The organism is Bradyrhizobium genosp. L, from assembly GCF_015624485.1.
In the GTDB taxonomy this organism is placed as follows: domain Bacteria; phylum Pseudomonadota; class Alphaproteobacteria; order Rhizobiales; family Xanthobacteraceae; genus Bradyrhizobium.
The window spans coordinates 3,293,361-3,346,263 of sequence record NZ_CP061378.1; the positions used below are offsets into that span (position 1 = coordinate 3,293,361).

Below are 52,903 nucleotides of genomic sequence, written 5' to 3' on the forward strand. Positions count from 1 at the left end.
TGTCGATGCCGGCATCCGCCATGATCTCGGCCTCGCCGAGTTTTTGGCAGGTGATGCCCTTGGCGCCGGCCTTGACCTGCATCTGCGCCAATGTCGGGTTCTTGTGGGTCTTGATATGCGGCCGGTTGGCGACCCCGGCGGCGTCGCAGGCGGCCTGGATGCGCGCGATGTTGCGCTCGACCCGGTCCATGTCGATCACGGCGCAGGGCGTGCCGTATTCGCGGGCGATCTTGGCGGCGAGGGGCGTGGTCATGTTGTTTCTTCTCCGGCCTCGTAGGATGGGTAGAGCGAAGCCAAACCCATCAAACTCGTTCGTCGTGTGATGATGGGTATCGCTGCGCTCCACCCATCCTACGGTTCATGCCTGTTCGATCTCTTCGCGCAGGACCTCGAGCTCCAGCCAGCGGTCTTCCGCGGCGGAAAGCTCTTCCTGTGCTTTCGCGATTGCCGCGGACGCAGCATCGAATTTCCTGCGATCCCTGGTGTAGAGATCCGGATCGTCGAGCAGCTTCTGCTGCTTTGCAATCTCGGTTTGCAGCTCCTCGATCGCCTTCGGCAGCGTCTCCAGCGCGTGCTTCTCGTTGAAGTTCAGCCGGCGTTTCGGCGCGGCCGCAGGCGCCGCGGTCTTTGCTTCCGCCTTCTCCTCGACCGCAGCCTGCGCCTTCACCGCCTCGCGCTTCACGTCGGTGCCGCGCTGCGCCAGCATGTCGCTGTAGCCGCCGGCATATTCGATCCAGCGGCCCTGGCCCTCCGGCACGATCACCGAGGTCACCACGCGATCGAGGAAATCGCGGTCGTGGCTGATCAGGATCACGGTGCCTTCGTAGTCGCCGAGCATCTCCTCGAGCACATCGAGGGTTTCGAGATCGAGGTCGTTGGTCGGCTCGTCCAGGATCAGGAGGTTGGACGGTTTGGCCAGCGCGCGCGCCAGCATCAGCCGGCCGCGCTCGCCGCCGGACAGCGCTTCCAGCGGTGTGCCGCGCTGCTCCTGCGCGAACAGGAAGTCTTTCATGTAGCCGATGACGTGCTTCGACTTGTCGCCGACCATCACATGGTCGCCGCGGCCGCCGGTCAGCGCCTCCGCCAAGGTCAGCTTCGGATCGAGGCTTTCGCGATGCTGGTCGAGCGTCGCCATCTCGATATTGGCCCCTAACCGCACCGAGCCGGAATCGGGCGGATCGTTGCCGATCAACAGATGCACCAGCGTGGTCTTGCCGGCGCCGTTCGGGCCGACGATGCCGATGCGGTCACCGCGCTGGATTCTGCTCGAGAAGCCGTCGACGATGATTTGCTCGCCATAGGCCTTGGCGATGTTCTTCGCCTCGATCACGAGGCGGCCGGATTTTTCGGCCTCGGCGGCGGCGAGCGTGGCATTGCCGGTGGCGCCGCGATAGGTGCGGCGCTGGTCGCGCAGCGCGAACAGGTTGCCGAGCCGCTTGACGTTGCGCTTGCGGCGGCCGGAGACGCCGTGGCGCAGCCAGTGCTCCTCGTTGACGATCTTGCGGTCGAGCTTGTGCTGGTCGCGCTCTTCCTCCTCCAGCACCTCGTCGCGCCACGCCTCGAAGGCGCCGAAGCCGCGGTCGATCTGCCTGATCTGGCCGCGGTCGAGCCAGGCGGTGCTGCGCGACAGGTTGGTCAGGAAGCGGCGGTCGTGGCTGATGATGACCAGCGCGCAGCGCCGGCTCTCCAGCTCGCCTTCGAGCCATTCGATGGTCGGCAGGTCGAGATGGTTGGTCGGCTCGTCCAGCAAGAGGATGTCGGGCGAGGGCGCCAGCACCCGCGCCAGCGCGGCGCGGCGCGCCTCGCCGCCGGAGACCTGCGCGGGATCTTCCTCGCCGGTCAGACCGAGTTGCTCGACGAGATAGCGCGCCTGGTAATGGTCGTCGCCCGGGCCGAGGCCGGCTTCGACGTATGAGAGCAGGGTTTTGTGGTCGCCGAAATCCGGCTCCTGCGGCAGATAGCGGATGGTGGCGCCGGGCTGCACGAAGCGGCTGCCCGAGTCTGGCTCCACGAGCCCGGCGGCGATCCGCAGCAACGTCGACTTGCCGGAGCCGTTGCGGCCGATCAGGCAGACGCGCTCGCCGGCGGAGACCGACAGCTCGACGCCCGATAGCAGCGGCGTGCCGCCGAAGGTCAGGCTGATGTCCTTGAGCTGGATGAGAGGCGGCGGCATGCGTCAGCTCTGGCTCGTCGCCTGCTCGGCGCGGCGGCGCTGGATGCGGCGGATGGTCTGGTCGAGCGTCGAGAGGAAGGTCGATCGGTCGCGCGGCGAGTAGGATTTCGGTCCGCCGGTGATCTCGCCCGACGAGCGCAAATCGGTCATCAGGTTGCGCATCGCGAGCGTCATGCCGATCGATTGTTCCGTGAATGGTTTGCCGTTCGGCGCGATCACCTCGGCGCCGGCCTTCACGCAGCGGCTCGCCAGCGGAATATCGGCTGTGATGACGACATCGCCGTCGTGCGCGCGTGCCGCGATCCAGTCGTCGGCTGCGTCCATCGCGGCGCCTGCGGCGATCCGCTCGATCAGCGGGTCCTGCGGCACGCGGATGAAATTGCCGGCGACCACGCTGACGGGCACGCCGAGCCGGATCGCGACGCGATAGATCTCGTCCTTCACCGGGCAGGCGTCGGCGTCGACATAGATGCGGGTAGGGGCGGTGGTTTCAGTCATCAGTCCAACGGTTGGCACGCGCGCCCCGTGTACTCCATCGTGCGGAAAATTGCGAGCAGAACGCGAGGCTTGCCACGCTCTGTTGTTCGACTACCATTGTCGCCAGAAAAGCAACCGAAATAAGGGAAAGCCCATGGCGGCTTCGCAGAGTTACCGCGTCTCGGCGTACAACACCTCAAAGCTGTCCGAGAACAAGATCCACGACGACACGGTAGCGCGGAAATTCGGCTTTTCCGGCGGCCTGGTGCCTGGCGTCGACGTCATGGCGTATATGATGCATCTGCCGGTCGAAAAATGGGGCCGCGATTTCCTCGAACGCGGCCTGATCGAGGCGCGTTTCGTCAAGCCGGTCTATGACGGCGAGACCGCGGAACTGACCGGCCGCGAGACCGGCAATGGGCTGTCGATCGAGCTCCACAGCCGCGGTGAGCTTTGCGCCACCGGCACCGCGTCGCTGCCCGCCGCCGCACCGGCCGTGTCGCTTAACGACTACCGGCAGGTGGCTGCCGTCGCCGAGCGCAAGCCGGTCGGCCCATTGTCCTATGAGCAGGGCAAATGGCTCGGCACCATCCCGCGCGACTGGTTCGGCGATGCTGCAAAAGACTATCTCGCCGACATCAGGGAGACCGACCCGATCTACCTTCGCGAGGGTCTCGGCCATCCCGGCCTGCTGCCGCGGGTGATGAACAAGGTGCTGGTCGACAATGCGATCCTCGGGCCGTGGATCCATGTCGGCACGCGGATGCAGCTGTTGTCCGCATCGAAGATCGGCGACGAACTGACGGCGCGCGCAAAAGTCACCGGCAACTACGACAAGAAGGGCCACCGCTTCGTCGAGCTCGACGCGCTAGTGGTCGCCAACGGCGCCACGCCGCTGGCACATTGCTGGCACATCGCGATCGTCCAGCCGCGCGAGCAGGAGGCGGCGTAGATGTCCGTGAAAATCGACTATTACCTGTCGCTCAACTCGCCCTGGACCTTCATGGGCAGCGCGCCGTTTGCCGAGATCGCACGGCGCCATGGCGCAAGCGTCAACGTCAAGCCCTGCAAGTTCGGTCCGATCTTCGAGCAGACCGGCGGCCTGCCGTTGCCGAAACGCTCGCCGCAGCGGCAGGCCTATCGTTTGGTCGAGCTGAAGCGTTGGCGCGAGGTGAGGGGAATTCCGCTCAACCTCGAACCCAAGCATTTTCCAAGCGACGATCTCGCAGCGGTACGCCTCGTCATTGCCGCCGCCCTGCAGGGCGGGGATGCGCACCGCCTGTCGCTGGAGTTCGGCCGCGCGATCTGGGAACGCGAGGAGGCGCTCGCCGACGCCGACGTCATGTCGGCCGCCGCGCAACGCGCCGGCCTCGACCCGGCGGCACTGCGCGCAGGCGCTCCGCCGGATGCCGAGCTTGATCGACTCTACGAGCAGTACACGCAGGACGCGCTGCAAGCCGGTGTGTTCGGCGCGCCGAGCTACGTGCTGCCGTCAGGCGAGATTTTCTGGGGGCAGGATCGGCTCGAGCTTCTGGAACGCGCGCTGAAGATGCTGGGGTGACGGCGTCACTCGAGCGGAAAGTGGCAGTCCGCATCCAAGCCGCCGGTGTCATCCCCCGCCCATGCGGGGGATCCAGTACGCCGCGGCTTCTCGGCTCAAGCACTGCTGTCTCCGGAATACTGGGTCCCCTGCCTTCGCGGGGGACGACAGCGTTGCCTTACGCCGCCGTCTTCTTCGCGTCCTGGATCGCGCGCCACACCCGTTCCGGAGTCAGCGGCATGTTGATGTGCTTGATGCCGTAGTCCGACAGCGCGTCGACCACCGCATTGACGATGCAGACCAGGCTGCCGGCGCAGCCGGCTTCGCCGCAGCCTTTCGTCCCCAGCGGATTCGACTTCGCCGGCGACGGATGATCGCCCACCTGCATCGACGGCACGTCGCCGGCGCGCGGCAGCGCGTAGTCCATGAACGAGCCGGTGATCGGCTGGCCCGAGCCGTCGTAGCTCACTTCCTCCATCAGCACTTGTCCAATGCCCTGGGCGACGCCGCCGTGGAGCTGGCCGGCGACGATCATCGGATTGACCACGGTGCCGAAATCGTTGACCGCGGCGTAGCGCACGATCCGCGTCACGCCGGTGTCGGGATCGATCTCGACCTCGGCGACGTGGCAGCCGTTCGGGAAGGTCGAGGCCGTCTCCTTGGTGGCGTGATCGACGTCGAGGGTGTCAGGCGCGCCCTCCGGCATCTTGCCGTCGCGCATCCGCTCGGCGAGCTCCATGATGCCGATCGAGCGGTCGGTGCCGGCGATGGTGAAGCGGCCGTCGCCGAACTCGATGTCGGCCTCGGCGGCCTCCAGCGCGTGGGCTGCGGCCTTCTTGCCCTTCTCGACCACCAGGGCCGAAGCTTCGACGATCGCCTGTCCCGTCGCGGTGATCGAGCGCGAGCCACCGGTACCGTTGCCGAAACGAATCAGGTCGCTGTCGCCCTGTTCGAGCGTGATCTTCTCGAAGGGCACGCCCAGCTCGGCCGACAGCACCTGCGCGAACGGTGTGGCGTGGCCCTGGCCGTAATCGAGCGTGCCGGTGGTGAGCTTCACCGAGCCGTCCGGCTCGAAGGTGATCTTGCCGAGTTCGCCGCTCGGCGGCGCGGTGACTTCGAGATAGGAGCCGACGGCGATGCCGCGCAGCTTGCCGTTCTTCCTGCTCTCCTTCTTGCGCTTGGCAAAGTTCTCGTAGTCGGAAATCTCCAGCGCCTTCTGGAACACGCCGGCGAAATCGCCGCTGTCATAGGTAACACCCGATGCGGCCGGGAACGGCAGCTGCGAGGGCTTGATGAAGTTGCGCTTGCGCAAGGTGAGGCGGTTGATGCCCATCTCGTCGGCCGCGGCATCGATCAGCCGCTCCATGTAATAGTTCGCCTCGGGCCGGCCCGCGCCGCGATAGGCGCCCATCAGCGTGGTGTTGGTCACCACGGTCTTGATGTCGACGCCGATCAGCGGCGTGCGATAGACGCTGGGCAGGTTCTTGCCGGTGTTGAGCGACAGCGGGCCCGGCGCGACGCCGGTGATGTAGGCGCCGAGATTGCCGTAGCCGGAGAGCCGCACCGCGAGGAATTTGCCGTCGGCATCGAGCGCGAGTTCGGCATGGATCAGCTGCGCGCGGCCGTGGCTGTCGGACAGGAAGCTGGTCGAGCGTTCGTCCAGCCATTTCACCGGGCGCCCCAGCGCCTTCGCGGCGTGCGCGATGCAGGTGTATTCGGGGTAGTTGAGGTTCTTCATGCCGAAGGAGCCGCCGACATTGGCGGTGAGGATGCGCACCTTCTCCGGCGGCACGTTGAGGATGCGCGCCAAAATTCCCTTGTTGCCGGACACGCCCTGGGTCGGCACCTGCAGCGTAAAGCGTTCGGTTGTCTTGTCGTAATGTGCCAGCGCGACGCGCGGCTCCATCGAGACCACCGCGACACGGGTGTTGACGATGTCGAGTTTTGTCACATGCGTAGCGCTGGCGAACGCCGCGTCGACCTTCTCGCCGTCGCCATAGTGGTAGTCGAGCGCGACATTGTTCGGGATGTTGTCATAGAGCTGCGGCGCGCCGGGCTTGGCCGCTTCGGCGGCATCCGTCACCGCCGGCAGCGGCTCGATGTCGAGCTCGACGGCCTCCGCCGCATCGCGCGCCTGTGCCGCGGTCTCGGCGACGACGAAGGCGATGGGATCGCCGACGAAGCGCACCTTGTCGGTCGGCAGCACCGGACGGTTGGTCTGCAACAAGGGTGTGCCGTCGCGGCTCTTGAACGGCATGCCGCAGGTCAGCGGCTTGTAGTCGGCAGCCGCGAGGTCGGCGCCGGTCCAAACCCCGAGCACGCCCGGCATCGCCTTGGCCGCCGCGGTGTCGATGCCCCTGATGATGCCGTGGGCATGGGAGGAGCGCACCATCCAGCAATAGGCCTGGCCGGGCAGCGAGAAATCGTCGGTGTAGCGGCCCTTGCCGCGCACCAGCGTATCGTCCTCCTTGCGGCGGACCGGCTGGCCGACGCCGTGTTTTTGCATTGCGATAGAATTTTCGAGGGAGCGCGGCGAGGTATGTTCTTGCATCGGAAATCGACCTGAAATGGCCGGATTTTGCGTGGTCCGGCGGGGCGTTGACGGGATAACGCACACCCCCCTTAACGACAACGCCCGATTGGGCATGGTTCCAATGTGAACAGAGTTTGCGCAGGCCCTTGTCGCTGCTAAAGTTTCCGTGAACGGACAATTCTTCGGCGGGCCTGAGACAGGCCGCGCGGAAAGACAGGTTTTGATGACGGACGATGTGCGGCTTTGCGACGGCGCCGGCGCCGGCGAAGCCCCGTCAGGGTTGGCTGCGGCAGGCGCGGAAACCGGCGTCTATGCCGCGCTCGACCTTGGCACCAACAACTGCCGGCTCCTGATCGCCTGTCCGGCTGGCGACGGGTTCCGCGTGGTCGATTCCTTCTCGCGGATCATCCGGCTCGGCGAGGGCATCGCCGCGACCGGCGCGATCAGCGAGGCCGCGATCGCGCGCGCCATCGCCGCGCTTTCCATTTGCAGCGACAAGATCCGCTATCGCAAGGCGCGCCGGCTGCGGCTGATCGCCACCGAAGCCTGCCGCGCCGCCGGCAATGCCGAGAGCTTTCGCGCCCGCGTCGCGGCCGAGACCGGCATCAAGCTCGAGGTGATCGACCGCGAGACCGAGGCGACGCTCGCGGTGATCGGCTGCTCGCCGTTGCTCGATCCCAAGGGGCGGGGCGCCATCCTGTTCGACATCGGCGGCGGCTCGACCGAGCTGGTGCGGATCGAGCGCGACCCCGACGCGCCGGACGCGCCGCCGCGGATCAAGGCCTGGATGTCGATCCCGCTCGGCGTCGTGACGCTGGCCGAGCACTTCGGCGGCAAGAACGTCACCAGGGAATTGTACGGGCGCATGGTCGACGAGGTCGCCCAGCATGTCGCGCCGTTCGCGGCCGAGCATGGCGCCGACCTGCAAGACATGCACCTGCTCGGCACCTCAGGCACCGTGACCACGCTCGCCGGCGTGTTCCAGAATTTGCCGCGCTACGACCGCCGCCGCATCGACGGCATCTGGATGAACGATTGCGACGTCACTGCGACGATCCAGCGGCTGCTCGCGATGAGCTACGATCAGCGCATCAACAACAACTGCATCAGCGTCGAGCGCGCCGATCTGGTACTCGCCGGCTGTGCCATACTCGACGCCATCCGCAACGTCTTCCCGCTGCCGCGGTTGCGCGTCGCCGACCGCGGCCTGCGCGAGGGCATGCTGGTCGAGATGATGCGCGAGGACGGCGCGCTCCGCGTGTGCTAGAGCCCTCTTTCTTCGCCTCTCCCCGCGGGCGGGGAGAGGCCGGATCGCATCGCAAGATGCGATCCGGCTGAGGGGGACTTTCCGCGAGTCTATCTCTCACCGCTTCTGCGGAAGCAGCCCCTCACCCCAACCCTCTCCCCGCAAGAGCGGGGCGAGGGAGAAAAGACACCGAGACGCAAGAAGCATCATGGCGAAAGACACCACCGGGCGGCTGCATGTCACGGTCAAGAGCGGCGGCAAGCGCAAGCTGTCGTCAAAACTCTGGCTGGAGCGCCAGCTCAACGATCCCTACGTCGCCAAGGCCAAGGCGCTGGGCTATCGCTCGCGCGCCGCCTTCAAGCTGCTCGAGATCGACGACAAGTACCGCATGCTCAAGCCCGGCATGACGGTGGTCGACCTCGGCGCCGCGCCCGGCGGCTGGAGCCAGATCGCGGCGAAGCGCACCGGCGCGGTCGACGGCAAGGGCAAGGTGGTCGCGATCGATCTCCTGGAGATGGGCGAGATCGCCGGCGTCACCTTCGCCCAGCTCGACTTCCTCGATGCTGACGCGCCGGAAATACTGATCGCGATGATGGGCGGCCGCGCCGATATCGTGATGTCCGACATGGCCGCCAACACCACCGGCCACCGCAAGACCGACCAGCTCCGCATCATCGGCCTGGTCGAGACCGCCGCTCACTTTGCCTGCGAGGTGCTCAACCCCGGCGGCGCGTTCCTTGCCAAGGTGTTCCAGAGCGGCGCCGACGCAGAGCTGCTGGCGCAGCTCAAGCGAGATTTCGCCAGCATCCGCCACGTCAAGCCGTCCGCGAGCCGGCAGGATTCGTCGGAGCGCTATGTGCTGGCGACGGGGTTTCGCGGTTAGGCCGAGCGCGCCAGCGGGATCTGGGTCGTCATCATCTGCACCGGCGCCAGCGGACCGTTGAAGCCGTCGGCCGACGACTCGGTCGCCGCGCGGTTGGTTTCAACCGCCGCCAGCCCGATCTTGGCCTCGATTTTCTCCGCGACGCGCTGCTCAGGAATCTTGAAGTGACTGATCGCTTCCGCTGCGTGCTGAAGGACGTAGTCGACGCCTTTCTGGAACGCTGCATCGCCTCGCTGAAGTTTCACCACGGCTGGATTGTTCTTCAGGGCTTCGTCGATGTTTTGCTGCACGATGCCGACGGCATTCTTCACGGCGTTTGAAAGCTGCTCCGCCAGTTGCTGATTTTTGACGTTCCTGTTGATGAGGTAGGTCGCGATCCCGCCGACGGCAGGAAGGATCAGATTGATCAGCGCGACGATGATGCTTGTGAAATCCACTTGGATTCCGGCGACGCCGACCGTACCTCCCTCTGCATGCGCCGTGTCCGGCGGAATCGAGATGATGACGACCAGCGCCAGGACAATCGCAGCCTTGAGGCAGCGCAAATAGGACGTGTGACGATCGTCAGATGCGCGCGCTAGCGGGCCGTGCCCGTAGTGCCCACTATGCATATCAGTATCCTCCGGAAAAAATCGAGGCAAACAATCGCAATTCTCGCCCCACGGCGACGATCGCAAAGATAGGTGATCCGCGTTATATTTACAACCGAAGGTTACAAGGCGGTCTTGGGCGGCATATCGGAAATGGCATGGCGGGGCGAGCAGCCGTGTGGCCGGTCCGGCCGGAACTTGACGTGCATAATCGTGGGAATCGGGAATTGCCACGGTGTTCTGACGCGACCGCAACGTCCGGGTGAGGCGATCCCGGCGCGGCGAATTGAGATCGTCACCCCAACCGCTGATCCCGCGCGTTCTGGGTGTCCTCGGTCGCGACCTTGACGGCGTCAGCGGCGGCGCGCCTCTCGGCGCCCTTGCGGCTCGAGATGTCGATCGCCTTGCGGCCTGCGATCTCGTTGCCCGCGTCAACAGGCATCTGCCAGAAGAACCAGCACGACGCCGCCGAGATCAGCGACACCACGATGAAGGCCGGCGCGAACACGTCGGCGGACAGTTCGGTCTGGTGATGCAGCGCCAGCGTGGTTTCAACGGAGAAGGCGCCGACCGCGACGCCCGCGGACACCGCGAGTTGCTGATTGACGCTGACCAGCGTGGTGGCGCGGCTCATCTGCGGCGCCTCGATCTCGGCATAGGCCACGGTGTTGATCGCGGTGAATTGCAGCGAGCGGAAGAAACCGCCGACCACCAGGATCGTGAAGATCAGCATCAGCGGCGTCGAGATCGTGAACAGGGCGCAGGCGGCCAGGAAGGCGGAGGAGACCACCGCATTGACGGTCATCATGTTGCGGAAGCCGAAGGCGCGGATGATCCGCGCCGCCAGCGTCTTCATGCCCATGGCGCCGACGGCAGACGCGAAGGTGACGAGGCCGGACTGGAACGGCGACAGCCCGAAGCCGACCTGCATCAACAGCGGTAGCAGGAACGGCAGCGCGCCGATGCCAAGCCGGAACATGAAGCCGCCGACGATCGCCGCGCGCATCGTCGACAGCCGCAGCAGCGAGAAATCCAGCACCGGCGATCCCGTCCGCTTGGCGTGCATGACATAGAGCGTCATCGAGATCGTGCCGACGCCGACCAGCAGCGCGATGATCGGCCACGGCAACAGATTGAGGCCTGCGACCGAGAGCCCAAAGGCGATGCCGGCAAGCCCGATGCCGGCGAGCACGAGGCCATAGAGATCGAACCGCTCCGGATCGACGCTCTTGATCGGGTCGATATATTTCAGCGCCATGACGATGCCGAGCAGCCCGATCGGGATGTTGATCAGGAAGATCCAGTGCCAGGAGAAATAGGTGGTGATGAAGCCGCCGAGCGGCGGCCCGATCACCGGGCCTATCAGCGCCGGCACCGTCACCCAGGCCATCGCGTTGACCAGCGCGCTCTTGTCGACCGAGCGCAGCAGCACCAGCCGCCCGACCGGCGTCATCATCGCCCCGCCGAGGCCCTGCAGGATGCGGGCGAACACGAAGTCGGTCACCGAGGACGACAGCGCGCAGCCGATCGAGCCCAGCATGAACACGGCGACCGCGCCGGCAAACACGATGCGCGCGCCGAATCGATCGGCAGTCCAGCCGCTCGCCGGGATGAACACCGCGAGTGACAGCAGATAGGAGGTGATCGCCAGCTTGAGGGTCAGCGGGCTGGTGCCGATGTCGGCGGCAATCGCCGGCAGCGAGGTCGCGATCACCGTGGAATCCATGTTCTCCATGAACAGGGCGGTGGCCACGATGAGCGGGATCAGGCGTTCTTTGTTCATCAAAATGGGACGGCTGGGAGCTGAAAAGGCAGGCGAGGGCGCTGTATCATCCTGCCGCCGGAGTCGCTACGGCGTAAATTGCATGCTGCCTAACTCCTTCGTGAGCCGGTGGATTGGCCAGGCGAGCACCGGCCCGATTTGCCAAGATATCGCGGTATGCGATCGGCGCTTGTCAGATTTATCGCATTATGCGATGAGTAATTGTGAAAGAGATCGAATTCACGTCGGCGGCCGTTCGTCAGTGGCGAAAGCTGACCGCTGCGACGCGCGCGCAGATCGACCTCAAGCTGAGGACGTTCGCGGAAAGCGGAGTTGGTGACGTCAAGGCGCTCAAGGGAGCGCCCGGTATGCGGCTGCGCTCGGGTGATTGGCGCGTGTTGTTCACGGTCCGGGGGCAATACCATCACCGTTCACGCGGTCGGACACCGTCGCGAGATCTACGATTGAGAGACCATCATGGCAAAAGCCGGCACCGCAAAGAGCAATGTCCAATTCATCCGTACGCCTGGCGGCGACGATCTCGCGGTGCTTCCGCGCAACGAGTATGACCGGCTAGTGGCCCTTGCCGCCGAGGCGCAGGAAGATGCGGCGGCGAGCCGCATCGTCCGCAACTCCGCGCGCGCCGTGAAGGAAGGGCGTGAAGTTGTCTTGCCTAAGGCCGTCGTCGATCGTCTTGCAGCCGGCGACAGCGCAATTCGCGTCATCCGCGAATGGCGCGACATGATTCAGGGCGAATTGGCAGCGGCCGTTGGCATCAGCCAGAACTATTTGTCTGAGATCGAAACAGGCCGCCGAAAGGGACCCGTGGAACTGCAGAAGAAGTTTGCTCGGGCCCTGGGCGTACCGGTCGACCTTCTGATCGACTGAGATCCACGATCGCGGGGTTGGCCGGCCCATTGTTTCGGCGCGACGACCACCTAAATCTTGCGTGACGCTGGTATGCATCCGCCGGTGTTTTGAGGTGTGTCGTGATCTACGTCCTTGCCGCTCTGTTGCCGCCGATCGGGCTGCTCCTGAACGGGCAGCCGTTCTCGGCCATCTTCAACCTGGTCCTGATCGTGTTTTGTGCGATTTTTGGGCTGTTTTTCCACATCCTGCTGCTGGTGCCGTCGGCCCATGCCGTGTTCGCGGTCCATATGAGGCGCGAGGACCGGCGCCACCGCGAGGTGGTGGAGGCGATCCGGCGCCACGGACCGCCGCGGGGCTACCGGGTCCCCTGAAATCGGCCCCGTAAAAAGCCTGTGCATGGCTGGCAAACGCTTTGATTCGTCATCCCGCCATGCTATCGACCGCCGTCAACCCCACCGATGGGCACCGATTCCACGGTGACGCAGCGAGCGTCACCGCAGGCGGCGTTCATCCGTAAGCTGATCGCGGCTCTGTCCGCAGATAAGGAGTTGGCAATGGCCACGGGATTTCAGGCTATCCGCGAAGCCTTCACGTTCGACGATGTGCTGCTGAAGCCCGGCCTGTCGGACGTCCTCCCGTCCGAAGTCGACATCCGCTCCCGCGTCACCCGCGCCATCCCGCTCAACATTCCGATCATGGCGTCCGCGATGGACACCGTGACCGAGGCGCGGATGGCGATCGCGATGGCGCAGGCCGGCGGCCTCGGCGTCATTCACCGCAATTTCGATCCCGACGGCCAGGCCGCGCAGGTGCGGCAGGTCAAGAAGTTCGAATCCGGCATGGTGGTCAATCCGCTCACCATCGGCCCGGACGCCACGCTCGCCGACGCGCTGGCGCTGATGAAGGAAAACGGCATCTCCGGCATTCCGGTCGTCACCGGCGCCGGCAAGAACACCCCCGGCAAGCTGGTCGGCATCCTGACCAACCGCGACGTGCGCTTCGCCAGCGATCCCCGGCAGCGGGTCTCGGAGCTGATGACGCACGAGAAGCTCATCACCGTGCGCGAGGGCGTCGGCCAGGACGAGGCGAAGCGGATGCTGCACCAGCATCGCATCGAGAAGCTCCTGGTCGTCGACGAGCAATATCGCTGCGTCGGCCTGATCACGGTGAAGGACATCGAGAAGGCGGTGGCGCATCCGCTGGCCTGCAAGGACGAGCGCGGCCGGCTGCGCGTCGCTGCCGCCACCACTGTCGGCGAGACCGGCTATGAGCGCACCGAGCGGCTGATCGATGCCGGCGTCGACGTCGTCGTGGTCGACACCGCGCACGGCCACTCCCAGCACGTGCTCAACGCCGTCAACCGCATCAAGCGGCTCTCCAACTCCGTGCAGGTGGTGGCCGGCAATGTCGCGACCGAGGAAGGCGCGCAGGCCCTGATCGATGCCGGCGCCGACTGCATCAAGGTCGGCATCGGCCCGGGCTCGATCTGCACCACGCGCATCGTCGCCGGCGTCGGCGTGCCGCAGCTCACCGCGATCATGGACGCGGTGGCGGCGGCGAAGAAGGCGGGCGTGCCCGTCATCGCCGATGGCGGCATCAAATATTCCGGCGACCTTGCGAAAGCGCTCGCCGCCGGCGCCGACATCGCGATGGTCGGCTCGTTGCTCGCCGGCACCGACGAGACGCCGGGCGAGGTGTTCCTGTGGCAGGGCCGTTCCTACAAGGCCTATCGCGGCATGGGCTCGGTCGGCGCGATGGCGCGCGGCTCCGCCGACCGCTACTTCCAGCAGGACATCAAGGACACGCTGAAGCTGGTGCCTGAAGGTATCGAGGGCCAGGTGCCCTACAAGGGCCCGGTCGGCAACGTGATGCACCAGCTCGCCGGCGGCCTGCGCGCAGCAATGGGCTATGTCGGTGCCAAGGACATCGCCGATTTCCACGACAAGGCCCAGTTCGTCCGCATCACCGGCGCAGGCCTGCGCGAAAGCCACGTCCACGACGTGACCATCACCCGCGAGGCCCCGAACTATCCGGGCGGGGTGTAAGTCTCCCTGGCTGTCATTCCGGGGCTCGCCTCTTGGCGCGAGCCCGGAATCCGGTGCATCTCTGACGCCAGCCTCTCGGTATTGCGCTGGTCGGTCCTATCGCCGCGGCAGAGTCATTCACTCTGTGGAAACGGGCTTCGTACTTTTAGTATAGGGCGGCGGTGGAGTGAGTGATTTCGGCTCTGGCATAGTATTAGAGGTTGTTAGGCCGGTCCTCCTCTCGTACTCCCCCTCCAGATGGGAGAGGAAGTCTAAGGTGTAGGCAAAATACTCCGCCTGAAGCTGGAGTAGGTCGACGTCAACTTCTAGCTGCTGCAGAGTGACGTCATCATTTGCAGATCGAACGTCCGCATCAAAATCAATCAAGGCCAGTTTGCTATTGAAGTTAAACCAATGGCAATGCGCATACTGGTTTCTGAAGCGCTTGCACTTCTTGATGGCTCCAAAGCAGTTCTCCCATTTGGGTCCAAGACCCACTCGATAGTATGCCGGGCGAATGAGGGCATCGGCAACATCGATGCGGGCACTTTCACCGCGCACGCGGTAGAGAACTTTTGCAGCAAGGTCCGTGTTGCTGCTCAGTGCGTGCCCCATGAGTACCATAAGCTTAAATTCGATCTCGCCGTAGGCCAAGACCATCTGACCGGCGAGGTCGCGTTCCTCCGGAAAGCCCAAGAGATCAGCGAGCGTTTCACGCATAGCAAAGAACCGTTGGAGATTACGACGAGAAAGAAGCGCCTGCGTTACAGCTCAAGAGTGTGCGTGAAACGCTAGAGGAAAAACTTGCCACAAAAAATCAAGACGAAGAAAAGCCCAGCAAAAGGGCTGGGCTTTATGACTATGGCGTGTCGTCGGAGCCGGTCGTTTGCAGATCAATTGGATATATCATCTCCAAATTGGCTTCCAAGGTTTGGATCCATTTCCTTCGCTTGTCTTCGGACCAAGGTTTGCCCGGAGAAGGGAGCCGATCTAGGAGACCAACGATCAATGGGTCCAGATGGGCGCTGCCTGCGCCGCCGCCGAAAGACATTGGCGCTTCAAGCTTTCCAACACTAGCTGCAACCGGTACATTTCCGACTGCATTCAGCATCGGTTCGATTAGTCTGTCCGGATCAAGAGACGTGAAGCCGGCTTGTTTTGCAGACCTATCAAACGCAAGGCGCGCATTGGTTTTTTGTTTTGGTGCAACGCCCATATCAACGAACGTTTGCTCCAGACCGAGAGGGCGTGGGGGCAGCTGCTTGCCCTTAAACTCCTCATAAATTTTCCGATACAATTCTACGCTCAGAAATGCCCGAACACGGGCTTCCTTTTCGCGCGCTTCGCTTTTATCGACGATCGAGAACCCAAGATCAGTCAGCTTAAACTTGCCGTCTGCAAGATCAACCAATCCAAATTGCCGAGCTGCACTCAACTTCATGATGAATGCGCCGCTCAACGATGATTGGTTCATGGCTCCTGCCAATTGATCGCGCGTATGGGGACGCCCACCGTTTGTAGCAATGGAGCGAGCAACTGAAATGGCCGCATCAAGGTCCATATACGGGAAAGCAATTGAGGACTGTTCCCGTTTGACTGTGGGCTTTTTCACGACTTTTGCCTTCGCCTTAGAGATAGCCTTATCTGGCTTTGAAGCTACCGTGGCCGTTTCCGCCGGTGCATCTGAACTAGACGCCTGAGGTGGAATTGGCCCTGGGCCGGGTTGGCTAGAAAAGCCTGTCGGCGGAAATGGCTTGGGCTTCAGAATGATGTTCATGATCTTCCCCTTTGTGAGGAGTCGGTGCGGAGTTTCCTCCGCACCGCTTTGCTAATTTGCCGCCCGACATAAGCAGCATCACGCTTGCTTTTTGTCGGCACCGTTAACCGCCTGCGACCAGATTAGAGCCGGCGAAAGAAAGCAGGCTTTTTCACGGGGAAATGCCGGTCTCGTCGTCCCTTCGGACGGTCTGACCTGGGCACACGTGACATTTCTTACCTCGCGGTAAGAGGGGGTCCTCTTGAAGGGAAAAGGGGCCTGTGCTACGTTTCACACGGTCATGCGTGCGACGGCATTCTCTAGCCTCGTCACCACCCCCAACGTTGAGAGGACTTCTGACTCCGCGTTGGGACCTAAATCGGGCCTCTGGAGTGCGGCTAACACTTTTTGAGGTTGCGGTTCTGGTTCAAGGTATCTTCTAGACCAAGGGCCCCCCCGAGTCAATCGGGGGGGCTCTTTTCGTATCGATGCTGTGGATAGGCGTTATCTAGGCTATCTACCCTCCCCATCTCCCATCCTAGATATCGGTGAGTGCGTGCGGTGACGTCACCTATCTTTTCCGATTCTGCCCAACTGTCTGTCTCTTGTTAATCGTCAGCTGCACGGCCGCCTGAATTCACGCTCCGTAGCTTTTGGAGATTTGCGCTATCTTGAAATTCCCCAGTAGCGCACCGGCGGTTCGTAATTCGAATGCCTCACGGCATGAGGCTCATCATTCAAACAACATTTCAAACAACACGCACGTCAAACAGCAAATCCGTCTCCCTTGCGGGGAGCCGGATTGCATGACTACGTGTCCGCCACGAAACCAATCAATCTGAGGAAATCCTGATGTCCCAAGGAAAGCGCGTCGTTCTCGCCTCGCGTCCGCATGGCGAGCCCACTGCCGCCAACTTCAAGATCGAGGACTACACGCCGCCGACGGCGGGCGACGGGCAGGTGTTGCTGCGCACCATCTGGCTGTCGCTCGATCCCTATATGCGCGGCCGCATGGCCGACGGTCCGTCCTATGCCGCGCCGGTGCCGGTCGGCGGCGTGATGGAGGGCGGCACGGTCAGCGAGGTGATCGCGTCCAACAATCCTGGCTTTGCCAAGGGTGACATCGTGCTGTCGCGCGCGGGCTGGCAGACCCATGTGCTGTCCGACGGCAAGGGCCTCGCCAAGATCGATCCGAAGATCGCGCCGATCTCGACCGCGGTCGGCGTGCTCGGCATGCCCGGCATGACCGCCTATACCGGCCTGCTCGAGATCGGCAAGCCGCAGCCCGGCGAGACCGTGGTGGTCGCGGCCGCCTCCGGCGCGGTCGGCTCGGCGGTCGGCCAGATCGCCAGGATCAGGGGCGCGCGCGCGATCGGCATTGCCGGCGGCAAGGACAAATGCGCCTACGTCAAGAACGAGCTCGGCTTCGACGAGTGCCTCGACCATCGCGATCCCAACCTCGCGGCGAAGCTGAAGGAGGCCTGTCCGAAGGGCATCGACGTCTATTTCGAGAATGTCGGCGGCGCGGTGTTCGAGGCAGTGTTTCCGCTGCTCAACGCCTTCGCGCGCATCCCGGTGTGCGGCCTGATCGCGCATTACAACGACACCGAGGCGCATGCGCCAAAATGGGCCGGCGCGATGATGCGCAACATCCTGACCAAGCGGCTGACCTTCCGCGGCTTCATCGTCAGCGACTTCGCCGCGATGCATGGCGACTTCCTGCGCGACATGTCGCAATGGGTGCGTGACGGCAAGGTCAAGTACAAGGAGTTCGTGACCGAGGGGCTCGACAGCGCGCCGGAGGCCTTCATGGGCCTGCTCAAGGGGGCCAATTTCGGCAAGCAGCTGGTCCGGGTCGGGCCGGATAAGGCCTGAGGGCTCTCATTCCGCGCAGAAACGTATCAAAAACGCCACAACTGGCTGAATTTGGGGGCATTTTTGCCCCCAAACGCTTGACCGGGAACCCAAGCAGTTGAATCAATATGGCTATATTTCAGGTGTAGCCATGATTTTTGAAGCTGTTCTTTTCGGGATTATCCTGCTCGCCGTCGGCTATTGGGTGACGATGTTCGTCATGGGCCGGCGCGACGACGTTTTGCACGGCCATTTCGTCCAGCAAGAGTTGGACACGGGGCCGGTGCGACGGGTCGCTCCTCGCGCTGCTTCCCATGCTCCCGCGCCGCGCATGCGGCCGGCCGAAGCAACGCCTGAGCCCAGCAAGGACTCGCTGCAGGCGCTGCTCACGGTCATCAAGCAGGACCTGCAGGACGCCGCGCGGACCTGAACCTGCTCAATGCGCTGGCTCGCCGCGGAGCAGCACGTCCAGGTCGACGTCGAGCTGGCCCTTGGCCCTGACATGGCGCACCTCGAAACTGTCGGGCTGGAAGCGATACTCGACCAGGCCGGTCTCCTTGATGCCGATGGTTTCCTGCCGTGCATCGGGGACGGTGAAGCCGGCCGACGGTGCCCAGACGTGGCGGACGCGCCCGAAGGTGTAGTCGCGGCGCTGGTGCACATGGCCGCTGCAGACCAGCCGCCAATCGACCTTGCCGAACATCTCGATCAGCCGCTGCCGCGCCGGCTGCGGCACGTAGCGGAATGAGGTTGCCGTTTGCTCGGCATCGTCGGGCAGTTCGCGATACAGCGGCTTGTGGATGAACAGCGCCACCGGCTTGCCCGCGGTCTTGTCGAGCTCGCTCGCGAGCCAGTCGAACTGCGCGGCTTCGCCGTCGAGGCCGGTGTTCATGATCAGCGAGTTCAACCCGATGAAGCGCCAGCCGGCCGCCTCGAAGCTCCAGCGATCATGGCCGAAAACGGATGTGAAGGCGCCACAGGTTTGCTTCGTCGGCAGTTGTGCCGGCGCCGGTGCAACCGCAGTCGGGTTGTCGCCGATGTCGTGATTGCCGGGCAGATAGCGGCACTCGACCGGCAGCGCGTCGTGCAATTCCTTCGCGAAGACCATATCCTCGCGGCTGTTCGGGCCGTCGAACGAGACGTCGCCGGTGTTGATCACGAGGTCGGGCCGCGTCGCGTCGATGTGCGCGCTGATCTTCTGGAAATTGTCGGTGAGCAGCGCAAAGCGTCGCGCAAGATGCGTGTCGGAAATTTGGGTGAGACGAAATTGGGTCATTGCATCGTTCCTTTCGCTGCGATCATAGGCCGCCGCGAAGTCGGAACGATGACGCCGCGTTGCACGAATAACGCGCGTCGCTTGAGATCATGTTTCAAACAAAGTGCTAATTGCCGTCGAAGCAGATCCGCCGCGCGCTCTTGATATCGAGCGTGCCTTCGATGTCGGCCGGCGTCGCGTGAACCTCTACGTCCAGCGCGGCGAGGGCGGCAATGGCGAGAGCGATGGTCAGCCGCGTGTCAGAGCCAGCCGGACCGCCACTGGCTGACGGGGCTGCGGATTTCCAGCTTGATGGCCGGCGCCGAGGCGTTGAGCCCGAGATAGGCGAGCGCGTCGTGCCTGAGGTCGTAGGCGGCAAAGCCGAGCAGTCCGAGCAGCAGCGCCGCGGCGAGGCCGTGCGCGATGATGTCGCGCGTCGAGCGGTAGCCCGAGCGGAGATAGATCGAGACCAGGAGCGCGACCAGCAGTGCTGCGGCGACGCCGGCAAGGCCTGACATCACCATGCCGAGGCCGCCGTCCACCGCATCGTCGAACCAGCCGATCGCCTTCCACAGCGAGTTGACGACGCCGGTGAGGATCTCGGCCACGCGGGCCACGCCGTCGGGGATCGGGGAGGTGATGGTCATCGCGCGCATCCGCGGAAGGGGATTGAAACCGCCATAACGCCCAAGAGTTGGTCACTCGTTGGTCACCGGAGCTCGGATGCCGGTTCAAGCGGCTCAGCCAGGCTCTTCATTGTGTTGCGCGGTGGCTGCCGCTAAGAGGGGCGCCTCGGCGCTGCCGCCGAGGGAGATTCTGATGTCAGTTCAAATGGTTTTGCTGCCGGTCTTCATCCAGATCGGGCTCACCTTCGCGCTCCTGTTCGGCATGGCGGTGACGCGCACCCGTTCGCTGTCGAGCGGCGAGACCAAAATGGCTGATATCGCGCTGCGCCAGCCGAACTGGCCGGCCCGCGCCACCCAGCTCGGCAACTGCTTCGCCAACCAGCTCGAGCTGCCGGTGCTGTTCTATGTCCTGATCGCCATTGCGCTGCCGCTGCGCCGTGCCGATCTGTTCATCGTGCTGATGTCCTGGGTGTTCGTGGTGACGCGATTCGCCCATGCCGGGGTCTTCGTCACCTCCAACGACGTGCGGCCGCGTTCGCTCGCCTGGTTCGCCGGCGTGCTGGTGCTGGCCGCGATGTGGCTCTATTTCGCGCTGAAGCTGCTGCTTCTGCTCTGACGTATCAAACCGAAAGACCTTGATGACCCCCGCTGCCCGGCTCTCCGCCGCGATCGAGCTGATCGCCACCATCGACTCCCAGCGCATTCCCGCGGCGAAAGCGCTGAAGGAATGGGGCACCGCGCACCGCTATGCCGGTTCCGGCGACCGCGCCGCGATCTCAGGCCTGATCTGGGACGTGCTGCGCCGGCAATCCTCCGCGGCCTATCTGATGGATGACGACAGTGCGCGGTCGCACGTGCTCGGCATGCTCAGGCTCGAGCGCGGCATGGACCTCGCCACCATATCGGCGCTGTGTGACGGCGGCCGGTTCGCGCCGGAACCGCTGACCGATGCCGAGCAGGCGGCGCTGACCTCGCGCTCGCTCGACGATGCGCCGGCGCCGATTGCCGGCGACTATCCGGACTGGCTCGATCCATATCTGGCAAAGGTGTTCGGTGACGAACGCGTGGCGGAGGCGACCGCAATGGCGAGCCGGGCACCGCTCGACCTGCGCGTCAACACGCTGCGGGGCAAGCGCGAGAAGGTCCTGCCGCGGCTGTCGCATCTGGGCGCGACGGAAACGCCGTGGTCGCCGCTCGGCCTGCGCATTGCGCTCGGCGCCGACGCGCGCAATCCCGGCATCCATGCCGAGGAGGATTTCATCAAGGGCGCCATCGAGGTGCAGGACGAGGGCTCGCAACTCGCCGCGCTGTTTGCGGCCGCAAAACCCGGCGAGCAGGTGATCGACCTCTGCGCCGGCGCCGGCGGCAAGACGCTGGCGCTGGCCGCGCAAATGGACGGCAAGGGCCGGCTGATCGCGACCGATCACGACAAGCGCCAGCTGGCGCCGATCCATGAACGGCTGTCTCGATCAGGCGTGCACAATTGCGAGGTGCGCACGCCGCGCGGCGAGGAGGAGATTTTGTCCGACATCAAGGCCTCCGCCGACCTCGTCGTGATCGACGCGCCCTGCACCGGCACCGGCACCTGGCGCCGCAACCCCGACGCCAAATGGCGCATGCGCCCCGGCGCGCTCGAGGTGCGGCTGAAGGACCAGGCCGAGGTGCTCGCTCGCGCCGCGCCGCTGGTGAAGCCCGGCGGCCGCATCGCCTACATCACCTGCTCGGTGCTATCTGAAGAAAACGGCGCGCAGGTGAGGGCCTTCGTGGCGCAGCATCCGGAGTTTTCCGTGCAGCCGCCGGAGCAGACGGCGGGCGTGCTGTGGGACAAGGCCGAGGAATTTGCGCAGGCCGCGCTGCAATCCGACGAAGGCTGGCTGATGACGCCGCGCCGCACGGGAACGGACGGATTTTTCGTCTCGGTGCTGAAGAAGGCGTAACTGCGTAGGGTGGGCAAAAGGCGCGCAGCGCCGTGCCCACCATCACGAGGCGGTGCAAGAATGGTGGGCACGCTGGCGCTTTGCCCACCCTACGGCACTGAGCAAGCCGCCGCCGCCACCGGCATCCTGCTCACCGTGATGATCCAGAACAGCAGCGCACACGCACTGATGGCCGCACCGAGCGTGCAGACGCCGATCCACCCCGCCGTCGCATACGCCATCGTCGAACCGATCGCGCCGAGCCCGCTGCCGATCGAATAGAACACCATGTAGCCGCCGATCAGCCGGCTCGATGCGTCCGGCCGCGTCGCGACGATCAGGCTCTGGTTGGTGACATGCACCGCCTGCACCGCGAGATCGAGCATCACGACGCCAACGACGACTGGCCAGAGCGAGGTGTGCAGGCAGGCGATCGGGGCCCAGCCGGCGAGCATCAGCAGCAGTGACAATCCGGTGACGCGCTGCGCCCAGCCGCGATCGGCGAGGCGGCCGGAATTGCGCGCCGCCAGCGCGCCGGCGAGGCCGGCGATCCCGAGCATGCCGATGGTGGTATGCGACAGCGACAGCGGCGGCGCGGCGAGCGGCAGCACGATCGAACTCCAGAACGCGCTGAAGCTCGCGAACACCAGCATCGCGAACACCGCCCGCTCGCGCAGGATCGGCTCCTGCGCGAACAGCTGTAACGTCGAGCGCAGCAGCTTTGCGTAGGACGAACCGGCCAGCACCGATGTTTGCTGACGCGGCAGGGCGAAAGCGAGCAGCGCCGCAAGCACCAGCGTCAGCGCGGCCGACGTCAGATAGACCATCCGCCAGCCGCCGAGATCGGCCAGTGCGCCGGCGGCAAAGCGCGCCAGCAGGATGCCCGACACCACGCCGCTGGTGACGGTGCCGATGGTGCGTCCACGTTCGGCAGGCGCCGCCAGGGTCGCGGCGTAGGCGACCAGCACCTGGATGACGACGGCGAGCAATCCGACCAGCACCATGCCGACGAACAGCACCGCGGCGTTCGACGCCGTGCCGACGATGGCGAGCGCGAGCGCGGACAGCAGGGTCTGGCCCGTGATCAGCCGGCGGCGGTCCAGGAGATCGCCGAGCGGCACGATCAGGATCAGGCCGCAGGCGTAGCCGATCTGGGTCAGCGTCACCACGATGCCGATCGCCGCCGGCGTGATGCCGAGATCGCGCGCCATGGTGTCGAGCAGCGGCTGCGCAAAATAGATGTTGGCGACGCTCAGCCCGCAGGCGACCGCGAACAGCAGGGTGATCGCGGAGGAGAGGCCGCCTGCTGCCGCGCCGTCGCTCTGCGCGCGTGCGGCGCGAATTGCATCCCGGTTCGCCATCATGGTCTCCCGTCTAGCTGGTCTTATGATGAGACCAGTTGCGCGGAGCGCTGTCTAGTCCTATGTTGAGACCACATCAAATCGTGAAGAAAGGGAGAGGCCTGCGATGAGGCGCACCGGTTTCGCCAAGGCCGAGTGCCCGGTGGCGCGCGCGCTGGATGCGATCGGCGACTGGTGGTCGCTGTTGATCGTGCGCGACGCGTTCGACGGCGTGCGCCGGTTCGGCGACTTCCAGAAGAATCTCGGCATTGCCAAGGGCATGCTGACCGCGCGGCTGCGCAAGCTGGTGGAGCTTGGCGTGCTCGAACAGGTCGCCGCCTCCGACGGCAGCGCCTATCAGGAATACGCGCTGACCAGGCGGGGACACGATCTGTTTCCCGTCGTGGTCAGCCTGCGGCAATGGGGCGAGGCGCATCTTTTCGCCCGCGGCGAGGCGCATTCGGTGCTGCTGGATCGGGCCGGGCAGCAGGTCGGGCCGTTGGTGTTGCCGTCGAAGGCCGGGCGGCCGCTGAAATGGTCCGACACCAGGGTGAAGAAGGTCGGCACGCGCAAGCGCTAGCCACAGCGCGTAGCTTCGTCGGGTGGGCAAAGCGCAAGCGTGCCTATCATCGCGAGCACGCCGTGGATGGCAGGCACGACGCAAGTGCGCCTTTGCCCACCCTCCGATGCCCTAATCCACGATGAACAGCGTCGCGCCCATCGTCGTCGACGAGCGGTGCGCGGCGTCGCCGAAATCGGAGACCTGGTAGCTCATGCCGGACTTCAGCGTAAATTTGCGGCCGTCGCGCAGCTCGGTGTCGAGCTCGCCCTGCACGACGAACAGCACATGGCCGCGATCGCACCAGTGATCGGCGAGATAGCCCGGCGAATATTCGACCATCCGCACCCGGAGATCGCCGATGTCGAGCGTGCGCCACAGCGCCTGGCCGGTCTCGCCGGGATGCACGCTCGGCGCGACTTTGCTCCAGTCGGTCACGGTGAAGGGCAGGGCGGGGATTTTCATGCCAAGGTTCCAATCGCGGACGCGTAGGATGGGTAGAGCTAAGTGAAACCCATCGGCCTCGCATGCGGCGCGAATGATGGGTTTCGCTTCGCTCTACCCATCCTACGATTTGCCCAGCTCACCCCAGTAGTTTTCCTCCCATCTTCATTCTGGCCAAACTAGGTCAATATTACTGACCTTTATGCATCTGTCCATGCCCAAAGAAGAATGTGGGCGCGCGGTCGGCCGCGGTTGCGGGGGCGGGCGTACCAGCGTATTGGCTTGCCATGACAGCCGCATCGAAAAACCGCGAGTCGACGCCACCAGTGGCCTCGGCGCATGACAAGATTCTGATTGTCGATTTCGGCAGTCAGGTGACGCAACTGATCGCCCGCCGCGTCCGCGAGATGGGCGTCTATTCCGAGATCGTGCCGTTCCAGAAGGCCGAAGCCGCCTTCAACGAGATGAAGCCGAAGGCGGTGATCCTCTCCGGCGGCCCGGAATCGGTGCATGAAAGCGGCTCGCCGCGCGCCCCGCAGCTGATTTTCGAATCCGGCGTTCCCGTGCTCGGCATCTGCTACGGCCAGATGACCCTGGCAGCGCAACTCGGCGGCGAGGTCGAGGGCGGACATCACCGCGAGTTCGGCCGCGCCGATGTCGAGGTCAAGACCGACAGCGCGCTGTTCGACGGCGTCTGGGGTTTTGGCGAGAAGCACCAGGTGTGGATGAGCCATGGCGATCGCATCACCAGGATGCCGCCCGGCTTCACGGTGGCCGGCACCTCCGCGAATGCGCCGTTCGCGATCATCCAGGACGAGAAACGCAAATATTACGGCCTGATGTTCCACCCCGAGGTGGTGCATACGCCCGACGGCGCCAAGCTGATCCGCAATTTCGTCCGCAAGATCGCGGGGCTTGCCGGCGACTGGACCATGCGCGCCTTCCGCGAGGAGGCGATCGAGAAGATTCGCGCCCAGGTCGGCGACGGCAAGGTGATCTGCGGCCTCTCCGGCGGCGTCGATTCCGCGGTGGCGGCGGTCCTGATCCATGAGGCGATCGGCGACCAGCTCACCTGCGTGTTCGTCGATCACGGCCTGCTCAGGCTCGACGAAGCCAGGACCGTCGTCGACCTGTTCCGCAACCACTACAACATCCCGCTGGTCCACGTCGACGCATCCAAGCAATTCCTCGGCGAACTCGAAGGCGTCACCGACCCGGAAGCCAAGCGCAAGACCATCGGCCGCCTCTTCATCGACGTGTTCGAGGCGGAAGCGAAAAAAATCGGCGGTGCCGGATTCCTGGCGCAGGGCACGCTCTACCCCGACGTGATCGAGAGCGTCTCCTTCACCGGCGGCCCGTCGGTGACCATCAAGTCGCATCACAATGTCGGCGGCCTCCCGGCACGCATGAACATGAAGCTGGTCGAGCCGCTGCGCGAATTGTTCAAGGACGAGGTCCGCGTGCTCGGCCGCGAGCTCGGCCTGCCCGAGATCTTCGTCGGCCGCCACCCGTTCCCGGGCCCCGGCCTCGCCATCCGCTGCCCCGGCGACATCACACGCGAAAAGCTCGACATCCTCCGCAACGCCGATGCCGTCTACATCGACCAGATCCGCAAACACGGCCTCTACGACGCGATCTGGCAGGCGTTTGCGGTGCTGCTGCCGGTCAAGACCGTGGGCGTGATGGGCGACGGCCGGACCTATGAATACGTCGTGGGTTTGCGCGCCGTGACGTCGACCGACGGAATGACGGCGGACTTCTACCAGTTCGAGATGAAGTTTTTGGGCGAGACCGCGACGCGCATCATCAACGAGGTGAAGGGCGTGAACCGGGTGGTGTACGACGTGACGAGCAAGCCGCCGGGGACGATTGAGTGGGAGTAGGGCGGCCGGCTGCTGTCGCGACGTTTTGTGTAGTCTAGGACGCGGACTCGTTAAGGCGCAGCCAAAGCCTGATTGATGCGAGTTGAACGAAGGCGAGGCAGTTGGCGGCAAGTTTGTCGTAGCGCGTTGCAACCCGACGACATTGTTTGTTCCTGTTGAAGAACCGCTTGACCCGGTTGCGGGCGCGGTAGAGATCTTGTTGGCGCATTGCGACATGCTGCGCTGCCTGCACGAGCTTGGTCGCTACTGGAGCAAAGCGGACGTAGTCACGGTCACAAGACGCCGGGTTTATAGGTGCACACGTGGTGGAGTTGTTCTCGCTTGCTTTCGCATTGAGGACGCTGACCGAAGCAGTGAGCTTGGCTTATCTCGGTCGAGGTTGGTAATCCACCGCGTTTTCACCAAGGGCGTATTGCGGCGTACTTGATCGTACAGAAGGGCGGGGCGTCCGGAGCTCCAGCTCCGAGCACCCTGCTATTTCCCGCGGTGCCGAAGAGCCTCGACCAACAGCGAAAATGCGGGCGAAGGTTGCCGCCGGCTGGGATAGTAGAGGTGGTAGCCAGAGAACGGCGGGCACCAATCAGACAGCACTCTCACTAGTCGGCCTTCCGAAACGTACGGCTGCACGTGCCCCTCCGTGAGGTAGGCAAGACCCAAGCCTTTGAGCGCTCCGTCCAAAAGAAGGCTCGCGCTGTTGAACACCAGCTGTCCCTCCACGCGCACATTGAGCTCCCGCCCGTTCTTCTCGAACTCCCAAGCGTAGAGACTGCCGCCATGGGTCGGTAGACGAAGATTGAAGCAGTTATGGTGGGTCAGATCTTGGGGCGTCTTCGGCCGCTTGCGCTCGGCGAAGTAGGAGGGCGAGCCGACGACGGCCATCCGTAGGTCGGGGCTGACGCGCACGGCAATCATGTCCTTGGCGACGAGCTCGCCGGGACGGATGCCCGCATCAACCTGCTGCGCCACGATATTGGTGAGCCCATAGTCGATGACTACCTCGACATGGATGTCTGGGTACTTGGGCAGGATCTTTCCCAGCGCCGGCAGCAGGATCTCGGTGGCGGCAAACTCCGTCGCCGTCAGCCGGACGGTTCCGGCAGGCTTTTCGCGAAGTTCGCTAAGCGCCGCGAGGTCGGCATCCATGTCGGTGAACTTGGGGCCGACGCTTAGGAACAGCCGTTCCCCCGCTTGAGTTGGCGTGACGCTCCGCGTCGTTCGGTTCAACAGTCGCACACCGAGCCTTTCCTCCAGGCTCCGGATGATCTGGCTAAGCGCGGATTGCGTCATGCCGAGCTTTGCCGCGGCACGCGTAAAGCTGCGTTCCCTCGCTACTGCGAGGAACGCGAGGAGATCGCTCGCGTCTTCCCGATTCATTGATAAGCCATCCTAATGACTGCATGCGGAATTTATCACCTAATCGCCGGCCGGCGGAAGTCCTAGGTTTGGTCAGACATCAGCGGTGCCGTCTGCAGAAATGAAGGCAAGGACCTATGACAGAAGGAATCAAGGACAAGATCGTGGTCGTGACGGGAGCGAGCAGCGGGCTAGGCGAAGCCACCGCGCGCCTCCTGTCTGCGCACGGCGCAACGGTGGTACTCGGTGCCCGCCGGGCGGATCGCCTCCAAGGGCTGGCGAAGGACCTCGAGGCGCGCGGCGGGAAAGCTCTGGCTTTGCAAACCGACGTGATCCGCCACGAGCAGGTGAAGGCGCTCGTCGACTCGGCGGTGCAGGCCTACGGCCGCATCGACGTCATGATCAACAACGCCGGCCTGATGCCCCAGGCTCCCCTCGAGCAATTGAAGATCGACGAGTGGGACCGGATGATCGACGTCAACATCAAGGGTGTGATGTACGGCATCGCCGCCGCTCTTCCGCACATGCAGCGGCAGAAGGCGGGTCACTTCATCAACGTCTCGTCCGTCGCCGGCCACCGGGTCGGGCCGGGGTTCGCCGTCTACGCGGCGACCAAGTTCGCTGTCCGCGCGCTGTCGGAAGGCCTGCGGCAGGAGGTGAAGCCCTACAACATCCGGACGACGGTGATCTCGCCGGGGGCCGTGGCGACCGAGCTTCCAAACAGCGTGAGCGATCCCGCGGCTGCCGAGCGTCTGCGTGGCTTCTATGCGCAGGTCGCGGTGCCCGCGGACTCTTTCGCGCGAGCGGTCGCATTCGCGCTGAGCCAGCCGCAGGACGTGGATATCAACGAGATCCTGTACCGCCCGACGAAGCAGGAGCTCTGAGCTCGCGTGTCGGTGACAGCCTTGCAAGAGTCCACCGTTCCTCGCGGCGGCGCTACCCTCCTGCCGATCATGGCAGTGGTCTTCGTTGCGTTCCTGGTCATTGGTGTCGCGATGCCGGTTCTTCCGCTTCATGTCCACGATGGATTGGGTTTGGGTACCTTCGTGGTCGGCCTTGTGGCCGGCAGCCAGTTCGCCGCTTCGCTGATCTCGCGACCGTGGGCTGGCCACTTTTCGGATAGCCGGGGAGCGAAGCGCGGCGTGGTCGTCGGCCTGCTCGCTGCCGCGTCGTCCGGACTGCTTTACCTAGGGTCTCTTGGCTTCGCCAAAACCCCGCTCGCGTCGGTCTCGATACTGCTGCTCGGCCGCGGGCTGCTCGGGGCGGCGGAAAGCTTCATCATCACGGCTGCCGTGAGCTGGGGACTGGCGCTCGCCGATGCACGCAGTACCGGCAAGGTCATCGCCTGGGTTGGCTCGGCGATGTTTGCGGCCTTCGCGATCGGTGCGCCGGCGGGGTCCGCGCTCTACGCCACCTACGGGTTCGCTGCGGTCGCGATCGCCACCGTGGCCGCGCCATTGCTGACGCTTCTTCTTGTTGTCCGGCTCCCCGCGGTCCCATCCGTCCACCACCAGGCGCGCTACTCGTTCGCCGAGATATTCGGTGCAGTCTGGGTGCCGGGCTTAGGTTCAGCGCTCGGCAGCGTCGGCTTCGGCGCAGTGACCACGTTCGTCGCGTTGTTGTTCGCGAGCCGCGGATGGGCCAATGGATGGTTGGCTTATTCCACCTACGCCGCAGCCTTCATCCTGGCACGGGTGTTCTTCAGTCACGTGGCCGACGAGCTCGGCGGAGCGAAGGTCGCGCTCGTCTGTGCGGTGATCGAAGCCGCTGGCCAGGCGCTGATCTGGCTCGCCGTCCAGCCCGAGATGGCGTTTGCCGGCGCCGCGCTTACCGGCTTCGGCTTCTCACTGGTCTATCCGGGGTTCGGCGTCGAGGCCGTGCGCGGTGTTCCGGCGCAGAGCCGTGGCCTGGCCATGGGCGCCTACACGGCGTTCTTGGATCTCGCTCAAGGAATCGCGTGCCCGGCACTCGGATTGATCGCGACCGGCGCGCGAGTAAATGCCGTCTTTCTCGTCAGCGCGGTGGCCGTGCTCTGTGCCGCACTGGTCGCGCTGTGGCTGATGGCGCAGCCGACAACCTTGGAAGGATCCTCGCAATGAGGTTGCTCGCTGCGACTTTGCTTTCATTCTGTCTGTTCGCCGGCGGCGGCGTGGCCGCCGCCGGACAGGCATCCATCGAAGGAGCAAATACCATGTCAAAGCCAGAAGACGTCCGCGTCGTCGCTCCAGCCCTCGAAAGCTACGCGCAAAAGTTCGTTCTCGGCGATCTGTGGAAGCGACCAGGGCTCTCTCGCCGAGACCGCAGTATCGTCACGGTCGCCGCGCTTATCGCGCGCGACCAGACCGTTGAGCTGCCGTACTATCTGGCACTCGCGCTCGACAACGGCGTGAAGCCGTCGGAAATTTCGGAGACTATCACGCATCTGGCTTTCTACACCGGCTGGGCGAACGCAATGGATGCAATCCCGGCGGCGAGGGAGGTCTTTAAGAGCCGCAACGTCGGCGCTGATCAGCTGCCGCCGGCCTCGGGGCCGCAGCTACCGCTCGACGAGGTGGCGGAGAAGCAGCGGGCAACGCGCGTCGGAGAGCAGTTCGGGCAAATCACGCCAAGCCTTGTCCAGTACACGACCGACGTGCTGTTCCGGGATCTCTGGCTCAGGCCGGCGTTGGCGCCGCGCGACCGCAGTCTGGTCACCGTGAGCGCACTCATCGCCACCGGTCAGGTCGCGCAGATCACCTACCACCTGAACCGCGCGATGGACAATGGACTGACGCGGGATGAGGCCGGCGAGGTGCTCGGCCATCTCGCCTTCTATGCAGGCTGGCCCAACGCATTCTCCGCAGCGCCGGTCATCAAGGACGTCATTGAAAAGCGGCCGCACTGAAGGAAACCGGCAATGCCTCATGTCATCGTCAAACTCTACTCGGGTAAGCTCGAGAGCCAGAAGCAGGCGCTCGCGCACGCGGTTACGGAAGCTGTGATGCGCACGCTCAGCTACGGAGAAGAATCCGTTTCGGTCGGCATCGAGGACGTCGAACCGAAGGATTGGCTTACCAGGGTCTACAGGCCCGACATCATCGATAAGCCGGACACCATCTACAAGAAGCCGGGGTACGACCCGCGATGAGCGGAGGCGTGAAGTGATCACACGCAGGGGCGTGCTGATCGCCGGGAGCGCCGCCGCTACGATCGGAATTCACCGGGCGCAAGCGCTCACGTCCGAAGCAAAGGAGGTTCAAATGGACATCGATATCAAGAGAAACGGATCCCGCCCTTCACAGAAGGGTCCTGCAGAATGGTTCACCGGCACCGTGCGCATAGACCCGCTGTTCCAGGCTCCAGATCCCGCTCGGGTCGGCGCGGGCCAAGTCACGTTCGAGCCCGGCGCCCGGACCGCCTGGCACACGCATCCGCTCGGCCAAACGCTGATTGTCACCGCGGGGCTTGGGTGGGTGCAGTGCGAGGGCGGCCCGGTCGAGGAAGTTCGCCCCGGCGACGTCGTGTGGTTTCCTCCCGGACTGAAGCACTGGCATGGCGCCTCGCCGACGACGGCGATGACCCACATTGCCGTCCAGGAATCCTCCGGCGGCAAGAACGTGGATTGGCTCGAGAAGGTGAGCGACGACCAGTATCGGAAATGATGCGTGCGTGCTGTAGAGTGCGTGATGCACGCGACGCCGCGCAATGCACGCGAGCCTGAATAGCCAGGGCACGCCGATCGGAGCCTATGATCTGCTGCTCGCGGCTTGCGCCTTGCGCCGCGGCCTCAAGGTTGTGACGCACAACGCGCGGGAATTTATTCGCGTCGGCGGGCTCGGGTTGGAGGATTGGCGCAGCCGCTAGGTTGCGAAGCAGGCGCGGCGAGGGCAGCGCCTGCATAATTTCGGAATATTAGAATAGTATTGCTGATTTGCCCGACGTGTCAAGTGGGCTGGTCGAACGCCGTCGTCCGCTGCCGACTCCTTTGCATGGGTTGTTTTCGGTGTTTTGGCAATGCGCCCCCAGCCCGCCCCGCGCATTAGCGCGTCGCAGCCGCAGTCCTGCTCCAGTTCGCCCCCAGCCATCGATCGAAGGTGTGGGTCGGCGGATATTCGCGCCGCGCCTGTTCGATGTCGAAGTGAAAGCCTTTGTCTTCGAACCAGCGGTACATCACCGTCAGTTCCCGTCCCATGGTTGTCGCGAACTGGTCCCAGGGCACCTGAGCGTGCGTCACGTCTCGCGCTGTCGCGCGGCTGAATGCGTCGGCGATCTGCTGCATCGACAATTCATCACCCGCCAGCGAAAATGTCCTGTTCTCCCATTTGCCGGGATGCTCGAACGCAAGCGCTGCAAACGCGCCGATGTCATCCACCGCGACCATCTGCAGGTTCGTCGTCGGGCTCAGCGGCTGCCGGACTTGCCCGTTCCGGATCGGCTCGCCCCAATAGCCGAACATGCGCAGCCAGTTCTCCATGAAGAAGACCGGCCGCAGGATCGTATACCTCAGACCGCTCGCGCGCAGATGTTCCTCCACTTTCACCTTGCTTTCAAAGTGAGGAATGCCCGTCTTCTCGTCCGCCGAACCGACTGAGCTGTAGACGACATGGCTGACGCCCTGCCGCTTCGCCGCGTCGATGACCGCCACGCCCTGCTGGGTCTCATTCTCGGTGTAGGTCTGCACGGAGAATACGCCGTACACACCGTCCATCGCGCGCATCAGGCTGCCGGGATCATCGAGGCTTCCCTGAAATACGTCGCCGCCATGCCCCATCAGTCGACGTGCTTTGTCGCTGTCGGGATAGCGCACCAGCGCGCGCAACTTGTATCCCTTGTTCTGCAAGTGCCGGTACACGGCGCCGCCTTGCTGACCGGTGGCGCCGGTCACCAAGACGATTCGTTCGCTGTTCACACGGTCGCTCATCGATTACTGCTCCTTCTTGAACAAGTCCTGGAAGATGAGCTGGCCCCAGATGCGGCCGCGGGCGTGCACCAGCGCGCCACCTTCGTTGAGCTTTCCGAGCTTGACGGGTGCGAAGCCGAGCTGTTTGGCCAAGGCGGCCACGGGAGCGATCGCGTCCTCGTCGTCACCAGACAGGAAGACGACACGATGGCCGCCCTCGACGACCGGATCGGCAGCCAGCTTGGCCGCAATCAGGTGATTGAAAGCTTTCACGAGCCTGGCGCCGCTGAACGCCTTCGCGACGAAGGCGGAGGAGAGGAGACCGTCCAGCTCCTCGAGGGGAACCAACGCGTTCATCGCGTCAATGACCGTCTTGCCTTCCCAGCTCGGCAGCGCCTTCGCAACCTCGCGATGCTCTCCGAACGGGACCGCCAGGATGATCGTGTCGGCCGCGAGTGCATCCCGCAGCGACCTGGCGACGACCGTGGGTCCGATCGCCGCAGCCTGCGGCGCCAGCGCCTCGGGCGGCCGGCGGCTCGCAACAGTCACGTCGATGTTCTTGCGGGCGAAGGCGTGGGCGAGGGCCTGGCCTACCGCACCGAATCCTACAATTGCATAGCTCATGATGTTTCTCCGATCCGTCTTGATATTGATTCCCCGGCCTTTCAGATCGCCGAGAAGCCGCCGTCGACGGACAACTCGACCCCGTTCACGAAGCTCGAATCGTCCGACGCAAGAAACAGCGCGGCCGCCGCAATTTCCTCGGGACGACCCATCTTTCCCCGCGGGATCAGGGATTCGAACATTCGCTTCGCCTCCTCGGTGAGAACCTGGTCCTGCATCGGTGTGGCGATCGGCCCAGGGTGCAGCACGTTGACCCGGATATTCCTGCCCTTCAGTTCGTTGAGCCATCCGCGTGCGAATGCGTGCAGCGCCGCTTTGCTCGCCGCATACACGCTGTAACCAGGAAAACCTTTGATCGATGCAACCGACCCGGTCATGAAGATCGATCCGCCATCGTTGAACAGCGGCAGCGCCTTCTGAACCGTAAACAGCGTGCCGCGCGTGTTCAGGCCGAAGGTCGCATCGAAATGCTGCTCGGTGATCTCGCCGAGTGGGACGGCTTCGCCCGTGCCGGCGCTCGCGTACAGGACGTCGATCCTGCCCTTTTCCCGCCTGACCGTGTCGAACAGGCGGTCGAGGTCGTCGAGATTGGCGGCGTCGCCGCGCACGCCGGTCACGTTCCGGCCAATCAGCTTGACGGCGTCGTCGAGCGCCTCCTGCCTCCGGCCCGTGATGAAGACATAAGCGCCTTCTTCGACGAACCGCCTGGCGCTCGCCAGCGCCATGCCGCTCGATCCACCCGTGATGACTGCAACCTTACCCTCAAGCTTTCCCATGATTTCTCCGTTCAGGCTCCGTCTTTCGTCGTTCGGGGAGGCTCCCCGAGAACCTCGAGATGGGTCGTCCGGCATCCGGCGTTGAGTGCGGAAGCGCGCACATCGGTGGTGCGAAATCGATCCGGCTGGACGACTGACGCCAGCCGCGATGATCGGTATTGGCCGTTCGGCGTTGAGCCGCGCTCGTCGGCATGGGCTGGGATCACCGCCCGTGCTACCCACATACGAGATGCTGTTCGACGGTGTTGGACACGGGTTTTGGAAGGCGCACCCTGCGGTGCCGGATTGCACCATGATCGACTGGGATGACGTTCGGTACTTTCTCGCCGTCGCGCGCGGAGGCTCGGTGCGGGCTGCCGCCGAGCGCCTCGGGGTGAATCACTCGACCGTGCTGCGACGCATCGCTCAGCTCGAGGAACGTCTCGGTGTGCACATGTTCGAGAAGCTGCCTTCGGGCTACCGCCTGACGACAGCGGGCGAGGAGGTCCTCGAGTTCGCGGACCAGATGGAAGCGTCGTCGCACCTGCTGGAGACACGCGTCTTCGGGCGCGACCAGAGCGTGCGCGGGCTGCTGCGGGTGACGCTGGCGCCGCCGCTCGCGACACACCTGCTGATGCCGGACTTCGCCGATTTCGCGCGTCTGCATCCGGACATCGAGATGGAAATTGTGTCGTCCGGCGAGCTGGCAAATCTGACCAACCGCGAGGCCGACGTCGCGATCCGCGTCGTCTACGACCGCAAAACTTTGCCGCTCAATCTGAACGGCCTGAAGGGACCGGAGCTGTTCGGCGGCGTCTACATGTCCCGCGATCGACTGGCCGCGTGGCGAGCGGGCGCGCCTGATCCTGTCAGGTGGATCGTCATCAGCATTCATGGCGTTCCGGACTGGGCCAGCGAGGGCGAGGTTCGCACCACGGGGGTTCCGTTCAGGACCACGGACGCCGGGACCCAGCTCGTTGCGGTACGGCAGGGGCTCGGGATCACGACGCTGCCGTGCTTCGTCGGAGACGCCGACCCCCTGCTGGTGAGGGTGCCGGGCGCCGACCTGCACATGTACGGAACGCTCTGGCTTCTCACACAGGGTGAGTCTCGCAAGACCAAGCGCGTGCGGCTGTTTACCGAGTTCTTGTCCCGCAGGCTTGCCGCCTACGCGCCGCTGCTCGCGGGACTGTCCGTCTCGCGCGACTGACCCGCGGGGGATGCCGATCCAACATTTCGGAATAATGAAAAAGTAACATTGATTTGCCCGACGCGTCAAGTCGTTTCCGAATGCCGCGGCCGCCAGCTACTTTGCATGGGGTTGTTTTCGCTGCTTTGGCCGCGCGCGCTTTTGCTTCGCCGCTTTAGCGCCGCGAGCTGCGGCATCGCCGCGGCTAGCTTGTGTTGACCGCAAGCTGTGCCTCGAACGCGCGCTTGTAGGCAGGCCGCGCCTCGCCACGTGCGACATAGGCCGCGAGATCGGGGAATTCATCCAGGATGCCCGACGCTCTCAGCCTCAGCAGCACCGACACCATCAGCAGATCGCCCGCGCTGAACGCGCCGTCGAGCCAGTCGGCGCCGCCGAGGCGCGCGGACAATTGCCGCAACCGGTCGCGGATGCGATCCACGACCAGAGGCAGGCGCTCCTTGCTCCAGGGCTTGTCGGCTTCCACGATACGGACAGTGACGAGGTCGAGGATCACGGGCTCGACCGTGTTGAGCGCGGCGAACATCCAAGTGATCGCGCGCGCCCTGGCATTGGCATCGTCGGGCAGCAGGCCGGCATGGTGCTCGGCGATATGGAGCACGATCGCGCCGGTCTCGAACAGCGCGAGATTGCCTTCCTGATAGGTCGGGATCTGGCCGAAGGGGTGCAGCGCCAGATGCGCGGGTTGCTTCATCGCAGCGAACGAAACCAGCCGGACGTCGTAAGGCTGGCCGACTTCCTCGAGCGCCCAGCGGACCCGCGTATCGCGCGCCAGCCCCTTGCCGCCATCGGGGGATCGTTCGAAGGCGGTGATCATGGGGGTCATCGTTTCTCTCCACGTCGTCGTCCGGCTTTCCCAGGACGAACACTCGGTGCGTCTCCCGACAGCAGGTCCTGGCTTCTTTTCGGGCCGCGGAATGTCGAGCGCCGAACCGCTATGCGCGGCGGAGATTGTTTTCGGCAAGCTGTCGGTTTGCGCGTTCATCAATCGTCCTGCGGGAGCAAAACAAGGAGATTGCGATGACGGAACTCGTGACATGCCTGTGGTTCGATCAGGGCCAGGCGCGTAAGGCGGCGGAATTCTATGCCGCGACCTTTCCCGATAGCCGCGTCGGTGCCGGTCATGTGTCGCCGATCCCGGGCATCGGGCAGGGCGACGAGCTGACGGTCGAGTTCACGGTGCTCGGCCGCCGCTATGTCGGGCTGAACGGCGGATCGAACTACAAGCCGACCGAGGCGGTGAGTTTCATGGTACTGACCGACAGCCAGGAGGAGACCGACCGCTACTGGAACGCCGTGACGACCAATGGCGGCCAGGAGGTCGCATGCGGCTGGTGCCGGGATCGCTGGGGATTTGCCTGGCAGATCACGCCGCGACGGCTGCTCGAATTGGTCAACGGATCCGATCGCGCGGCCGGACGGCGCGCGATGGAGGCGATGATGACGATGAAGAACATCGACATCGCCGCGATCGAACGGGCGGCCGCGGGATAGAGAGCGTGCTGGCATGCGGCCGCGGCGACGGTCACCCCGGCGCAAACGCCGGATGTGCGCTGGGCCTGGAGCAACATCCGCCAGCTGGTGCCGACCGTGAATGTCTGGCGCGGGGCCGGCCCGGCGTCGGTGCTGCCGCGCGCTGAGCGTGACATCGGCGCGTCGGCGTCGGTCACGATGGACGGCCGCCCTATGACGTTCGCGCGGATGCTGGAGGAGACCTATGCCGACGGCATCGCCGTGCTGCATCGGGGCAAACTGATCTACGAGCGTTATTTCGGCGCGCTGAAGCCGCACAAGCCGCATATCGCGATGTCGGTGACGAAGTCGTTCACCGGCACACTGGCGGGCATCCTGATCGCGGAGGGCAAGATTGATCCGCAGGCGCCGATCACCGACTACGTGCCGGAGTTGAAGGCGAGCGCATTCGGCGATGCGCGCGTGCATGAGGCGATGGATATGACCACGGGCCTGCTCTACACCGAGGTCTACACCGACAAGAATTCCGACGTGTGGGGCCTGCGCCGCGCCAACGGCATGGCGCCGATTCCGTCCGACTATCAGGGCGCCACCAATATCTTCGATTTCCTGGTGTCGCAGAAGAAGCAGGGCGAGCACGGCAAGGCGTTTGCCTACAAGACCGTCAATTCCGACGTACTGGCGTTCATCTGCCGGCGCGCCAGCGGCATGACGCTGGCGGACCTGCTGTCGGAACGGATCTGGGCGCCGATGGGTGCGGAGGAGGACGCGCATTATCACGTCGACCGCATCGGCACCGAGAGCGGCGGCGGCGGGCTCTCGACCACGCTGCGCGACCTCGCCCGCTTCGGCGAGACCATCCGCAACCACGGCCGCTTCAACGGCCGCCAGATCGTGCCGGTGGCCGTGGTCGAGGACATCGCGCGCGGCGGTGATCCTCAGAAGTTCAAGCCGGCCGGCTACGCCACCTTGCCCGGCGCGTCCTACCGCAATCAGTGGTGGGTGTCGCACAATGCCCACGGCGCCTTCATGGCGCGCGGCGTGCACGGCCAGGGCATCTACATCGACCCGAAAGCCGAGATGGTGATCGCCCGCTACGCCTCGCACCCCGCCGCGGGAAATGCCGCGAACGATCCCGTGACGCTGCCGGCCTACATGGCGCTGGCAAAGGATTTGATGGCGGGAGGCTAAATTCGTCGGGAAGCAGCGTAACGCACCGAACTCTCCGCAACGACGGTCGCGGAGAATTGCGGTTGGCTGACCGCTCTATGGCGTTACGTTTAGTCTTCGCTCCGCGACGGTCCCCATTTGAATGCATCGTCTGGGCTGTCAAAGGCCCGGATGACGGGGGCCTCAAAACCAAGCACCTCATAGCAATAGTCGCTGCCGACAAAGCAGAAGTGCCGCGGCTTGCGACGGATTGGGTCGGCGTTGATATATGCCGACAGAAGCGCCGAAGTCCCGGCCTCCTTGATGTAAACGCCGCCGTCGTAGCTGCCCGATTCAGTGCCATGATTGGCGACGGAATGGATCATCTCGTCGTAGCCGGCATAGATTTGACAGGACATTTCGATTCCGTAGGCCCGACGTCCGTGGCGCGGCGGCACCACGATCAGGTAGAGCACGCCGCGCCAGAGACCTTGATCAAAGACGTAAGGCGGTCGTTCAATGCCGTCGATCATTGACGGGTATGGCTGCCATAAAAGCGTGGGATCGGGGAACAAGTCAGCCCTCCAAGTCAGTCAATTAGTGTCATCCGCGCGAGATCTTCTCGAACCGCTTGATCAGCCGCTCCCGCTTCAGGCGCGACAGCCGCCTGATCCAGAACATGCCGTCGAGCTGATCGATCTCGTGCTGGTGGCAGACCGCGCGCAGGCCGTCGGACGCCTCGGTCTGCATGTTGCCGTCGAGATCCTGATAGCGGATGCGGACACGGGCGTGACGCTCGACATCGTCGGTGACGCCAGGCATCGAGACGCTGCCTTCCTTGTGCATGATCATCTCGGGCGAAGCCCGGATGATCTCAGGATTGACATAGGTCCGCGGGCCGACGCTGGCGTCGAGGTCGAGCACCACCACCCGCAAGGACACGCCGATATGCGGCGCGGTGATGCCGATGCCGGGCGCCGCGTGCATGGTCTCGAGCAGATCCCTCGCCAGCTCGCGCAGCGCGCCGTCGAACACGGTTACCGGTCCCGCCGGCAGCGCGAGGCGAGGGTCGGGGTAGCGGACAATCGGGCGGATGGTCATGCGCACGTCTTAGGCCAGCGCGGGACGCCGGACAACACGCGCGTCTCGCACCGCTCAGAGACGCTTCTCGAAGAACAGGTCGGGGTAGGGGTCGTCGTTGAAGCGCGGGATCTCGGTCCAGCCGGTCCTGCGGTAGAGCTGGCCGGCTTCCGCCAGCGCGCTGTTGGTGTCGAGCCGCAGTAATACGATGCCGAGCTCGCGCGCGGCGTTCTCGGCCGCGTCCATCAGGCGGCGGCCGAGGCCGAGGCCGCGCGCGGCCGGCGCGACCCAGAGCCGCTTGATCTCCGCGAACGCGCTACCGCCTTTCAGTCCGACGCAGCCGAGCGGCAGGCCGTCCGACATCGCGACGATGAAGGTGCCGCGCGGGCGCACCATGTCCTTGGCATCGGGGTCGCGCGACAGCTTGACGTCGAAGCCCTGCTTGAAGCGCTGCGCGAGCTCGCCGTAGTACGCGGCGAGGCAGTAGCGCGCCTCGTCGCTGCGCGGGTCCATCTCATGCAAAACCGTGCCGTCGCGGCCGAGCGCCGAGGCGATCAGGTCCATCGCCGCCAGCAGCGCCTCGCGTTGCGCGTTGCGGGCGAGGAAGTCCTCGGCCTGCCGATTGGAGATCGCTTCATAGGCGTTGAATTCGCGCCGGCCGGCGGCCGTCAGCCGCGCAATGCGGCGGCGCGCATCGCTCTCATGCACCGTCGTCTCGATCACGCCTTCGTCCTCGAGGCTGCGCAACAGGCGGCTCATCAGCCCGGAATCGAGGCCGAGATAATCCCTGATGTCGCCGACATCAGCGCGGCCATGCCCGATCGCGTTCAGCACGCGCGCAGCGCCAAGCGGCCGGCCGCGCCCGAGAAACGAGGTATCGAGCGCGCCGACGGCGGAGGTCACGGCGCGGTTGAAGCGGCGGACGCGGGAGACAGGGTCGAGCATATATCTGACTTTAGTCAGATATCGGGTCTCCGTCAATCCGTGTCACCGCGACAGCACCAGCAAATTGCCGGCCAGGATCGCGGCTGCGCCGGCGAGGACCGGCCAGCCGAGGCTGAGATGCTCGAACAGCGCCGACAGCACGAGCGCGACGAGCGGCACCAGCGCCAGCGTGTAGGCGGCGCGGCCGGGTCCGAGCCGGCGCACCAGCTCGAAATAGAGCATGAAGGTGATGCAGGACGCCGCGACCGCCAGATAGAGGAAGCTCAGCACATAGGAGATGGAGAGGTCGGCCGCGAAAGGCGTGCCCGTCGCCACGGCCCAGAGCGCGCTCGCGGCGGCGCCGACCAACGCGCCCCAGCCGAGCACGGTGACGACCGGCAATCCGGCGCGCTGGTTGCGCGCGCCGACCGTCGTTCCGGCGCCGGTCGCGACCGCGGCAACGAGCGCCCAGGCGAAGCCCGCAAGCGGAGCCGTTCCTGCCGCGGCTGCGCCGGGCACGAAGATGATGGCGAGGCCAAGGATGCCGCACAGCGCGCCCCACAGGAAACCTGCGGAGATCGGGACGCCGAGCGCGGCGCGCGCCATCAGCGCGGCGAACAGCGACGAGGTCGACAGCACCAGCGCGGCGAGGCCGCTCGGCATCCGCGCAGTCGCTTCATAGAAGGAGATGAAGGCGATGGCGAAGAACAGCAGGCCCTGCAACGCCACCGCGGCTCGGTGCTTGTGCGGGATCGCAAGCGGCACGCCACGCAGCCGCGCATAGCCGAACAGGATGATGCCGGCGAGCGCCATGCGCAGCGCCACCGACCAGGGCGCGGGCGTCACGCCGGCCTGCATCGCGGTTGCCAGCGCACCGCCGCCCCACAGCAGTGCGGTCAGCGCGAACAGCGGCGCCGTCATGGGCCGTCGGCGTGCGCGAGCAGCGATCGCCAGCCGCCGGCATCGATCCGCGCGCTTTCCGCCTCGAGCTTGCCGACGGCGGAATCGAGCGCCGCGCGCTCCCCCTCCGACAGCCGCGCGAGCAGCCGGGCCTCGATCGCGCTGCCGAGCGCGGCGATCCGGTTGAAGGCGGCACGGCCGCTGCGGGTGATGCTGACGGCGGCAGTGCGGCGGTCGGTCTTGCCCGATCGCCTGATCGCAAAGCCGAGTTCGACGAGCTGGCCGATGCCGCGGCTTGTCGCGAACGGATCGAGCGCGCAGGCGCGGCCGATCTCGGACGCATTAGCGCCGTCGCGCTCGGCGATGACGGCGAGGATGCGCCAGCCGGCCTGGCTCAGTCCGAATGTCTCGCCGTAGAAAGCTTCGAGCGGCCGCGCGATCTGTGCCGCGACCAGGAACAGCCGGTAGGGCAGCCAGGTGCTGAGTTTGAGACCGTCATCGGGCGCAGGCAAAGGACGTCGCATGGTCAGGAGGCTCGCACAAATACTTGCAATATGCAAGCATATCGCAAAGACATGCTGATGGAACGACGGCATGCGGAAAAATCCCGCCACACTTGTCACTCCCGACCTGCGCTGTTCCCGCGCCAAGCTGGGTCATGAGCAACGACGAGCGCCTGGCGGCGATGGAACCGAGCCGAACGCCCAGAGTTCGTCCAAATTCGGAGATGGAGACCATCATGACCAAATCACCCGAAACCGATCGCGCCGCCGCGATCGAGACGCCGCCGGTCGTCGCGGCGGAGGCCTGGGAGCAGGCGCGGCTGCAGCTGCTGGCGAAGGAGAAGGCGCAAATGCGGGCGCGCGATGCGCTCGCCGCCGAGCGGCGGCGGATGCCGTGGATGGCGGTCGAGAAGCCATATGTGTTCGAGGGCCCGAATGGCCGAGCGAGCCTGCACGACCTGTTCGAAGGGCGCCGACAGCTGATCGTCTATCGCGCCTTCTACGAGCCCGGCGTGTTCGGCTGGCCGGACCACGCCTGCCGCGGCTGCTCGCTCGGCGCCGACCAGGTCAGCCATCTCTCGCATCTGAACCAGCGCGACACCACGCTGGTCTATGCCTCGCGCGCGCCGCAGGCCGACATCGCGCGGCTCAAGGCGCGGATGGGCTGGGTGATGCCCTGGTACACCATCACCGACAGCTTCGATGCCGATTTCGGCGTCGGCGAGTGGCACGGCCACAACGTGTTCTTCCGCGACGGCGACCGCATCTTCCGCACCTATCTCGTCAACAGCCGCGGCGACGAGGCGATGGGCACGGTGTGGAGCTATCTCGACATCACGCCGCTCGGCCGCCAGGAGGTCTGGGAGGACTCGCCGAAGGGCTATCCGCAGAGCCCGCCCTACAAATGGTGGAACTGGCACGACAATTACGAGGCCGAGGCCACGACGAACACGAAATGGGACCAGGTGACCGACGCCGGCGTCAAGGCATTCCGCAAGATCGCCGAGGAAGAGCGCAAGGCGACCTGAGCAAGAGCCTTGTAACAGTGCAGGGAGGACGCGCGGCGTCCTCCCTAATCGCCCTTCGGCAGCGCCTTCAGCGCGGACAAGGTCTGCCGTAGCCCGCGGTCGAGGCGCTTGTCGCGGCGGATCACGACGGCGAGCCGTCGGTAGAGCCGTGGCGCCAGCGGGCGGACGACCAGGCCATGCTGCTTCGCGCGCGCCGGCACCGCCATGCCGGGCAGGATGGCGCAGCCGAGCCCGGCGCGCACCATCTCCTTGATCGCCTCGACGCTGCCGAGCGACATCAACGGCTTCAGCGAGACGCCGCCACGGGTCAGCCATTCGTCCGCGGTGCGCCGCGTGTTGCCGCCGGGCTCGAACAGCAGAACCGGCCTGGTCGCCAGCACCGAAGGCGTGATCCGCGCCGGCAGCTTCATGTCGTCGGGCGCGATCAGCATGAACTCGTCGTTCAGCACCGGCGTGATCTCGAAGCTGCGCCCCGACACCGGCAGCGTGACGAGCCCGATGTCGATCGTGTTGTCCTCGACGGCCTTGGCGATGTCGGCGGTGTTGCCGGTCGTCACCGTGATCTCGAGCGAGGGCAGCGCTGTGCGCAGCGCGCGCAGGATCGGCGGCAGCAGGAAGATGCAGGCGGTGGCGCCGGTGCCGAGCCGGACGCGTCCCGCGGTTCCGCTGGACTGTTGCGTGACCGCCTCGACCGCCGAGGTCACGGCGGCGCTGATCTGCTCGGCATGCGCCAGCAGCGCGACGCCGGCGGCGGTCGGCCGTGCCTTGCGTCCGACCCGCTCGATCAGGGTTGCATTGAGGCTGCGCTCGAGCTGGCGCACCTGCAGGCTGACCGCGGGCTGGGTCAGCTGCAGCCGTTCGGCGGCCGCCGAGAAGCTGCCGCAGTCGATCACCTCGCGAAAGCTCTCGAGGTAGGCGAGGTTCAGGTTCTTCATCAAAGCTTCTCTTATGCTCCGCATAAGCGGCAAAAGCTTCACTTATAGTACGCCGGCGTGCATGCTCGGGCAACATTCGATGGAATCGGGTAGAGAGGCAGGATGGTGGCAGGCAACAACGGCGTCGTGGTGCGCGATGCCACGGACGCAGACATGGCGGAGGTGCAGCGGATCTACGCGCATCACGTGCTGCACGGGCTCGCAACCTTCGAAGAGGTCTCGCCGACCGTGGATGAGATGCGCCGGCGCCGCGACGCCGTGCTGGCAGCAGGGTTGCCTTATCTCGTCGCCGACATCGGCGGCCACGTGGCCGGCTATTGCTATGCGACGTCGTATCGGCCGCGGCCGGCCTATCGCCACACCATCGAGGACTCGGTCTACGTGTCGGAAGCGCTGCGCGGCCGCCGCATCGGCGTCGCCCTGCTGGAGAATTTGATCGCGCGCGCCGAGGCGGGGCCGTGGCGGCAGATGCTGGCTGTCATCGGCAACAGCGGCAACGCCGGCTCGATTGCGCTGCACCGTCGCATGGGGTTTCAGCCGGTGGGGACGTTGCGATCCGTCGGATTCAAGCTCGGGCAATGGGTCGACACCGTGCTGATGCAGCGGCCACTGGGACCGGGCAACGCAGCGCTGCCGACGGACAAGGAACTGCCGCGGTGATCGCACGCCGCGTCGTGGCCGCCGTTGGGCTCGGCCAACTGATCTCCTGGGGCGCGACATATTATCTGATCGGCGGCTTCGGCGAGCAGATCGGCGCTGACCTCGGCTGGAGCCGCGACGTCGTCTATGGCGGCTTTGCCGCAGCCCTGCTGGTGATGGGCGTGACCTCCCCGCTGGCGGGCAGGTGGGTGGACCGTCGTGGCGGCCGCGAGGTCATGATCGTGGGCGCGGTGCTCAATGCCGTCGGATGTGCGGGGCTCGCGATCGCGCATCACGTCGCGACTTACTACGCATGCTGGATCGTGCTCGGTCTCGGCATGCGGTTGACGCTGTATGACGCGGCCTTCGCAGCGCTGGCGCGGATCGCCGGACCGGAGGCGCGGCGCGCGATGTCCGGCATCACCTTGCTCGGTGGGCTCGCCGCTACCGTGTTCTGGCCGCTTGGCCATGTTCTCTCGGAGCAGTTCGGTTGGCGCGTCGCGCTGCTGGTCTATGCCGGTCTCGCGCTGCTGACGATCCCGTTCGATCTCCTCATTCCAGACCAACGGTTCGCCGGCGTGCCGCGTTCCGACGCGCCCGCGCGACGGCCGCCGCGCGCCATCGGTCGGCGGCAGCTTGCGATCGCAGGCGCGCTCTATGCCGTGATCATGACCGGCGCCAATTTCCTCAACGCCGGCATGTCCGCGCATATGATCGCGGTTCTCACCGGCCTCGGGCTGACGGCAACGGTCGCGGTATGGATCGCGACGCTGCGCGGCATCGGGCAATCCGCGGCGCGGCTCTGCGAGATTCTGTTCGGCGTCAGGCTCGATCCGCTCGCGCTCAATTTGATGGCGTGCCTGATCATGCCGCTGTCCTTCGTCGCCGGGCTATTCAGCGGAGCGTCAAAGGAGATGGGAATAGCGTTCGCGCTGCTCTACGGCGCCTGCAACGGCATCCTGACCATCACGAGGGGAACGCTGCCCTTGATCCTGTTCGATCCGCAGAACTATGGCACGCTGGTCGGCCGGCTGATCGTACCGAGCTTCATCCTGCCCGCGGCGGCGCCGCTGATCTACGCGATCGTCGTCGACCGCTACGGCAATGCCGCCGCGCTCTATTTGTCCACCGGCCTCGCCACCGTCACGCTGCTTGCAGCCGTGCTGCTGAAGCTGCTGTTTCCGCCGCGCGCCGACGCCGCGGGCCAATGACTCAACTGGCGGCCGGTTCGCGTGGCAGCCATAGCATGTGGGTCGGCAAAACGTCGCGGCTCACTTCACCAGCGTCAGCAGCGGCTTGTCCTTCTCGACGATATAGGTCGCAAGCTCGCTGGCGGTGTCATTGCCCACGTTCTTGGCCGCGTGGATCGTGCCGGCCGGGATGAACAGCACGTCGCCGGCCTTCAGCGTTGCCGGCGGCTTGCCATCGACGTCATATTCGAGCGTGCCTGACAGCACATAGATGATCTCCTCACCGGGATGGGTGTGCCGGCCGAACGCCTTGCCCGGCGCGATGTCGACGCGGACCTGCACCGCTTCGCGGCCCGGAGCGCTGAGGTCATGGCGTTGCAGGTCGGTGCGCTTGATGCCTTCCGGCTGCTGCGCGTGCGCGGTCGGCACGGTCAGGAAGCTTGCTGCGATCAGCGCCGCTCGGGCGAGGACACGTGTCGTCTTGATCAGCCTGTTGGTCATTGTCGGATTCCTGTTTGCTGGGAGCGCGGACCGGGCAGTGCGTCCGGTCCGTGTCGCTTATTTGTCGCGTTGTTGAAGTGTGGGTCAGACCAGCGTGGTCGTGACCTCGATGTTGCCGTGGACCGCCTTGGAGTAGGGGCAGATGCCGTGCGCGGCTTCGATCAGCTCCTGAGCGACCGCGCGATCGACGCCGGGGACGTGGACGTTGAGGCGTGCGCTGAGGAAGAAGGCCCCATTGGCCTGATTCAGGTCGATCTCGGCGTCGACCTCGGGCTCGCTCGGGAGCTTGACCTTGCGTTGACCGGCGGCAAGCTGGATCGCGCCGATGTAGCAGGCCGACCACGCGGCACCGAACAGGTTTTCGGCGGCCGGGTGCGGCTGCGGCAGCTTGACATCCAGGAAGCCGTCGCGCGAATGCGCGGCGCCGTTCGAGCCGGCGGTGACGTGGGTCTTTCCGGTGAAGAGAACTTTTGCAGTGGCGGTCATGGCGAGCTCCTCTGATGAATATTGATCGTATCCGATCTAATCGGATGCGTGTGAATTAATTCGCCTGTGCGTCCGTGTCAAGCACTTCCGATTTAATCGGATACGATTTATATTCCGGTCGACTTCACAAACTCTGGAGATGCCGGTGACCCGCTCCCCCAAGGCAGAGGCCAAAATCGAGCCCAAAGTCCGAAAACTGTCGAATTTCCTGTGCTTTGCGGTCTATTCGGCCAATCTGGCCTTTGGCCGCGCCTACAAGCCCGTCCTGGATGCGGTCGGTCTGACCTACACCCAGTATATCGCGCTGGTGGCGTTGTCGGAGGCGGACGAACAGACCGTCAGCGCGCTCGGCGAGCGGCTGTTCCTGGAGTCGAACACGCTGACGCCGATCCTGAAGAAGCTGGAGCAGTCGGGCTATATCCGCCGCGCCCGCGATCCCGCCGATGAGCGGCAGGTGCGGGTGAGCCTGACGCCGGCCGGCCGGCGCCTGCTCGACAGCGATCTCAGCGCCTCTCTGAGAGACGCCTGCGGGCTCGGCGAGCAGTTTCCGGTGGTGCAGCAGAGCGTCGCCAAGCTGCGTGACAATCTGTTGCGCAACACGCAAGCCAAGCCGAAGCAGGATTGATCGCGCGCAAGCGCCGCGGATCGGATTGTAACGCCGTGTATCTGCGCTGCGCGGCTCCGCATTTTCGCCACGGCTCGTCCGGCAACTCCGGCCGGCTTCACAGCGGCGCGGAGGAGAGATTTGCAGCAAAGGACGTCATCGATCTGCGGGCTGATCACCGCAGCGAGCTTGCTCTGCACGACGATGCCGTTTGCGTCGGCGCAACCGGCCTCACCGGATCAGGAGACGCGCCGCCCGCAGGCGGGGCGCGATGCGTCGCCGACGGGCGCGGCCGAGATCTGGGACGCCAATCGCGACGGCATCTACACCTGCGACGAATGGAAGGGCTATCTCGGGCGGATGTTCGATCGCGCCGACGGCAACCATGACGGCAATCTCACGCCCAAGGAGTTCGCAAGCGTACGCCGGCCCGGCAGCGCGCTGGCCGACGCCGACTTCGGCTATTTCGACGAGAACCAGGACGGCAAGATCACGCGCAGCGAGTTCGTCGGCAAGCCGAACGAGTTCATCCTGCAGAACGACAAGAACGGCGATTGCCGCGTCACGCCGGAGGAACTGAAGGGAGCGGGTTCGGAGCAGAAGCAGCCGGGCGCCAAGGGAAAGCGGTTTTGAAGCTCCGTTCGAAGCGGGTGCGCGTTATCAGTCTGTCCTGCGCTGCCGCACTCGCAAAAAAGTGAGCCGGTGGCATAATCGGCTGTCGGTTCCGCGCCGTTCCGTTCGTCTTGCAGCGAGAGCGAACTGCATGGGAGTTCAGGGATGGGCAATTCTCGATATCGTTGGGTGATCGTCGCGGCCGGCGGGCTGCTGGGCTGCGTCGCGATCGGCGGCATGTTCTCGCTGCCGGTGTTCCTGCAGCCGATGGCGCGGGAGACCGGCTGGTCGGTGACCGGCATCTCCAGCGCGATGACGGTCGGCTTCCTCGCCATGGCCTTCACCAGCATGATCTGGGGCACGCTGTCCGATCGCTACGGGCCGCTGCCGGTGGTGCTGACCGGTTCGGTCGGGCTGGCAGCGAGTCTCGCGCTGGCGAGCCAGGCGCCATCGCTCGTGGCTTTTCAATTCACGTTCGGCTTGCTGGTCGGCGCCGCCACGGCGGCGATCTTCGCTCCGATGATGGCCTGCGTCACCGGCTGGTTCGACACCCATCGCAGCCTTGCCGTCTCGCTGGTGTCGGCGGGCATGGGCATGGCGCCGATGACGATGTCGCCGATCGCCGCCTGGCTCGTCTCGCACCATGACTGGCGCACCTCGATGCTGATCGTGTCGGGCATTTGCGCGGCGATCATGATCCCGGTGTCGCTGCTGGTGCGTCGCCCGCCGGCGCTCGCGGCCGCTCAGGCGGCTGCGACGTCCGACAATGGCGAGCCCGCGATGACGCTCGCACAGGCGCTGCGCTCGCCGCAATTCATCATCCTGATCGCGACCAATTTCTTCTGCTGCGCGACGCATTCGGGCCCGATCATCCACACCGTCAGCTACGCCGTCACCTGCGGCATTCCGATGGTCGCGGCGGTCACGATCTACAGCGTCGAAGGACTTGCCGGCATGGGCGGCCGCATCGCCTTCGGCCTGCTCGGCGACCGTTTCGGCGCCAAGCGCGTGCTGGTGTTCGGCCTGCTGGCGCAGGCGTTCGGCGCGCTCGGCTACGTCTTCGCGCACCAGCTTGCCGCTTTCTACGCGGTGGCTGCGGTGTTCGGCTTCATCTATGCCGGCACCATGCCGCTCTATTCGGTGCTGATCCGCGAGAACTTCCCGCTGCGGATGATGGGCACCGTGATCGGCGGCACCGCGATGGCGGGCAGCCTCGGCATGGCGACCGGGCCGCTCGCCGGCGGGCTGATCTACGACACCTTCGCGAGCTACACGTGGCTCTATGTCGGCTCCTGGGCCGTCGGCCTCGGCGCCTTCCTGATCATGATGACGTTCCGTCCGATGCCTGCGGTCGCGCGGTCGGAGCCGGTCGCTGCGCCGGCATGAGCGTGTGATGCGTGACGCGATCGTTTGGTCGCGTCACGCGCGTCACTTGCGGTCGCGCTTCGGCCGGCGGATGGCGCGGACCTTGTTGTTGTTGGCGCCGGTTCCGCAGAAGAAGCGGTCGGCACCGTCGGACTCGAGCCCGGCGACATTGACGCCTTGCGGCATTTCCAGCCGTTCGATCACTTCACCGGTCTCGGGATCGACCCGCCGCACCTCGCTCGCGTCCTCTTCCCAGGTGCCGTGCCAGAGCTCGCCGTCGACCCAGGTGACGCCGGTGACGAAGCGGTTGCTCTCGATGGTGCGCAGGACGGCGCCGGTTTCGGGATCGATCTGCAGGATCTTGCGGTCGCGATATTGTCCGACCCAGAGCGAGCCTTCGGCCCAGGCAAGGCCGGAGTCGCGGCCACCGCCGGGGGCGGGAATGGTGGACAGCACGCGTCCGGTCTTCGGATCGATCTTGTGAATGCGATCCTCGGAAATCTGGTAGAGATGCTTGCCGTCGAAGGCGGTGCCGGCATGGGCCGCGATGTCGATCGCACGCGTCGGCTTGCCGCTGTCTGGATCGAAGGCGACCATGCGGTCGCCGGCCGCGAACCAGACCTGCTCGCCGTCGAAGCTGACGCCGCCGACGCTCTCGACGCCCTCGAAGGGGCCGTATTCCCTGACGATCTGGGCCGGCGACGTCTTCATGCTCCGCTCCCGTGGTCTGATTGCCGTTGAATGCTAGCTGTTCGGCAGCGGAGCGGGGAGTAACAACGTCGTCGTGAATCCCGGCACCGGCGGCGTCATCCAGCGCCGCGCGCGGGCGCGGCCGACCGACTGCACCTTGCCCGAGGAGGCCAGGGCGTCGAGCGCGCGCTGCACCGTGCGCTGGCTGGTGCCGAGCGCGACCGCCAGCGCCGAGCTCGACCACGCTTCGCCGTCGGCGAGGAAGGCCAGCACCTCGGCGTGCTCGTCCTCGACCGGAAGCGCCAGCACCGCGACCTTGCGCCGGCCGCGCGGCGTCAGCACGAAGCCATCAGGCGTCGCGCTGAGCTCGGCGAACGGCCGCAGCGCGCGGCGCAGTCGGCCGATCTCGACCCGCAGCCTTGCACGATGCGATTCATCGGCGTGCTTGCCGCGAAACGCCCGCGCGATCAGCGTGGCGCGCGAGACGTCCTGCGGCCACGCCTCGCCGAGCGCGCGCGCGAGCGCGAACAGCACCGGCCGCCGCGTCAGCGAAACCGTGATGCCGGAGGCGCGCACGACGTAACGGCAGGCATCCACCACCAGCGCTTTCGAAGCCATCAATTGCTCGACCTCTTCGAGCTGCAGCGGCCGCTCGCTGCCCGCGGCGATCAGCCGCGCCGCCGGCGTATTGAGCAGACGCGCGGTGCTGTCGACTTCCGCCGTCAGTTCCGCGATGCCGGCGCGGCGCGCCGCGATTTCGGCTCGCGCGAGCGCGTCGCGGGCCGGCCTGGTGCGCAGCCGCCGCATCGCGATCCCGGCCACGACGAGCTCATGGCCGACGCGGAGCGCCGGCGGAAACGGCGCCGGATCGAGGTCGGCGAGCATGCGTTCGGCCTCGTCGAGCTGCCCGACCAGCAGCAGGCGGCGGACCTCGAGATAGCCGGCATGCGCGGCGTTGAGCGCATCGCCATGTGCCGCAAGCGTCGCGCGAGCGGCGGCGAGAGCGCGCCTGGGAAAGGAGAGGTCGCGCGACACCAGCGCGATCTCGGCCTCGGCCACCACGCAGCGAGACCGCGCGATCGCTTCCCGCGGACCGAAGGCGCGTTGCGCGCGCCGCAGCAGTTCCTTGGCGCGGACGAAATCGCCGAGCCGGGCCATCGCGATGCCGCGCAGCGCCAGCGCCGGCGGATCGTCGCGCAGCGCCACCCGTTTCAGTGCGCCGAGGGGATCACCGGCTGCGAGCGCGCGCGCTGCGGCCGTGATCAGCGAGTCCATTCGAATCCCGACACACTTGTCACTCTCACCCTCCGAGTCCCTGCCATAACCTAGCACACGACGATGGAGATCCTTGGCTTAAGGAGATCGAATGATGGCGGGCTTAGGAATATGTGAGACCTCGCTGAAGGGCCGGCTCGGCGGCCCTGCGGTGGCGCGCTTTCTGTCGCTGGCGGCGGCGCCGACCTTCGCGGTGATGGCGCTGGTCGCGGCGATGGCGCCGGCCGACATGCTGTGTGCGGCGATGCAGGGGCCGTTCTCATTGCAAGGCATGGTCCCGATGTATGCGCTGATGAGCGCGTTCCATCTGGCGCCGTGGCTGCGGCTGATCCGATGACCGGATCAGTCCTCCGGTACGGCGAAGACGGTGCAGGGGCGCGCGATGCCGCGCAGCTCGTGAGTGCCGAGCGCGACCAGCTTCATCCCGGTCTCGGCGGCGAGCGCGTCCGACACCAGCACGGTCTGCCCGAGCGGCTTGCACAGCCCTTCGAGCCGGCTCACCAGATTGACCGCCGATCCGATCGCGGTGAAGTCGAGGCGATCGGCGGCGCCGATATTGCCCCAATGCACCTCGCCGAGATGCAGCGCTGCGCCGAATGCCAGCGGCGGCAAACCCTGCTTGCGCCGTTCAGTGTCGAGATGCGCCATGCCGACGCGCGCCGCCGACACCGCGCGCAGCGCCGCCTCGCAGGCGCTGCGTGCAGTCGTCGTGACCGGGAAGATCGCAAGCAGCCCGTCGCCGATGAACTTCAGGACCTCGCCGCCAAAGGCATGGATCGCGCCGGCGATGCGATCGAACCAGGCATCGAGCGCGGCGATCACCTCGGCCGGCGGATGGCTTTCGGACAGCGCGGTGAAGCCACGCAGATCGGCGAACAGCAGCGCCGCCGTGATGTTCTCGCCGGTGTCGCGCCGCAAGGGCGAGCCCAGTACGCGCGCCGCGCTGCGCCGGCCGAGATAGGCTTCGAGCGCCGCCGAGAGCGTCGCGCGCGCGGCGATGGCGGCAAGCGGCGCCGCGGCAAAGCGCGCGGCCTGACGCAGTTGATCGGCCTCATCTGCAGTGAACAAGCGGGTGCCGATCCAGCCGAGCACCGGGTGGTTCGGCCCGGCGCCGATCGCGTCCTCATGCACGGGACCGGGCCCGAGCTCGCTGAGCCAGCGTCGGCCGGCATCACCGGATCCTGCCAGATCGGGCCGGGCAAAAGGCTGCGGCGGCGCAAAGCCGAGAGCCTCGATGACCTCGCCATTGTCGGCGCGCCACAGCCAGGTTCGTCTTGCAATCAGCGGATGCGGGACTTCCAGCGTCAGCGCACCGCCGGCGAGCGGCAGGCCGTCTGCGACGAGGTGCGCACCGAGTTCCGCGAGCAACCGGTTGGCGCCGGCGGTCGCTGCTGCGGCATCGACCAGCCAGCTCAACGTCGAAGACATCTGCATCAGCCATCATGGGGTTGACGCACCGGCCTTGTCACGCACTATCACCGGGCCGACCGCCGTGGAGGATCGAGCAATGACTGAAGCCTTCATCGTTCGACGCGAGATCGAGATCGCAGCGCCACGGGCGACCGTGTTCGCCTTCCTGACCGATCCGCAGAAGATCGTGAGCTGGATGGGGCTCGAGGCCGACACCGAGCTGCATCCGGGTGGATTGTATCTGCTCAAGGGTGTCAGCGGCGATCGCGCGCGCGCCGCACGTGGTGCGTTTCGCGAGGTCGTGCCGGTGCATCGGCTGGCCTACACTTTCGGCTGGGAAGGCGGCGAGGAGGTGCCGCCCGGATCCAGCCTGATCGAGATCGACCTGATCGACAGGGAAACCGGCACGCTGCTGCGGATGACCCATAGCGGCCTGCCGAACGCCGCACAGTGCGAGAGCCATGCCAAGGGATGGGAGCACTACCTCGGCAGGCTGAAGATCGCGGCGGCAGGCGGCGATCCGGGCCCCGAACGCGGTCCGCATCAAGGCGCCTGACTGTGCTTGCATCATCGGCGCCGGTCATCCCGGCCATTTCGAGCCGAGGATGATCGAGCAGAAGTTGGTACGGCTGTAGCTCGGGTCCTTCAGGGCCAGGACGTCGGCCTTGACGTTGCCGAAGGTGGTCTGCGGCTTCCTGATGATGCCGGCCGCGAAGTGATCGATGATGTTCTCCTTGAAGTTCGCCTCGCGCGGATGATGCGCGCAGACATGGTCGCGGTGCTCGTGCGGGAAATCGTCATAGGCGATACCGAGCACGTCCATCTCGACGCCGGCGGTGACGAGCGCGACCGTCGGACGCATATGCTCGGGGATCCCGGGCGTCGTGTGCAGCGCGATCGAGGCCCAGACGTCCTCGATGTCGCGCTCCGGCACGTCATAGCCTTTCAGGAAGTCACGCGCAGCGTTGGCGCCGTCGACCTCGAAGCGCAGATCGGGGCTCGCATGCGCTGGCGTGAGGCCCATGTCGTGAAACATCGCGCCGATATACAGCAGCTCGGAATCGAATTTCAGGCCGCGGCGGTTGCCGGTCAGTGCGCCCCAGAAGAACACGCGGCGGCTGTGATTGTAGAGCAGATCGTCCTCGGTATCGCGCACCAGCTGGGTCGCGGCGCGGGCCATGGCGCTGTCGGGGACGCGGATGCCGGCGATGATCTCGGTCATTTCAAGACGCTCCTTGATGTGGCAAGACGATGCCGTCGCGTGACAAGGCGCAGCCGGCGGTCATCTCTCGGTGGGCTCGGATCGGCGTGATCTGCTGCGCCGTTTTTCGCTCCGTTCGACCGGCGCCAGCAACGATCGCGCGCCGCCGGATCGGGCCAACGAGACGTCGTTTCGCGCCAGCGGGCAGGGAGAGGGCATGGCGGTTCAGAAAGTCGCGGTCGTGATCCACGAAGGGGTGCAGGCGCTGGACGTTGCCGGCCCCGTCGACGTGTTCGCCGAGACCAACGGCTTCGTTGCGGCCGGCGACGGCTATGAAACCGTGCTGGTCGGAGCCACTCGCGAGCCCGTGCGCGCCTCGAACGGCATGA

Annotated in this window: 59 protein-coding genes and 2 pseudogenes (2 of these 61 only partly in view); 31 read left to right on the top strand and 30 right to left on the bottom strand. The window is 65.4% G+C overall.

Annotated features, from left to right (window positions below):
• The 3 genes from IC762_RS15300 to IC762_RS15310 form a co-directional block, all read right to left on the bottom strand.
• On the bottom strand, nucleotides 1-253 hold the 5' end (the start) of the coding sequence (locus tag IC762_RS15300) for a D-TA family PLP-dependent enzyme (protein WP_195789595.1). Its footprint begins 827 nt before the window's first position; only the first 253 of its 1,080 coding nucleotides appear in the window; the start codon lies at nucleotides 251-253; its stop codon lies off the left edge, out of view.
• Nucleotides 254-358: 105 nt separating this feature from the next.
• Complete coding sequence (locus tag IC762_RS15305) at nucleotides 359-2,173, bottom strand: ABC-F family ATP-binding cassette domain-containing protein (protein WP_195789596.1); 1,815 nt, start codon at nucleotides 2,171-2,173, stop codon at nucleotides 359-361.
• A gap of 3 nt (nucleotides 2,174-2,176) precedes the next feature.
• Nucleotides 2,177-2,671 carry a YaiI/YqxD family protein gene (locus tag IC762_RS15310; protein WP_195789597.1) on the bottom strand — a complete coding sequence of 165 codons (495 nt, stop codon included), beginning with the start codon at nucleotides 2,669-2,671 and terminating at the stop codon, nucleotides 2,177-2,179.
• 133 nt (nucleotides 2,672-2,804) lie between these two features.
• Here IC762_RS15310 and IC762_RS15315 point away from each other — a divergent pair, with 133 nt between their 5' ends.
• Both IC762_RS15315 and IC762_RS15320 read left to right on the top strand, forming a co-directional pair.
• Nucleotides 2,805-3,602 (top strand): hypothetical protein, encoded by a 798-nt coding sequence (locus IC762_RS15315; protein WP_195789598.1) that lies wholly within the window; start codon nucleotides 2,805-2,807, stop codon nucleotides 3,600-3,602.
• On the top strand, nucleotides 3,603-4,211 hold the full coding sequence (locus IC762_RS15320; protein ID WP_195789599.1) for a 2-hydroxychromene-2-carboxylate isomerase: 609 nt from the start codon (nucleotides 3,603-3,605) through the stop codon (nucleotides 4,209-4,211).
• A gap of 157 nt (nucleotides 4,212-4,368) precedes the next feature.
• Here IC762_RS15320 and IC762_RS15325 read toward each other — a convergent pair whose 3' ends face one another.
• Nucleotides 4,369-6,741, bottom strand: a complete 2,373-nt coding sequence (locus IC762_RS15325) for a xanthine dehydrogenase family protein molybdopterin-binding subunit (protein ID WP_195789600.1) — start codon at nucleotides 6,739-6,741, stop codon at nucleotides 4,369-4,371.
• 205 nt (nucleotides 6,742-6,946) lie between these two features.
• Between IC762_RS15325 and IC762_RS15330 the strand changes: the two genes are divergently transcribed.
• Complete coding sequence (locus IC762_RS15330; RefSeq protein ID WP_246801575.1) at nucleotides 6,947-7,990, top strand: Ppx/GppA phosphatase family protein; 1,044 nt, start codon at nucleotides 6,947-6,949, stop codon at nucleotides 7,988-7,990.
• Nucleotides 7,991-8,177: 187 nt separating this feature from the next.
• Nucleotides 8,178-8,852, top strand: coding sequence for an RlmE family RNA methyltransferase (locus IC762_RS15335; protein WP_195789601.1), 675 nt, complete (start codon nucleotides 8,178-8,180; stop codon nucleotides 8,850-8,852).
• Here the strand turns inward: IC762_RS15335 and IC762_RS15340 are convergent.
• Together IC762_RS15340 and IC762_RS15345 are read right to left on the bottom strand one after the other, a co-directional pair.
• Nucleotides 8,849-9,397: a hypothetical protein gene (locus tag IC762_RS15340; RefSeq protein WP_195789602.1), complete on the bottom strand. Its 549-nt coding sequence runs from the start codon at nucleotides 9,395-9,397 to the stop codon at nucleotides 8,849-8,851. The genes IC762_RS15335 and IC762_RS15340 overlap by 4 nt on opposite strands.
• A gap of 340 nt (nucleotides 9,398-9,737) precedes the next feature.
• The gene (locus IC762_RS15345) at nucleotides 9,738-11,225 is read right to left on the bottom strand and encodes a DHA2 family efflux MFS transporter permease subunit (RefSeq protein ID WP_195789603.1); all 1,488 of its coding nucleotides are present in this window, start codon (nucleotides 11,223-11,225) and stop codon (nucleotides 9,738-9,740) included.
• Nucleotides 11,226-11,681: 456 nt separating this feature from the next.
• Between IC762_RS15345 and IC762_RS15350 the strand changes: the two genes are divergently transcribed.
• The 3 genes from IC762_RS15350 (at nucleotide 11,682) to guaB (ending at nucleotide 14,119) form a co-directional block, all read left to right on the top strand.
• A complete protein-coding gene (locus tag IC762_RS15350) occupies nucleotides 11,682-12,092 on the top strand; it encodes a helix-turn-helix transcriptional regulator (RefSeq protein WP_195789604.1) in 411 nt (136 codons plus the stop codon).
• Nucleotides 12,093-12,193: 101 nt separating this feature from the next.
• The gene (locus tag IC762_RS15355) at nucleotides 12,194-12,445 is read left to right on the top strand and encodes a hypothetical protein (RefSeq protein ID WP_195789605.1); all 252 of its coding nucleotides are present in this window, start codon (nucleotides 12,194-12,196) and stop codon (nucleotides 12,443-12,445) included.
• Between the two features lie 183 nt (nucleotides 12,446-12,628).
• Nucleotides 12,629-14,119 carry an IMP dehydrogenase gene (gene guaB / locus IC762_RS15360; RefSeq protein ID WP_195789606.1) on the top strand — a complete coding sequence of 497 codons (1,491 nt, stop codon included), beginning with the start codon at nucleotides 12,629-12,631 and terminating at the stop codon, nucleotides 14,117-14,119.
• 117 nt (nucleotides 14,120-14,236) lie between these two features.
• Here guaB and IC762_RS15365 read toward each other — a convergent pair whose 3' ends face one another.
• The gene (locus tag IC762_RS15365; protein WP_195789607.1) at nucleotides 14,237-14,818 is read right to left on the bottom strand and encodes a hypothetical protein; all 582 of its coding nucleotides are present in this window, start codon (nucleotides 14,816-14,818) and stop codon (nucleotides 14,237-14,239) included.
• A gap of 139 nt (nucleotides 14,819-14,957) precedes the next feature.
• Nucleotides 14,958-15,875: a hypothetical protein gene (locus tag IC762_RS15370; RefSeq protein WP_195789608.1), complete on the bottom strand. Its 918-nt coding sequence runs from the start codon at nucleotides 15,873-15,875 to the stop codon at nucleotides 14,958-14,960.
• 831 nt (nucleotides 15,876-16,706) lie between these two features.
• On the opposite strand from IC762_RS15370, the gene IC762_RS15375 reads away from it, so the two are divergent.
• Nucleotides 16,707-17,729: an NADP-dependent oxidoreductase gene (locus IC762_RS15375; protein ID WP_195789609.1), complete on the top strand. Its 1,023-nt coding sequence runs from the start codon at nucleotides 16,707-16,709 to the stop codon at nucleotides 17,727-17,729.
• 97 nt (nucleotides 17,730-17,826) lie between these two features.
• A complete protein-coding gene (locus tag IC762_RS15380; RefSeq protein ID WP_246801576.1) occupies nucleotides 17,827-18,138 on the top strand; it encodes a hypothetical protein in 312 nt (103 codons plus the stop codon).
• Nucleotides 18,139-18,144: 6 nt separating this feature from the next.
• Here the strand turns inward: IC762_RS15380 and IC762_RS15385 are convergent, their stop codons facing one another.
• Together IC762_RS15385 and IC762_RS15390 are read right to left on the bottom strand one after the other, a co-directional pair.
• Nucleotides 18,145-18,984 carry a metallophosphoesterase family protein gene (locus IC762_RS15385; RefSeq protein ID WP_195789610.1) on the bottom strand — a complete coding sequence of 280 codons (840 nt, stop codon included), beginning with the start codon at nucleotides 18,982-18,984 and terminating at the stop codon, nucleotides 18,145-18,147.
• 239 nt (nucleotides 18,985-19,223) lie between these two features.
• The gene (locus IC762_RS15390; protein WP_195789611.1) at nucleotides 19,224-19,610 is read right to left on the bottom strand and encodes a hypothetical protein; all 387 of its coding nucleotides are present in this window, start codon (nucleotides 19,608-19,610) and stop codon (nucleotides 19,224-19,226) included.
• A 172-nt stretch (nucleotides 19,611-19,782) separates the two neighbouring features.
• Here IC762_RS15390 and IC762_RS15395 point away from each other — a divergent pair, with 172 nt between their 5' ends.
• Both IC762_RS15395 and IC762_RS15400 read left to right on the top strand, forming a co-directional pair.
• Nucleotides 19,783-20,205: an MAPEG family protein gene (locus tag IC762_RS15395; RefSeq protein WP_195789612.1), complete on the top strand. Its 423-nt coding sequence runs from the start codon at nucleotides 19,783-19,785 to the stop codon at nucleotides 20,203-20,205.
• A gap of 22 nt (nucleotides 20,206-20,227) precedes the next feature.
• Nucleotides 20,228-21,526, top strand: coding sequence for an RsmB/NOP family class I SAM-dependent RNA methyltransferase (locus IC762_RS15400; protein WP_195789613.1), 1,299 nt, complete (start codon nucleotides 20,228-20,230; stop codon nucleotides 21,524-21,526).
• An 89-nt stretch (nucleotides 21,527-21,615) separates the two neighbouring features.
• On the opposite strand, the gene IC762_RS15405 is transcribed toward IC762_RS15400, so the two are convergent.
• Complete coding sequence (locus IC762_RS15405; RefSeq protein WP_210338449.1) at nucleotides 21,616-22,866, bottom strand: MFS transporter; 1,251 nt, start codon at nucleotides 22,864-22,866, stop codon at nucleotides 21,616-21,618.
• A 106-nt stretch (nucleotides 22,867-22,972) separates the two neighbouring features.
• On the opposite strand from IC762_RS15405, the gene IC762_RS15410 reads away from it, so the two are divergent.
• A complete protein-coding gene (locus tag IC762_RS15410; RefSeq protein WP_195789615.1) occupies nucleotides 22,973-23,425 on the top strand; it encodes a winged helix-turn-helix transcriptional regulator in 453 nt (150 codons plus the stop codon).
• Nucleotides 23,426-23,536: 111 nt separating this feature from the next.
• Here IC762_RS15410 and IC762_RS15415 read toward each other — a convergent pair whose 3' ends face one another.
• Complete coding sequence (locus IC762_RS15415; RefSeq protein WP_195789616.1) at nucleotides 23,537-23,869, bottom strand: DHCW motif cupin fold protein; 333 nt, start codon at nucleotides 23,867-23,869, stop codon at nucleotides 23,537-23,539.
• Nucleotides 23,870-24,135: 266 nt separating this feature from the next.
• Between IC762_RS15415 and guaA the strand changes: the two genes are divergently transcribed.
• Entirely contained in the window at nucleotides 24,136-25,731 is a 1,596-nt protein-coding gene (guaA, locus tag IC762_RS15420) for a glutamine-hydrolyzing GMP synthase (protein ID WP_195789617.1), read from the top strand.
• 34 nt (nucleotides 25,732-25,765) lie between these two features.
• Here the strand turns inward: guaA and IC762_RS15425 are convergent.
• Both IC762_RS15425 and IC762_RS15430 read right to left on the bottom strand, forming a co-directional pair.
• A pseudogene (locus tag IC762_RS15425) lies at nucleotides 25,766-25,924 on the bottom strand (IS5/IS1182 family transposase); the annotation flags it as partial.
• A gap of 281 nt (nucleotides 25,925-26,205) precedes the next feature.
• Nucleotides 26,206-27,105 carry a LysR family transcriptional regulator gene (locus IC762_RS15430; protein WP_195789618.1) on the bottom strand — a complete coding sequence of 300 codons (900 nt, stop codon included), beginning with the start codon at nucleotides 27,103-27,105 and terminating at the stop codon, nucleotides 26,206-26,208.
• 116 nt (nucleotides 27,106-27,221) lie between these two features.
• On the opposite strand from IC762_RS15430, the gene IC762_RS15435 reads away from it, so the two are divergent.
• The 6 genes from IC762_RS15435 (at nucleotide 27,222) to IC762_RS15460 (ending at nucleotide 30,927) form a co-directional block, all read left to right on the top strand.
• Nucleotides 27,222-27,968: an SDR family oxidoreductase gene (locus IC762_RS15435; RefSeq protein ID WP_195789619.1), complete on the top strand. Its 747-nt coding sequence runs from the start codon at nucleotides 27,222-27,224 to the stop codon at nucleotides 27,966-27,968.
• A 6-nt stretch (nucleotides 27,969-27,974) separates the two neighbouring features.
• A complete protein-coding gene (locus IC762_RS15440) occupies nucleotides 27,975-29,183 on the top strand; it encodes an arabinose transporter (RefSeq protein WP_195789620.1) in 1,209 nt (402 codons plus the stop codon).
• Nucleotides 29,180-29,968 (top strand): carboxymuconolactone decarboxylase family protein, encoded by a 789-nt coding sequence (locus IC762_RS15445; RefSeq protein ID WP_195789621.1) that lies wholly within the window; start codon nucleotides 29,180-29,182, stop codon nucleotides 29,966-29,968. Before IC762_RS15440 ends, IC762_RS15445 begins: the two co-directional genes overlap by 4 nt.
• A gap of 12 nt (nucleotides 29,969-29,980) precedes the next feature.
• Entirely contained in the window at nucleotides 29,981-30,211 is a 231-nt protein-coding gene (locus tag IC762_RS15450) for a tautomerase family protein (protein ID WP_195789622.1), read from the top strand.
• Nucleotides 30,212-30,329: 118 nt separating this feature from the next.
• Nucleotides 30,330-30,725, top strand: a complete 396-nt coding sequence (locus tag IC762_RS15455) for a (R)-mandelonitrile lyase (RefSeq protein WP_210338464.1) — start codon at nucleotides 30,330-30,332, stop codon at nucleotides 30,723-30,725.
• A gap of 43 nt (nucleotides 30,726-30,768) precedes the next feature.
• Nucleotides 30,769-30,927 carry a hypothetical protein gene (locus tag IC762_RS15460; protein WP_195789623.1) on the top strand — a complete coding sequence of 53 codons (159 nt, stop codon included), beginning with the start codon at nucleotides 30,769-30,771 and terminating at the stop codon, nucleotides 30,925-30,927.
• Between the two features lie 175 nt (nucleotides 30,928-31,102).
• Here IC762_RS15460 and IC762_RS15465 read toward each other — a convergent pair whose 3' ends face one another.
• The 3 genes from IC762_RS15465 to IC762_RS15475 are packed head-to-tail and all read right to left on the bottom strand — an operon-like array spanning nucleotide 31,103 to nucleotide 33,363.
• Nucleotides 31,103-31,984 carry an NmrA/HSCARG family protein gene (locus IC762_RS15465; RefSeq protein WP_195789624.1) on the bottom strand — a complete coding sequence of 294 codons (882 nt, stop codon included), beginning with the start codon at nucleotides 31,982-31,984 and terminating at the stop codon, nucleotides 31,103-31,105.
• A gap of 3 nt (nucleotides 31,985-31,987) precedes the next feature.
• Nucleotides 31,988-32,587, bottom strand: coding sequence for an NADPH-dependent F420 reductase (locus IC762_RS15470; protein ID WP_195789625.1), 600 nt, complete (start codon nucleotides 32,585-32,587; stop codon nucleotides 31,988-31,990).
• Nucleotides 32,588-32,628: 41 nt separating this feature from the next.
• On the bottom strand, nucleotides 32,629-33,363 hold the full coding sequence (locus IC762_RS15475; RefSeq protein ID WP_195789626.1) for an SDR family NAD(P)-dependent oxidoreductase: 735 nt from the start codon (nucleotides 33,361-33,363) through the stop codon (nucleotides 32,629-32,631).
• Between the two features lie 292 nt (nucleotides 33,364-33,655).
• On the opposite strand from IC762_RS15475, the gene IC762_RS15480 reads away from it, so the two are divergent.
• Complete coding sequence (locus IC762_RS15480) at nucleotides 33,656-34,552, top strand: LysR family transcriptional regulator (protein WP_195789627.1); 897 nt, start codon at nucleotides 33,656-33,658, stop codon at nucleotides 34,550-34,552.
• A 184-nt stretch (nucleotides 34,553-34,736) separates the two neighbouring features.
• Here the strand turns inward: IC762_RS15480 and IC762_RS15485 are convergent, their stop codons facing one another.
• On the bottom strand, nucleotides 34,737-35,375 hold the full coding sequence (locus IC762_RS15485) for a glutathione S-transferase family protein (protein ID WP_195789628.1): 639 nt from the start codon (nucleotides 35,373-35,375) through the stop codon (nucleotides 34,737-34,739).
• A 194-nt stretch (nucleotides 35,376-35,569) separates the two neighbouring features.
• Here IC762_RS15485 and IC762_RS15490 point away from each other — a divergent pair, with 194 nt between their 5' ends.
• Together IC762_RS15490 and IC762_RS15495 are read left to right on the top strand one after the other, a co-directional pair.
• On the top strand, nucleotides 35,570-36,043 hold the full coding sequence (locus IC762_RS15490) for a VOC family protein (protein WP_195789629.1): 474 nt from the start codon (nucleotides 35,570-35,572) through the stop codon (nucleotides 36,041-36,043).
• Between the two features lie 48 nt (nucleotides 36,044-36,091).
• Nucleotides 36,092-37,213 (top strand): annotated as a pseudogene (locus IC762_RS15495) (serine hydrolase domain-containing protein); the annotation flags it as partial.
• Between the two features lie 89 nt (nucleotides 37,214-37,302).
• On the opposite strand, the gene IC762_RS15500 reads toward IC762_RS15495, so the two are convergent.
• The 5 genes from IC762_RS15500 to IC762_RS15520 are packed head-to-tail and all read right to left on the bottom strand — an operon-like array spanning nucleotide 37,303 to nucleotide 40,599.
• The gene (locus IC762_RS15500) at nucleotides 37,303-37,746 is read right to left on the bottom strand and encodes a hypothetical protein (protein ID WP_195789630.1); all 444 of its coding nucleotides are present in this window, start codon (nucleotides 37,744-37,746) and stop codon (nucleotides 37,303-37,305) included.
• 28 nt (nucleotides 37,747-37,774) lie between these two features.
• A complete protein-coding gene (locus IC762_RS15505; protein WP_195789631.1) occupies nucleotides 37,775-38,272 on the bottom strand; it encodes a peptide deformylase in 498 nt (165 codons plus the stop codon).
• Between the two features lie 54 nt (nucleotides 38,273-38,326).
• Nucleotides 38,327-39,196 carry a bifunctional helix-turn-helix transcriptional regulator/GNAT family N-acetyltransferase gene (locus IC762_RS15510; protein ID WP_195789632.1) on the bottom strand — a complete coding sequence of 290 codons (870 nt, stop codon included), beginning with the start codon at nucleotides 39,194-39,196 and terminating at the stop codon, nucleotides 38,327-38,329.
• Nucleotides 39,197-39,238: 42 nt separating this feature from the next.
• A complete protein-coding gene (locus tag IC762_RS15515) occupies nucleotides 39,239-40,096 on the bottom strand; it encodes a DMT family transporter (RefSeq protein WP_195789633.1) in 858 nt (285 codons plus the stop codon).
• Nucleotides 40,093-40,599, bottom strand: a complete 507-nt coding sequence (locus tag IC762_RS15520) for a MarR family winged helix-turn-helix transcriptional regulator (RefSeq protein WP_195789634.1) — start codon at nucleotides 40,597-40,599, stop codon at nucleotides 40,093-40,095. The genes IC762_RS15515 and IC762_RS15520 overlap by 4 nt, the downstream gene beginning before the upstream one ends.
• A gap of 215 nt (nucleotides 40,600-40,814) precedes the next feature.
• Here IC762_RS15520 and IC762_RS15525 point away from each other — a divergent pair, with 215 nt between their 5' ends.
• Entirely contained in the window at nucleotides 40,815-41,606 is a 792-nt protein-coding gene (locus IC762_RS15525) for a DUF899 domain-containing protein (protein ID WP_195789635.1), read from the top strand.
• A 44-nt stretch (nucleotides 41,607-41,650) separates the two neighbouring features.
• Here IC762_RS15525 and IC762_RS15530 read toward each other — a convergent pair whose 3' ends face one another.
• Nucleotides 41,651-42,541: a LysR family transcriptional regulator gene (locus IC762_RS15530; protein WP_195789636.1), complete on the bottom strand. Its 891-nt coding sequence runs from the start codon at nucleotides 42,539-42,541 to the stop codon at nucleotides 41,651-41,653.
• Between the two features lie 102 nt (nucleotides 42,542-42,643).
• On the opposite strand from IC762_RS15530, the gene IC762_RS15535 reads away from it, so the two are divergent.
• Together IC762_RS15535 and IC762_RS15540 are read left to right on the top strand one after the other, a co-directional pair.
• The gene (locus IC762_RS15535; RefSeq protein WP_195789637.1) at nucleotides 42,644-43,201 is read left to right on the top strand and encodes a GNAT family N-acetyltransferase; all 558 of its coding nucleotides are present in this window, start codon (nucleotides 42,644-42,646) and stop codon (nucleotides 43,199-43,201) included.
• Entirely contained in the window at nucleotides 43,198-44,391 is a 1,194-nt protein-coding gene (locus IC762_RS15540) for an MFS transporter (protein ID WP_195789638.1), read from the top strand. Before IC762_RS15535 ends, IC762_RS15540 begins: the two co-directional genes overlap by 4 nt.
• 60 nt (nucleotides 44,392-44,451) lie before the next feature.
• On the opposite strand, the gene IC762_RS15545 is transcribed toward IC762_RS15540, so the two are convergent.
• Both IC762_RS15545 and IC762_RS15550 read right to left on the bottom strand, forming a co-directional pair.
• A complete protein-coding gene (locus IC762_RS15545; RefSeq protein WP_195789639.1) occupies nucleotides 44,452-44,871 on the bottom strand; it encodes a cupin domain-containing protein in 420 nt (139 codons plus the stop codon).
• A gap of 84 nt (nucleotides 44,872-44,955) precedes the next feature.
• Nucleotides 44,956-45,357, bottom strand: coding sequence for an Ohr family peroxiredoxin (locus IC762_RS15550; RefSeq protein WP_195789640.1), 402 nt, complete (start codon nucleotides 45,355-45,357; stop codon nucleotides 44,956-44,958).
• Between the two features lie 139 nt (nucleotides 45,358-45,496).
• Here IC762_RS15550 and IC762_RS15555 point away from each other — a divergent pair, with 139 nt between their 5' ends.
• From IC762_RS15555 to IC762_RS15565, 3 genes are all read left to right on the top strand, one after another.
• A complete protein-coding gene (locus IC762_RS15555) occupies nucleotides 45,497-45,982 on the top strand; it encodes a MarR family winged helix-turn-helix transcriptional regulator (RefSeq protein WP_195789641.1) in 486 nt (161 codons plus the stop codon).
• Between the two features lie 120 nt (nucleotides 45,983-46,102).
• Nucleotides 46,103-46,594: an EF-hand domain-containing protein gene (locus IC762_RS15560; RefSeq protein WP_195789642.1), complete on the top strand. Its 492-nt coding sequence runs from the start codon at nucleotides 46,103-46,105 to the stop codon at nucleotides 46,592-46,594.
• Between the two features lie 144 nt (nucleotides 46,595-46,738).
• On the top strand, nucleotides 46,739-47,959 hold the full coding sequence (locus IC762_RS15565; RefSeq protein ID WP_195789643.1) for an MFS transporter: 1,221 nt from the start codon (nucleotides 46,739-46,741) through the stop codon (nucleotides 47,957-47,959).
• A 42-nt stretch (nucleotides 47,960-48,001) separates the two neighbouring features.
• On the opposite strand, the gene IC762_RS15570 is transcribed toward IC762_RS15565, so the two are convergent.
• Both IC762_RS15570 and IC762_RS15575 read right to left on the bottom strand, forming a co-directional pair.
• On the bottom strand, nucleotides 48,002-48,649 hold the full coding sequence (locus IC762_RS15570) for a Vgb family protein (RefSeq protein WP_195789644.1): 648 nt from the start codon (nucleotides 48,647-48,649) through the stop codon (nucleotides 48,002-48,004).
• Between the two features lie 33 nt (nucleotides 48,650-48,682).
• Nucleotides 48,683-49,903, bottom strand: a complete 1,221-nt coding sequence (locus tag IC762_RS15575; RefSeq protein WP_195789645.1) for a helix-turn-helix domain-containing protein — start codon at nucleotides 49,901-49,903, stop codon at nucleotides 48,683-48,685.
• A 94-nt stretch (nucleotides 49,904-49,997) separates the two neighbouring features.
• Between IC762_RS15575 and IC762_RS15580 the strand changes: the two genes are divergently transcribed.
• Entirely contained in the window at nucleotides 49,998-50,240 is a 243-nt protein-coding gene (locus IC762_RS15580; RefSeq protein ID WP_210338450.1) for a hypothetical protein, read from the top strand.
• A 5-nt stretch (nucleotides 50,241-50,245) separates the two neighbouring features.
• Here the strand turns inward: IC762_RS15580 and IC762_RS15585 are convergent, their stop codons facing one another.
• Entirely contained in the window at nucleotides 50,246-51,337 is a 1,092-nt protein-coding gene (locus IC762_RS15585; RefSeq protein ID WP_195789647.1) for an adenylate/guanylate cyclase domain-containing protein, read from the bottom strand.
• Nucleotides 51,338-51,410: 73 nt separating this feature from the next.
• Here IC762_RS15585 and IC762_RS15590 point away from each other — a divergent pair, with 73 nt between their 5' ends.
• Nucleotides 51,411-51,869: an SRPBCC family protein gene (locus tag IC762_RS15590; RefSeq protein ID WP_195789648.1), complete on the top strand. Its 459-nt coding sequence runs from the start codon at nucleotides 51,411-51,413 to the stop codon at nucleotides 51,867-51,869.
• Between the two features lie 24 nt (nucleotides 51,870-51,893).
• On the opposite strand, the gene IC762_RS15595 is transcribed toward IC762_RS15590, so the two are convergent.
• Complete coding sequence (locus IC762_RS15595; protein ID WP_195789649.1) at nucleotides 51,894-52,535, bottom strand: HD domain-containing protein; 642 nt, start codon at nucleotides 52,533-52,535, stop codon at nucleotides 51,894-51,896.
• A 196-nt stretch (nucleotides 52,536-52,731) separates the two neighbouring features.
• Here IC762_RS15595 and IC762_RS15600 point away from each other — a divergent pair, with 196 nt between their 5' ends.
• On the top strand, nucleotides 52,732-52,903 hold the 5' end (the start) of the coding sequence (locus IC762_RS15600; RefSeq protein ID WP_195789650.1) for a GlxA family transcriptional regulator. Its footprint extends 794 nt past the window's final position; the window shows 172 of its 966 coding nt (coding positions 1-172); it begins with the start codon at nucleotides 52,732-52,734; the stop codon falls past the right edge of the window.

What these genes read in the sequence shown, in the direction of transcription:
- IC762_RS15580 (WP_210338450.1), top strand. Translation starts at nt 49,998, where the DNA reads ATGGCGGGCTTAGGAATATGTGAGACCTCGCTGAAGGGCCGGCTCGGC.
- IC762_RS15460 (WP_195789623.1), top strand. Translation starts at nt 30,769, where the DNA reads ATGCACGCGAGCCTGAATAGCCAGGGCACGCCGATCGGAGCCTATGAT.
- IC762_RS15330 (WP_246801575.1), top strand. Translation starts at nt 6,947, where the DNA reads ATGACGGACGATGTGCGGCTTTGCGACGGCGCCGGCGCCGGCGAAGCC.
- IC762_RS15390 (WP_195789611.1), bottom strand. Translation starts at nt 19,610, where the DNA reads ATGACCATCACCTCCCCGATCCCCGACGGCGTGGCCCGCGTGGCCGAG.
- IC762_RS15325 (WP_195789600.1), bottom strand. Translation starts at nt 6,741, where the DNA reads ATGCAAGAACATACCTCGCCGCGCTCCCTCGAAAATTCTATCGCAATG.
- IC762_RS15450 (WP_195789622.1), top strand. Translation starts at nt 29,981, where the DNA reads ATGCCTCATGTCATCGTCAAACTCTACTCGGGTAAGCTCGAGAGCCAG.
- IC762_RS15405 (WP_210338449.1), bottom strand. Translation starts at nt 22,866, where the DNA reads ATGGCGAACCGGGATGCAATTCGCGCCGCACGCGCGCAGAGCGACGGC.
- IC762_RS15565 (WP_195789643.1), top strand. Translation starts at nt 46,739, where the DNA reads ATGGGCAATTCTCGATATCGTTGGGTGATCGTCGCGGCCGGCGGGCTG.
- IC762_RS15490 (WP_195789629.1), top strand. Translation starts at nt 35,570, where the DNA reads ATGACGGAACTCGTGACATGCCTGTGGTTCGATCAGGGCCAGGCGCGT.
- IC762_RS15430 (WP_195789618.1), bottom strand. Translation starts at nt 27,105, where the DNA reads ATGAATCGGGAAGACGCGAGCGATCTCCTCGCGTTCCTCGCAGTAGCG.
- IC762_RS15415 (WP_195789616.1), bottom strand. Translation starts at nt 23,869, where the DNA reads ATGAAAATCCCCGCCCTGCCCTTCACCGTGACCGACTGGAGCAAAGTC.
- IC762_RS15470 (WP_195789625.1), bottom strand. Translation starts at nt 32,587, where the DNA reads ATGAGCTATGCAATTGTAGGATTCGGTGCGGTAGGCCAGGCCCTCGCC.
- IC762_RS15345 (WP_195789603.1), bottom strand. Translation starts at nt 11,225, where the DNA reads ATGAACAAAGAACGCCTGATCCCGCTCATCGTGGCCACCGCCCTGTTC.
- guaA (WP_195789617.1), top strand. Translation starts at nt 24,136, where the DNA reads ATGACAGCCGCATCGAAAAACCGCGAGTCGACGCCACCAGTGGCCTCG.
- guaB (WP_195789606.1), top strand. Translation starts at nt 12,629, where the DNA reads ATGGCCACGGGATTTCAGGCTATCCGCGAAGCCTTCACGTTCGACGAT.
- IC762_RS15395 (WP_195789612.1), top strand. Translation starts at nt 19,783, where the DNA reads ATGTCAGTTCAAATGGTTTTGCTGCCGGTCTTCATCCAGATCGGGCTC.
- IC762_RS15575 (WP_195789645.1), bottom strand. Translation starts at nt 49,903, where the DNA reads ATGGACTCGCTGATCACGGCCGCAGCGCGCGCGCTCGCAGCCGGTGAT.
- IC762_RS15520 (WP_195789634.1), bottom strand. Translation starts at nt 40,599, where the DNA reads ATGCGACGTCCTTTGCCTGCGCCCGATGACGGTCTCAAACTCAGCACC.
- IC762_RS15385 (WP_195789610.1), bottom strand. Translation starts at nt 18,984, where the DNA reads ATGACCCAATTTCGTCTCACCCAAATTTCCGACACGCATCTTGCGCGA.
- IC762_RS15510 (WP_195789632.1), bottom strand. Translation starts at nt 39,196, where the DNA reads ATGCTCGACCCTGTCTCCCGCGTCCGCCGCTTCAACCGCGCCGTGACC.
- IC762_RS15555 (WP_195789641.1), top strand. Translation starts at nt 45,497, where the DNA reads ATGCCGGTGACCCGCTCCCCCAAGGCAGAGGCCAAAATCGAGCCCAAA.
- IC762_RS15410 (WP_195789615.1), top strand. Translation starts at nt 22,973, where the DNA reads ATGAGGCGCACCGGTTTCGCCAAGGCCGAGTGCCCGGTGGCGCGCGCG.
- IC762_RS15320 (WP_195789599.1), top strand. Translation starts at nt 3,603, where the DNA reads ATGTCCGTGAAAATCGACTATTACCTGTCGCTCAACTCGCCCTGGACC.
- IC762_RS15595 (WP_195789649.1), bottom strand. Translation starts at nt 52,535, where the DNA reads ATGACCGAGATCATCGCCGGCATCCGCGTCCCCGACAGCGCCATGGCC.
- IC762_RS15350 (WP_195789604.1), top strand. Translation starts at nt 11,682, where the DNA reads ATGGCAAAAGCCGGCACCGCAAAGAGCAATGTCCAATTCATCCGTACG.
- IC762_RS15445 (WP_195789621.1), top strand. Translation starts at nt 29,180, where the DNA reads ATGAGGTTGCTCGCTGCGACTTTGCTTTCATTCTGTCTGTTCGCCGGC.
- IC762_RS15590 (WP_195789648.1), top strand. Translation starts at nt 51,411, where the DNA reads ATGACTGAAGCCTTCATCGTTCGACGCGAGATCGAGATCGCAGCGCCA.
- IC762_RS15545 (WP_195789639.1), bottom strand. Translation starts at nt 44,871, where the DNA reads ATGACCAACAGGCTGATCAAGACGACACGTGTCCTCGCCCGAGCGGCG.
- IC762_RS15310 (WP_195789597.1), bottom strand. Translation starts at nt 2,671, where the DNA reads ATGACTGAAACCACCGCCCCTACCCGCATCTATGTCGACGCCGACGCC.
- IC762_RS15480 (WP_195789627.1), top strand. Translation starts at nt 33,656, where the DNA reads ATGATCGACTGGGATGACGTTCGGTACTTTCTCGCCGTCGCGCGCGGA.
- IC762_RS15505 (WP_195789631.1), bottom strand. Translation starts at nt 38,272, where the DNA reads ATGACCATCCGCCCGATTGTCCGCTACCCCGACCCTCGCCTCGCGCTG.
- IC762_RS15370 (WP_195789608.1), bottom strand. Translation starts at nt 15,875, where the DNA reads ATGAACATCATTCTGAAGCCCAAGCCATTTCCGCCGACAGGCTTTTCT.
- IC762_RS15515 (WP_195789633.1), bottom strand. Translation starts at nt 40,096, where the DNA reads ATGACGGCGCCGCTGTTCGCGCTGACCGCACTGCTGTGGGGCGGCGGT.
- IC762_RS15375 (WP_195789609.1), top strand. Translation starts at nt 16,707, where the DNA reads ATGTCCCAAGGAAAGCGCGTCGTTCTCGCCTCGCGTCCGCATGGCGAG.
- IC762_RS15550 (WP_195789640.1), bottom strand. Translation starts at nt 45,357, where the DNA reads ATGACCGCCACTGCAAAAGTTCTCTTCACCGGAAAGACCCACGTCACC.
- IC762_RS15475 (WP_195789626.1), bottom strand. Translation starts at nt 33,363, where the DNA reads ATGGGAAAGCTTGAGGGTAAGGTTGCAGTCATCACGGGTGGATCGAGC.
- IC762_RS15335 (WP_195789601.1), top strand. Translation starts at nt 8,178, where the DNA reads ATGGCGAAAGACACCACCGGGCGGCTGCATGTCACGGTCAAGAGCGGC.
- IC762_RS15435 (WP_195789619.1), top strand. Translation starts at nt 27,222, where the DNA reads ATGACAGAAGGAATCAAGGACAAGATCGTGGTCGTGACGGGAGCGAGC.
- IC762_RS15315 (WP_195789598.1), top strand. Translation starts at nt 2,805, where the DNA reads ATGGCGGCTTCGCAGAGTTACCGCGTCTCGGCGTACAACACCTCAAAG.
- IC762_RS15570 (WP_195789644.1), bottom strand. Translation starts at nt 48,649, where the DNA reads ATGAAGACGTCGCCGGCCCAGATCGTCAGGGAATACGGCCCCTTCGAG.
- IC762_RS15485 (WP_195789628.1), bottom strand. Translation starts at nt 35,375, where the DNA reads ATGACCCCCATGATCACCGCCTTCGAACGATCCCCCGATGGCGGCAAG.
- IC762_RS15525 (WP_195789635.1), top strand. Translation starts at nt 40,815, where the DNA reads ATGACCAAATCACCCGAAACCGATCGCGCCGCCGCGATCGAGACGCCG.
- IC762_RS15400 (WP_195789613.1), top strand. Translation starts at nt 20,228, where the DNA reads ATGACCCCCGCTGCCCGGCTCTCCGCCGCGATCGAGCTGATCGCCACC.
- IC762_RS15585 (WP_195789647.1), bottom strand. Translation starts at nt 51,337, where the DNA reads ATGCAGATGTCTTCGACGTTGAGCTGGCTGGTCGATGCCGCAGCAGCG.
- IC762_RS15535 (WP_195789637.1), top strand. Translation starts at nt 42,644, where the DNA reads ATGGTGGCAGGCAACAACGGCGTCGTGGTGCGCGATGCCACGGACGCA.
- IC762_RS15465 (WP_195789624.1), bottom strand. Translation starts at nt 31,984, where the DNA reads ATGAGCGACCGTGTGAACAGCGAACGAATCGTCTTGGTGACCGGCGCC.
- IC762_RS15530 (WP_195789636.1), bottom strand. Translation starts at nt 42,541, where the DNA reads ATGAAGAACCTGAACCTCGCCTACCTCGAGAGCTTTCGCGAGGTGATC.
- IC762_RS15365 (WP_195789607.1), bottom strand. Translation starts at nt 14,818, where the DNA reads ATGCGTGAAACGCTCGCTGATCTCTTGGGCTTTCCGGAGGAACGCGAC.
- IC762_RS15305 (WP_195789596.1), bottom strand. Translation starts at nt 2,173, where the DNA reads ATGCCGCCGCCTCTCATCCAGCTCAAGGACATCAGCCTGACCTTCGGC.